Annotated in this window: 43 protein-coding genes, 4 tRNA genes and 1 riboswitch (1 of these 48 only partly in view); of the genes, 27 read left to right on the top strand and 20 right to left on the bottom strand. The window is 65.2% G+C overall.

Features of this window, described 5'->3' with window-relative positions; genetic code table 11:
* Positions 1–115: 115 nt before the first annotated feature.
* Complete coding sequence (locus tag V9L17_RS14615; protein ID WP_337348095.1) at positions 116–862, bottom strand: phosphoglyceromutase; 747 nt, start codon at positions 860–862, stop codon at positions 116–118.
* 89 nt (positions 863–951) lie between these two features.
* Between V9L17_RS14615 and V9L17_RS14610 the strand changes: the two genes are divergently transcribed.
* Positions 952–1,788 carry a class I SAM-dependent methyltransferase gene (locus V9L17_RS14610; RefSeq protein ID WP_337351950.1) on the top strand — a complete coding sequence of 279 codons (837 nt, stop codon included), beginning with the start codon at positions 952–954 and terminating at the stop codon, positions 1,786–1,788.
* Position 1,789: 1 nt separating this feature from the next.
* On the opposite strand, the gene V9L17_RS14605 is transcribed toward V9L17_RS14610, so the two are convergent.
* Both V9L17_RS14605 and V9L17_RS14600 read right to left on the bottom strand, forming a co-directional pair.
* The gene (locus tag V9L17_RS14605) at positions 1,790–2,146 is read right to left on the bottom strand and encodes a DUF2516 family protein (protein WP_376044557.1); all 357 of its coding nucleotides are present in this window, start codon (positions 2,144–2,146) and stop codon (positions 1,790–1,792) included.
* Positions 2,147–2,152: 6 nt separating this feature from the next.
* Complete coding sequence (locus V9L17_RS14600; protein WP_337351949.1) at positions 2,153–3,343, bottom strand: trans-sulfuration enzyme family protein; 1,191 nt, start codon at positions 3,341–3,343, stop codon at positions 2,153–2,155.
* Between the two features lie 116 nt (positions 3,344–3,459).
* Between V9L17_RS14600 and tmk the strand changes: the two genes are divergently transcribed.
* The 7 genes from tmk (at position 3,460) to V9L17_RS14565 (ending at position 8,787) form a co-directional block, all read left to right on the top strand.
* Complete coding sequence (gene tmk, locus V9L17_RS14595) at positions 3,460–4,116, top strand: dTMP kinase (protein ID WP_337351948.1); 657 nt, start codon at positions 3,460–3,462, stop codon at positions 4,114–4,116.
* The gene (locus tag V9L17_RS14590) at positions 4,113–5,255 is read left to right on the top strand and encodes a DNA polymerase III subunit delta' (RefSeq protein ID WP_337351947.1); all 1,143 of its coding nucleotides are present in this window, start codon (positions 4,113–4,115) and stop codon (positions 5,253–5,255) included. The genes tmk and V9L17_RS14590 overlap by 4 nt, the downstream gene beginning before the upstream one ends.
* 24 nt (positions 5,256–5,279) lie before the next feature.
* Positions 5,280–6,845 carry an alpha/beta hydrolase gene (locus V9L17_RS14585; RefSeq protein WP_337351946.1) on the top strand — a complete coding sequence of 522 codons (1,566 nt, stop codon included), beginning with the start codon at positions 5,280–5,282 and terminating at the stop codon, positions 6,843–6,845.
* A 96-nt stretch (positions 6,846–6,941) separates the two neighbouring features.
* Positions 6,942–7,014 (top strand) — tRNA-Thr (locus V9L17_RS14580).
* Between the two features lie 117 nt (positions 7,015–7,131).
* On the top strand, positions 7,132–7,536 hold the full coding sequence (locus V9L17_RS14575) for a nuclear transport factor 2 family protein (RefSeq protein ID WP_337351945.1): 405 nt from the start codon (positions 7,132–7,134) through the stop codon (positions 7,534–7,536).
* Positions 7,537–7,602: 66 nt separating this feature from the next.
* Positions 7,603–8,562: a hypothetical protein gene (locus V9L17_RS14570; RefSeq protein WP_337351944.1), complete on the top strand. Its 960-nt coding sequence runs from the start codon at positions 7,603–7,605 to the stop codon at positions 8,560–8,562.
* Positions 8,563–8,601: 39 nt separating this feature from the next.
* A complete protein-coding gene (locus V9L17_RS14565) occupies positions 8,602–8,787 on the top strand; it encodes a hypothetical protein (protein WP_337348087.1) in 186 nt (61 codons plus the stop codon).
* An 86-nt stretch (positions 8,788–8,873) separates the two neighbouring features.
* Here the strand turns inward: V9L17_RS14565 and V9L17_RS14560 are convergent, their stop codons facing one another.
* The 11 genes from V9L17_RS14560 to V9L17_RS14510 all read right to left on the bottom strand — a co-directional run bounded on the left by V9L17_RS14560 (position 8,874) and on the right by V9L17_RS14510 (position 19,946).
* Complete coding sequence (locus V9L17_RS14560) at positions 8,874–9,722, bottom strand: aldo/keto reductase (protein ID WP_337348086.1); 849 nt, start codon at positions 9,720–9,722, stop codon at positions 8,874–8,876.
* Positions 9,723–9,806: 84 nt separating this feature from the next.
* Positions 9,807–10,262, bottom strand: coding sequence for a hypothetical protein (locus tag V9L17_RS14555; RefSeq protein WP_337348085.1), 456 nt, complete (start codon positions 10,260–10,262; stop codon positions 9,807–9,809).
* A 7-nt stretch (positions 10,263–10,269) separates the two neighbouring features.
* The gene (locus V9L17_RS14550; protein ID WP_337348084.1) at positions 10,270–10,908 is read right to left on the bottom strand and encodes a bacterial proteasome activator family protein; all 639 of its coding nucleotides are present in this window, start codon (positions 10,906–10,908) and stop codon (positions 10,270–10,272) included.
* 38 nt (positions 10,909–10,946) lie between these two features.
* Positions 10,947–11,411 (bottom strand): GNAT family N-acetyltransferase, encoded by a 465-nt coding sequence (locus V9L17_RS14545; RefSeq protein ID WP_337348083.1) that lies wholly within the window; start codon positions 11,409–11,411, stop codon positions 10,947–10,949.
* A gap of 1 nt (position 11,412) precedes the next feature.
* Positions 11,413–11,616, bottom strand: a complete 204-nt coding sequence (locus V9L17_RS14540; RefSeq protein ID WP_337348082.1) for a YbdD/YjiX family protein — start codon at positions 11,614–11,616, stop codon at positions 11,413–11,415.
* The gene (locus V9L17_RS14535) at positions 11,616–13,916 is read right to left on the bottom strand and encodes a carbon starvation CstA family protein (RefSeq protein WP_337348081.1); all 2,301 of its coding nucleotides are present in this window, start codon (positions 13,914–13,916) and stop codon (positions 11,616–11,618) included. Before V9L17_RS14535 ends, V9L17_RS14540 begins: the two co-directional genes overlap by 1 nt.
* A 229-nt stretch (positions 13,917–14,145) precedes the next feature.
* Positions 14,146–14,430: a DUF1540 domain-containing protein gene (locus V9L17_RS14530; protein ID WP_337351943.1), complete on the bottom strand. Its 285-nt coding sequence runs from the start codon at positions 14,428–14,430 to the stop codon at positions 14,146–14,148.
* A 137-nt stretch (positions 14,431–14,567) separates the two neighbouring features.
* The gene (locus V9L17_RS14525; RefSeq protein WP_337351942.1) at positions 14,568–17,402 is read right to left on the bottom strand and encodes an ABC transporter permease; all 2,835 of its coding nucleotides are present in this window, start codon (positions 17,400–17,402) and stop codon (positions 14,568–14,570) included.
* A 64-nt stretch (positions 17,403–17,466) separates the two neighbouring features.
* Entirely contained in the window at positions 17,467–18,204 is a 738-nt protein-coding gene (locus V9L17_RS14520; RefSeq protein ID WP_337351941.1) for an ABC transporter ATP-binding protein, read from the bottom strand.
* Positions 18,201–18,812 carry a PadR family transcriptional regulator gene (locus V9L17_RS14515; RefSeq protein ID WP_337348077.1) on the bottom strand — a complete coding sequence of 204 codons (612 nt, stop codon included), beginning with the start codon at positions 18,810–18,812 and terminating at the stop codon, positions 18,201–18,203. Before V9L17_RS14515 ends, V9L17_RS14520 begins: the two co-directional genes overlap by 4 nt.
* Before the next feature lie 150 nt (positions 18,813–18,962).
* A complete protein-coding gene (locus tag V9L17_RS14510) occupies positions 18,963–19,946 on the bottom strand; it encodes an NAD(P)H-quinone oxidoreductase (protein ID WP_337348076.1) in 984 nt (327 codons plus the stop codon).
* A gap of 108 nt (positions 19,947–20,054) precedes the next feature.
* On the opposite strand from V9L17_RS14510, the gene V9L17_RS14505 reads away from it, so the two are divergent.
* Positions 20,055–20,142: transfer RNA gene (locus V9L17_RS14505), tRNA-Ser, on the top strand.
* A 104-nt stretch (positions 20,143–20,246) separates the two neighbouring features.
* Positions 20,247–20,486, top strand: a complete 240-nt coding sequence (locus tag V9L17_RS14500) for a VOC family protein (protein WP_337351940.1) — start codon at positions 20,247–20,249, stop codon at positions 20,484–20,486.
* Between the two features lie 88 nt (positions 20,487–20,574).
* Here the strand turns inward: V9L17_RS14500 and V9L17_RS14495 are convergent, their stop codons facing one another.
* Complete coding sequence (locus V9L17_RS14495) at positions 20,575–22,503, bottom strand: FAD/NAD(P)-binding protein (protein WP_337351939.1); 1,929 nt, start codon at positions 22,501–22,503, stop codon at positions 20,575–20,577.
* 75 nt (positions 22,504–22,578) lie between these two features.
* Here V9L17_RS14495 and V9L17_RS14490 point away from each other — a divergent pair, with 75 nt between their 5' ends.
* The 3 genes from V9L17_RS14490 (at position 22,579) to V9L17_RS14480 (ending at position 26,660) form a co-directional block, all read left to right on the top strand.
* Positions 22,579–24,822 carry a prolyl oligopeptidase family serine peptidase gene (locus tag V9L17_RS14490; RefSeq protein WP_337351938.1) on the top strand — a complete coding sequence of 748 codons (2,244 nt, stop codon included), beginning with the start codon at positions 22,579–22,581 and terminating at the stop codon, positions 24,820–24,822.
* A gap of 93 nt (positions 24,823–24,915) precedes the next feature.
* Positions 24,916–25,003, top strand: a tRNA-Ser gene (locus tag V9L17_RS14485).
* Positions 25,004–25,178: 175 nt separating this feature from the next.
* The gene (locus V9L17_RS14480) at positions 25,179–26,660 is read left to right on the top strand and encodes an MFS transporter (RefSeq protein ID WP_337351937.1); all 1,482 of its coding nucleotides are present in this window, start codon (positions 25,179–25,181) and stop codon (positions 26,658–26,660) included.
* On the opposite strand, the gene V9L17_RS14475 is transcribed toward V9L17_RS14480, so the two are convergent.
* Positions 26,584–28,779, bottom strand: coding sequence for a RecQ family ATP-dependent DNA helicase (locus V9L17_RS14475; RefSeq protein WP_337351936.1), 2,196 nt, complete (start codon positions 28,777–28,779; stop codon positions 26,584–26,586). The two genes, V9L17_RS14480 and V9L17_RS14475, sit on opposite strands and share 77 nt — an antisense overlap.
* A 166-nt stretch (positions 28,780–28,945) precedes the next feature.
* On the opposite strand from V9L17_RS14475, the gene V9L17_RS14470 reads away from it, so the two are divergent.
* The 4 genes from V9L17_RS14470 (at position 28,946) to V9L17_RS14455 (ending at position 32,613) form a co-directional block, all read left to right on the top strand.
* Positions 28,946–30,364: a phosphomannomutase/phosphoglucomutase gene (locus V9L17_RS14470; RefSeq protein ID WP_337348070.1), complete on the top strand. Its 1,419-nt coding sequence runs from the start codon at positions 28,946–28,948 to the stop codon at positions 30,362–30,364.
* Between the two features lie 7 nt (positions 30,365–30,371).
* Positions 30,372–30,863 carry a hypothetical protein gene (locus tag V9L17_RS14465; protein ID WP_337351935.1) on the top strand — a complete coding sequence of 164 codons (492 nt, stop codon included), beginning with the start codon at positions 30,372–30,374 and terminating at the stop codon, positions 30,861–30,863.
* A 15-nt stretch (positions 30,864–30,878) separates the two neighbouring features.
* Entirely contained in the window at positions 30,879–31,328 is a 450-nt protein-coding gene (locus V9L17_RS14460; protein WP_337351934.1) for an RrF2 family transcriptional regulator, read from the top strand.
* A gap of 124 nt (positions 31,329–31,452) precedes the next feature.
* Positions 31,453–32,613 carry a globin domain-containing protein gene (locus V9L17_RS14455; RefSeq protein ID WP_337351933.1) on the top strand — a complete coding sequence of 387 codons (1,161 nt, stop codon included), beginning with the start codon at positions 31,453–31,455 and terminating at the stop codon, positions 32,611–32,613.
* 136 nt (positions 32,614–32,749) lie between these two features.
* Here V9L17_RS14455 and V9L17_RS14450 read toward each other — a convergent pair whose 3' ends face one another.
* Positions 32,750–34,576, bottom strand: coding sequence for a phosphoenolpyruvate carboxykinase (GTP) (locus V9L17_RS14450; protein ID WP_337351932.1), 1,827 nt, complete (start codon positions 34,574–34,576; stop codon positions 32,750–32,752).
* 278 nt (positions 34,577–34,854) lie between these two features.
* On the opposite strand from V9L17_RS14450, the gene V9L17_RS14445 reads away from it, so the two are divergent.
* From V9L17_RS14445 to V9L17_RS14425, 5 genes are all read left to right on the top strand, one after another.
* Positions 34,855–34,928, top strand: a tRNA-Arg gene (locus V9L17_RS14445).
* A 144-nt stretch (positions 34,929–35,072) separates the two neighbouring features.
* The gene (locus V9L17_RS14440) at positions 35,073–36,527 is read left to right on the top strand and encodes a dihydrolipoyl dehydrogenase family protein (protein ID WP_337351931.1); all 1,455 of its coding nucleotides are present in this window, start codon (positions 35,073–35,075) and stop codon (positions 36,525–36,527) included.
* A 103-nt stretch (positions 36,528–36,630) separates the two neighbouring features.
* Positions 36,631–37,338 (top strand): ABC transporter ATP-binding protein, encoded by a 708-nt coding sequence (locus tag V9L17_RS14435; RefSeq protein ID WP_337351930.1) that lies wholly within the window; start codon positions 36,631–36,633, stop codon positions 37,336–37,338.
* A complete protein-coding gene (locus V9L17_RS14430) occupies positions 37,335–39,371 on the top strand; it encodes a YhgE/Pip domain-containing protein (protein ID WP_337351929.1) in 2,037 nt (678 codons plus the stop codon). The genes V9L17_RS14435 and V9L17_RS14430 overlap by 4 nt, the downstream gene beginning before the upstream one ends.
* Before the next feature lie 59 nt (positions 39,372–39,430).
* A complete protein-coding gene (locus V9L17_RS14425; protein WP_443198040.1) occupies positions 39,431–40,111 on the top strand; it encodes a TetR/AcrR family transcriptional regulator in 681 nt (226 codons plus the stop codon).
* Between the two features lie 589 nt (positions 40,112–40,700).
* Here V9L17_RS14425 and V9L17_RS14420 read toward each other — a convergent pair.
* Positions 40,701–41,717 carry an EamA family transporter gene (locus tag V9L17_RS14420; RefSeq protein WP_337351928.1) on the bottom strand — a complete coding sequence of 339 codons (1,017 nt, stop codon included), beginning with the start codon at positions 41,715–41,717 and terminating at the stop codon, positions 40,701–40,703.
* A 72-nt stretch (positions 41,718–41,789) separates the two neighbouring features.
* Here V9L17_RS14420 and V9L17_RS14415 point away from each other — a divergent pair, with 72 nt between their 5' ends.
* Entirely contained in the window at positions 41,790–42,698 is a 909-nt protein-coding gene (locus V9L17_RS14415; RefSeq protein ID WP_337351927.1) for a LysR family transcriptional regulator, read from the top strand.
* Here the strand turns inward: V9L17_RS14415 and V9L17_RS14410 are convergent.
* Positions 42,676–43,203: a SixA phosphatase family protein gene (locus V9L17_RS14410; RefSeq protein ID WP_337348059.1), complete on the bottom strand. Its 528-nt coding sequence runs from the start codon at positions 43,201–43,203 to the stop codon at positions 42,676–42,678. The two genes, V9L17_RS14415 and V9L17_RS14410, sit on opposite strands and share 23 nt — an antisense overlap.
* 247 nt (positions 43,204–43,450) lie before the next feature.
* The gene (locus tag V9L17_RS14405; RefSeq protein ID WP_337351926.1) at positions 43,451–44,317 is read right to left on the bottom strand and encodes a winged helix-turn-helix domain-containing protein; all 867 of its coding nucleotides are present in this window, start codon (positions 44,315–44,317) and stop codon (positions 43,451–43,453) included.
* A 704-nt stretch (positions 44,318–45,021) separates the two neighbouring features.
* Here V9L17_RS14405 and V9L17_RS14400 point away from each other — a divergent pair.
* The 4 genes from V9L17_RS14400 to V9L17_RS14385 all read left to right on the top strand — a co-directional run.
* The gene (locus tag V9L17_RS14400; RefSeq protein WP_337351925.1) at positions 45,022–45,762 is read left to right on the top strand and encodes a response regulator transcription factor; all 741 of its coding nucleotides are present in this window, start codon (positions 45,022–45,024) and stop codon (positions 45,760–45,762) included.
* A 3-nt stretch (positions 45,763–45,765) separates the two neighbouring features.
* Positions 45,766–47,277: a sensor histidine kinase gene (locus tag V9L17_RS14395; protein ID WP_337351924.1), complete on the top strand. Its 1,512-nt coding sequence runs from the start codon at positions 45,766–45,768 to the stop codon at positions 47,275–47,277.
* A gap of 116 nt (positions 47,278–47,393) precedes the next feature.
* Positions 47,394–47,553, top strand: a riboswitch (cyclic di-AMP (ydaO/yuaA leader).
* A gap of 5 nt (positions 47,554–47,558) precedes the next feature.
* Complete coding sequence (locus V9L17_RS14390; protein ID WP_337351923.1) at positions 47,559–48,257, top strand: hypothetical protein; 699 nt, start codon at positions 47,559–47,561, stop codon at positions 48,255–48,257.
* A gap of 134 nt (positions 48,258–48,391) precedes the next feature.
* Positions 48,392–48,610 carry the beginning of a YdeI/OmpD-associated family protein gene (locus V9L17_RS14385; protein ID WP_337351922.1) on the top strand. The gene runs 225 nt beyond the window's last position, so the window shows 219 of its 444 coding nt (coding positions 1–219); its start codon is at positions 48,392–48,394; its stop codon lies beyond the right edge, outside the window.

Genomic DNA, 48,610 nt, shown 5'->3' with positions numbered 1-48,610 from the left:
GCGGGGCCCCCCCCCCCCCCGCCCCCAGGCGCCCGCCGGGTTTGCGCCCCACAACCGGCGGGGGGCCGGCACCCCCGGGGGGCCCCGCCCCGCCGTCGTTATTTGCTTGGTACCCCTACTTCTTACCCTGGTTGGCTACGGCCAGGATGGCTTCCGCAGCGGCATCCGGGTCCAGGTACGTGCCGCCGCGCTTGACCGGCTGGAAGTCCTCGTCCAGGTCGTAGACCAGCGGGATGCCGGTGGGGATGTTCAGGCTGGCGATCGCTTCGTCGCTGATGCCGTCAAGGTGCTTGACCAAGGCGCGCAGCGAGTTGCCGTGGGCCGTGACCAGGACAGTCTTGCCGGTCTTGAGGTCTTCCTTGATGTCCGATTCCCAGTACGGCAGGAGGCGGACCAGGACGTCCTTCAGGCACTCGGTGCGCGGGAGAGCCGCGCCGAGGTCGGCGTAGCGGGGATCGTGCGCCTGGGAGAACTCGCTGTCGTCGTCCAGGGGCGGCGGCGGGGTGTCGTAGGACCGGCGCCATTCCATGAACTGCTCCTCGCCGTATTCGGCCAGGGTCTGTGCCTTGTCCTTGCCCTGCAGCGCACCATAGTGGCGCTCGTTCAGGCGCCAGTCGCGCTTGACGGGAATCCAGCCACGGTCGGCCTTGTCCAGGGCGATGTTGGCCGTGTTGATGGCCCGCTTCAGGAGCGATGTGTAAAGGATGTCGGGGAGCACATCGTGCTCGACCAGAAGCTCGCCGCCGCGTGCTGCCTCCTCGCGGCCTTGGTCGTTCAGGTCAACATCCACCCAGCCGGTGAACAGGTTCTTGGCGTTCCATTCGCTGTGGCCGTGGCGCAGCAGAATCAGCTTGTAAGTCATGATTTTCATCCTAGCTGAGCGCCGCTGCCGCCCGCCCAGCGTTACAGGGCAGGGTCACGCGGATCCGTCACGTTGGATAGGGTTGGGCGGTGGTTCAAAAAGCTGAACGGGTGGCCGCCCCCAAGATGGCCGGCACGAACAGGACCGCCAAACCGGTGGGGAACATTACCCGCGGCACTACCAACCCCAACCGCATGCGTCGCGTGGACCGCTGGCTCACCGGCCCCCAGGCCAGGCGCCTGCGCATGGCAGAGGATCCCCTGGTGGTCGACCTGGGCTATGGCGCAACGCCCGCCACCGCCGTCGAACTTTTTGAACGCCTTCGCACCATCCGGCCGGACGTCCGCGTGTGCGGCATCGAGATCGAACCGGAGCGTGTCCGCGCCGCGAAGGAGTTGGAAGAGCCCGGGCTGAGCTTCCTGGTGGGCGGTTTCGAACTGCCCGTGCCCGGCCGACCGGTGCTGGTCCGCGCATTCAACGTGCTGCGCCAATATGAGGAAGCGGATGTGGAAAGGATCTGGCGGCTGGTTCAGGGCAGGCTCGCCCCCGGAGGACTGTTCATTGACGGCACCTGCGACGAGATCGGCCGGCGCGTGACGTGGATTGCCCTCGACAGCGAGCGGCCGCTGTCCTTGAGCATGTCGGTGCGGTTCGGAAGTTTTGTGCTGCCCTCGGAGGTGGCGGAACGGCTGCCGAAAGCGCTGATCCACAGGAATGTCCCCGGTGAACGTATCCACGGCCTCATGGCGGCGATGGACCGGGCATGGCTGGAATCGGCGCCGCTGGCGCCGTTCGGAAACCGTCAGCGCTGGCACGCGATGTGCAAAACACTGCTCGACGGCGGCTGGCCCGTTCAGGACGGACCCTCGCGGTGGCGCCTGGGTGAACTTACAGTGGGCTGGGAAGCTGTAGCGCCGGGTGTCTAGGTCACCACGGCCCGTAGGGCCCGGTGTTGCGGCTGCCTCCGCGACCGGCGTCCTTCACTGCAGGACGGACGTCGGCGAGGTAGACCGAGGCGGCCACCACGGCGGCCAGGCCAAAGAGGCCCAGGGTGCCGAACAGGCCCCCGCCGCTGCCGAGGAGCGAGAAGACGCCCACGAGGGTGGCACCGCCGGTGAGGGCGAGCCAGAAGGTCTTGGTCCGCTTGCCGGTGGCTTCAAAAGCGTTCGACCTGTGCCGTGCGCAATCAACCAGCGCCCAGAGTTCAAGCCCGAGGGCCACCACGGCAAGGACAAAGAAAACTGCCCGCTCCACATAAAAAATCATCACTTGACCGTCCACCATCCCAGCCTAGCCTTCCAGCGAGTCGAGCGCCTGCTTCAAATCGGCCCAAAGGTCCTCAACGTTTTCGATTCCGACGCTGAGGCGCACCAGGTTCTCCGGAACGCTCAGCGGTTCGGCAGTGTGGCGGCGGCGCCGTTCGATCAGGGACTCCACGCCACCCAGGGACGTCGCAGGCAGCCACAGTTGCAGGGCACGGACAAGCGTGTCCGCGGCGTCGGCGCCACTGAGATCCCCGACCGGCGCGATCTGGATGCACACGATCGATCCGAAGCCCTTCATCTGGGCCTTCGCCCGTTCGTGGCCGGGATCATCGGCAAGCCCGGGGAAGTGGATGCTTTCGACCCGCGAGTGGGCGCCCAGCCGCTCGGCGAGGACCGCCGCCGATTCCTGCGAGCGTTCGATCCGCAGGGCCAGCGTCCGCAGGCCGCGCAGCGCCAGCCAGGCTTCGAACGGCCCGGCAATTGCCCCGTGGATGGTCCTGTGGTGCAGCAGCGCCGCGCGGATGTCCGGGTTTGGCGTGACCAAAGCACCCAGGACGACGTCGGAGTGCCCTGCGAGGTACTTGGTGACGGAATGGAGGACAACGTCTGACCCCAGGGCCAGAGGCTGCTGCACCAACGGAGTTGAGAACGTGTTGTCCGTGACAACGATCGCCCCGGCCCGGTGCGCGGCATCCGTGAGGGCAGGAATATCGGCGATGCCCAGCATGGGATTGGTGGGGCTTTCCAGCCACAACATGCTGGCCGTTCGGGCGTCCGGACCCTTCGGGGTGATCTGCTCCTTGACCGCTTCTGTGTCGGCGATATCCACTGTGCGGAGCTCAATGAAGCCCTTCTGGGCAAGCTCTGCGGCCATCACCAGCGAACCCGAGTAGCTGTGGGACGGCATGACCAGGACGCCGCCGGCGGGCACCAGGGACAGCGCTGAACTGACCGCCGCAAGTCCCGACGCGTACAACAGGCCCGGCAGAGCGGACCCTTCCAGCTGGCCGAGGGCCTCTTCAAAGGGGTCCCACGTGGGGTTGGCGTACCTGCCGTAGCCGCGGTCGCCGTCGGCCAGCGGTCCAGTGCCGAAATAGGTTGAAGAGAGCACGATAGGCGGGTTCACCGGTTCGTCCCGCTCACGTGCCGGCCGGCCGGCGGCGACAACCACGGTGTCGGCTGAAAGGGACGCGGCCTGGTGTTGGGTGAGACTCATGGGGCTAGCGTACTTCGGACCGCTGCCTCCCCAGAAAGCCGTTACCTGTGCGCCCGGGGACGGCAGCAGGCCAGGGCCCAGTCGGTGAATGTCAGTGGGGTCGGTAGGCTTGTTAGGTGACTATCCAGAGCCCCGGGCTTTTTATCGCGTTTGAAGGCGGCGACGGCGCCGGCAAGTCCACGCAGGCGGCCCGGCTGGCCGAAGCCCTGGAATCCCGCGGCCTGAAAGTGCTGCGGACCCGGGAGCCTGGAGGCACGCCCATCGGCGAGAAGCTACGTTCCCTGGTACTGGATCACGGCCACGGCCACATCGATGCCCACACCGAGGCGCTTATTTTTGCGGCGTCCCGCGCTGCACATGCAGGCCAGGTCATACGTCCCGCACTGGAGCGGGGAGACATCGTCCTCACGGACCGCTACATCGATTCCTCAGTTGCCTACCAGGGTGCCGGCCGTGACCTTGGCACCGAGGCGGTCCGGTTACTCAACGAATGGGCCACCGAAGGCCTTCGCCCCGATCTGACAGTCCTGCTGGACGTGGACCCGGCAGACGGCCGCCGCCGCCGCACCGCAGGGGACGCAGCCGAGGACCGCCTGGAATCCGAGGCCGATGAATTCCATGCCCATATCCGGGAAGCGTTCCTCCAGCTCGCGGCGTCCCGCCCTGAGGACTACTTGGTGCTGCCCGCACACCTCGACGTGACAGAACTGGGGGCACGGATCCTGGCCCGCGTGGATGCGCTCCTCGCCTCCTCCGGCCGCGGTGCGGCATGAGCGTCTGGGACGATCTCCAAGGCCAGCCCGCCGTCGTCGAACAGCTCCGGCAGGCTTCCCTCGGCGAGGGGCTGACCCATGCCTGGCTGTTCACAGGGCCGCCCGGTTCGGGACGTTCCAACGCTGCCAAGGCGTTCGCAGCGGCGCTGAACTGCGACCAGGACGACGTGACCCGCCGTGGCTGTGGAACCTGCCCCGCCTGCCTGACCATCCTGGGCGAGACGCATTCCGATGTAACGTTCGTCCGCACCGAAAAGGTCACTATCACCATTGATGAGGCCCGGGAACTGGTGTCCAAGGCGGGGAACAGGCCCTCGTCCGGCCGATGGCGGATCATCGTGGTGGAAGACGCGGACCGGATGGCCGAACGGACCACGAATGTGCTGCTCAAAGCCATCGAGGAACCCACGCCGCGGACCATCTGGATGCTGTGCGCGCCCTCGCCGGCGGACGTGCTGGTGACCATCCGCTCCCGCTGCCGCGCCGTGGCACTCCGGCTGCCACCTGCGGCGGACGTGGCCGCCCTGCTGGTCAAGCGCGACGGCGTTGATTCGGCGCTCGCCGAACAAGCCGCCCGGGCGGCCCAAAGCCATGTGGGGATAGCCCGCCGCCTTGCCCGGGACCCCGCGGCCCGGGAGCGCCGGCTGGAAACAGTGAAGTTCCCGCTGGGGCTGCGCGGCGTCACCGCCGCCGTGATGATGGCCGAAAAGCTGGTGAAAATCGCAACGACAGAAGCGAACAGCTCCAACGAAGAGCGCGACGCCGCCGAGAAGGCTGCACTCCTTGCCACGCTGGGTGCGCCCGAATCGGGAACGCTGCCGCCAGCAATGCGCAGCCAGGTCAAACAGCTCGAGGACGACCAGAAGCGGCGGGCCAAACGTTCCATCACCGATTCCCTCGACCGGACCCTGACGGACCTGCTTTCCTTCTACCGGGACGTACTCATCATCCAGCTCGGGAATGCTGTGGAGCTGGTGAACGTTGAGCTGAGGGGTGAACTGGAGGAATTCGCCTCCCGGTCCACCCCGGAGGTCACCCTCGCCCGCATGGATGCAATCAACAAAGCCCGGGAACGCATCACCACTACCAACGTTGCTCCGCTGTTGACTATTGAGTCCATGGCAGCCAGCCTGATCTAGCCCCCTTACAAGGAGACACTCTCGATGACTGCTCGCCCCCTGCCCGTACGCCCCCGGTCCCTGGGGATTGGAGTGCGGGCCGCCGGCGCCCTGGTCCTGGCCATGGTGCTGGCTTCGTGCACCCTTTTTGACGGTGGGAAACAGGAGCAGGGCAGCGCGACAGCCAAGGCAGATCCGTCGATCGTCGCTGCGGCGCCGGAAGGACTCGATTCCTTCTACTCGCAGGAGGTCGTGTGGGAGCCCTGTGAAAGCGGCTTCCAATGTGCCAAGATCACCGTGCCCATGGATTACAAAAAGCCCGACGGCGAGACGATCCAGATTGCTGCCCTGAAGGCTGCGAGTACGGGCAAAAAGACCGCGACCCTGCTGGTCAACCCGGGAGGGCCGGGCGCATCCGGCTACGACTTCGTCAAGGATGCTGCAGGCACGCATTTTTCCAAGCCCGTGCGCGACAGCTATGACCTGGTGGGATTCGATCCCCGGGGCGTGAAGCGGTCGTCCCCTGTTACCTGCATGACCGATGCCGAACGCGACGCCGCCCGCGCCAAAATCTACGCCCTAGACACCGACGCCGGGCTGGCCGCCGCCTTGGCGGATAACAAGGCCATCGCTGCTCAGTGCGCCGAGCAGACAGGTCCGGCCCTGGGGCTCATCGACACCGTCAGCTCGGCCAAGGACCTGGACATCCTGCGCGCCGTTGTCAACGACAACAAGCTGAACTACCTGGGTTACTCCTATGGCACGTTCCTGGGCTCCACTTATGCTTCGCTATTCCCTGACAACGTGGGCCGTATGGTCCTGGACGGCGCCCTGGATCCGTCCATCAGTAATGAGGAACTCACCAGCGGGCAGGCCCGTGCCTTTGAAAAGGCCATCCGGGCCTATGTTGCCGACTGCCTCCAGGAGGACGGCTGCCCCCTGAACGGTACCGTGGACGACGGCGTCCAGCAGATCCGTGACCTCATCGGCGCAGTCCAGCAGACGCCGCGTACGGCCAAGGACGGACGCCTGGTGAATGCCAACATGTTCGTCAGCGGACTCATCACGCCGCTCTACAACGACGCAAGCTGGCCTGCCCTGACCCAGGCCCTTGATGCCGCCATGACGGGCGACGTGAGCCTGATGCTCCGGCTCGCCGACCTCGGCGCGGACCGCACTTCGAACGGTACGTACTCGTCCAACTCAACCTTCGCGTTCAACGCCATCAACTGTCTGGACTACCCGATGGTCTCGGACACGGCAGGCATGCGTGCCGAGCAGCAGCGCCTGATGAAGGACTCCCCCACTTTGGGATACTTCTTCGCCTACGGAGGCACGAACTGCGTGGACTGGCCGTTCTCGAGCGTGCGGACCCCTGCCCCCGTGGAATACAGCGGTGAGGCCCCCATCGTGGTGATTGGGACCACGGGCGACCCCGCCACGCCAGTGGAATGGGCAGCGTCCCTGCGGAAGCAACTGGGGAATGCGTCCCTGCTGACCTGGCAGGGTGAGGGACACACGGCCTACGGCAGGTCCAACGACTGCATTGGGGACGCCGTGGACAGCTACCTCGTGGAAGGCAAGGTTCCCGCCGACAACACTGTCTGCTGAGCAGGCCGTGGCGTCCATTTTGACCCGGGCGCAGGGACTCTATTACAGTTGACTCTTGCATGAAGCAGCCGGTTTCTTCCGGTCACCTCATGCGGTGCTTCCTTAGCTCAGTCGGTAGAGCGTTTCACTCGTAATGAAAAGGTCATCAGTTCGATTCTGATAGGAAGCTCGGGATAAACCCCGTGTTGTCGTTGATTTCGACGATGACGCGGGGTTTTTCGCTGGTTAAGCCGGACCCTGCATTTTTGAGGATGCGCAAGCGGCCGGGCCGGGGGCATACTGAGGCATGAGCGAGCGCGACGACTTCCTGGCGTGGGTGAAGTCCGCGCTGTATCAGGCGGAACTGGCCCTGCACAACGGCGACTCAGGACCACGCCGGGCGCTCTGGTCCCGTAACGAACCCGTCAGCGTCCTGGGTGCATGGCGCAATGCCCACGGGCAGCAGGAACTGGACGGGCTATTCACAGCGCTGGCAGCGGGCTTCTCCGACTGCGCTTCCTATGAGTTCGAGCTCCTGGCATACGACGTTGTGGGCAATATGGCCTATACCGCCGGATTGGAACACACCTCCGCCTCTGTCAACGGTGCGCCGCGCACGTATACCCTGCGGGCCACCCAGGTCTACCGACGCGAAGGCGGCGAATGGAAAGTCGCCCACCGGCATGGCGACACCGTGGGCGAAGACGCGTAGCTAACTCCGGCCAAATGCCACTGGCGCGTTAAGACCCACCCCCTGAAGCCAACCTATGATGGCGTCATGGATGACCACGAGCTGGCCGAAATCGCCAACGCACTCTACGCGCTGCCGCTCGAGGAGTTCATAGCCGCCCGCACGGCTGCAGCGAAGAAGGCAGCCGGAGCCGCAGAAGGACTTCCCGCCGCCGTGCGCGCCTTACCCAAGCCTTCCGTGGCTGCCTGGGCGGTTAATATGCTCGCTGCGCACCAGCCGGACATCCTGGCTCAGCTCAACGAGTTGGGCGGTCGCATGCGCGCCGCCCAGTCCTCCCTTGACGCGGCTGAGATGAGGGAGCTGGGACGGGAGCGCCGCACGCTGCTGGCCTCAGCGGTGGATGCCGCCTGCTCCGTCGCGGAACAGCATGGGCGACGGATCAGCGGAACCGTGGCAACCGCCGTCGAAGAAACGCTCCGGGCGGTAACAGCCGATGAAGGGGCGGCCGCCGCCGTCCAGAGCGGGCGGCTCCTGCAGGTCCTGTCCGCCGACGGCGTGGACACCGTTGACCTCGACGGCGCCGTGGCCGTCCCGGGGGCGGTGGCAGCTCCACAGGCGGCCGGACGCATCCCCGTCAAAAGGAAAAAGCCGGATACGACGGCGGATGTCCCGTCTGCCGCTAAGTCGGATAAGCCGCGCCTCCAGGCCGTGCGGCAGGCACCGCGGCCAGCGTCGCCGTCGGCCCTTGAAAAAGCCCAGGACGCGGAGCGAACGGCGTCTGAAGCCGCCGACGAAGCAGCACGGCAGGCACAGGAACGGCGCGACCAGCTGGCGGCGGCGGAAGCCGACTTTGCGCGCCTCGCCCACGAGGCACAGGAACTCCGTTCCCGGCTCAAGGCCACTGAGGAGGCGCTGGAACGCACGCGGAAGCTACGGGAGACTGTTGCCGCGGAGGCCAAACAGGCCGCCCGCGCGGCGGACAAAGCGCAGCGCTCTGCAATGCTGGCGCGTGAACGTGTCCTCCGGCTGGGCAACACGCGGAGCTGATGCGCCGTTATTGTCAGACCCCGGTTGCACACTGGATTTATGGAAAACCAACTCGTTCAGGAATTTCACGTCACGTACTTCGACGCCGATTGCGGCCGGATCCGGTCAGAGAGCTTTGACACCCGTGAAGAAGCCGAACGCTTCGCGGACCGCTCCTGCACCGCCGAGGACTCCTGGGCCGTGATCGACTCCGTCGCAATCGAGCAGGCCCGGATCGCCGCATAAAACAGAAAGCCCTGCCCAGCCCGGACAAGCCGGGAGGGCAGGGCTGCCGGCACTCCATCAGGGAGCGCCACGCCTGTTTTGGAGCTTTAGGCGAAGTCGGAGACTGCAGGGTCCGGGCCGATGCGGCCCTCGCCGCTTGCGCTCCGGTCCAGTCCGTTAATGGCTTCAATGTCGCCGCTGTCGAGGGTGACCTCCAACGCCGCAAAGTTTTCCCGGATGCGGGATTCCGTGACCGACTTCGGGATGACCACGTTGCCTACGGCCAAGTGCCAGGCAATGACCACCTGCGCCGGGCTGGCCTGGTGCTTGGTAGCAATGGCCGCCACTATTTCATCTTCCAGGAGCTCGCCACCCTGGCCGAGCGGAGACCACGCCTGGGTGAGGATCCCCGCGGACGCACCGAACTCACGCAGTTCCCGCTGGCTGAAGTACGGGTGCAGTTCTATCTGGTGGATGGCCGGAGCCACGCCGGTTTCGTCGATGAGGCGCTGCAGGCCCTCAATAGTGAAGTTCGAGACACCGATGGAGCGGACACGGCCGCGCTTCTGGAGTTCAATTAATGCCTTCCAGGTGTCCACGTACTTGTCCTGTTTGGGCTGCATCCAGTGGATCAGGTACAGATCCAGCGTCTCCAGGCCCAGCCTGTCCATTGATTCCTCGAAGGCCGCCAGCGTGGCCTCGTAGCCCTGGTCCGAGTTCCACAGCTTGGTGGTGATGAAGATTTCCTCGGTGGAAAGGCCGGAGGACGCGATCGCACGGCCAACGCCTGCCTCGTTGCCGTAGATCTTGGCGGTGTCAATATGGCGGAAGCCAGTCTCGAACGCCTGGCGTACAACCTTCTCGGCGACACCGTCCTCAACCTGCCACACACCGTATCCGAGCTGGGGAATAGTGTGTCCGTCGTTAAAAGTAAGTGTGGGGGTAGAAGAAGTCATTCAGCCATCGTGCCAAATGTCCGGCCCCGTCCGCAGCCAAACAGCGGCCGCTAAGCCACACGCGTAAACGGGAATACTCTCGGGCTATGGACCAGCGGCGTCCTCGGCAAGGCGGCGTTCGGCGTCGGCCACCTGTTCGAACACTGATTCAGCGCGCCTCCGGACGGACGCGGCTCCCACAGGAACCGGGCCCACGGCCAGGCGCAGCATCGCAGCCGCCTCTGCAGTAGTGGCCAGCGAATTTCCGGCTTTGGAAAGGGAGCGGTGGACGCCCGCGAGCGACCCCGGAATGTCCAGGCCGTCGCTCGGCGAACGGCGCTGGGCCTCCACGCAGATCAGGCGGACCCGGTCAAGGAGTCCTGCCAGTTCGTTGGCGATCTCAACCAGTTCGGCGTACAACTGGTCGTCCTCGACGCCCTCCAACACCTGGTGGTACCGGTCAAGGCCACGATGGAACCTGTCGTGGGCCCGACGCCACAGGCCCTTGCCAAGTTCGGCGTCATCTTTGCGCCCCTGGCGGGCGCCGGTAAAGAATCCCAACAAGAACCTACAGGTACTGGCCGGGACCGTGGTCCGGTTCCTGCGGCTGTCCCGGCTGTCCCGGCTTTCCAGGTCCGTGGCCCTGAGCTGCGGCAGAAGCACGCTGCGGCTCACCATTTTCGCCAATGACGACGCCCGGAGCAATCACGGTTCCCGGCGGAAGCTGCCTGAGCTGGAGCTGGGCTGCGGCGTGCTCCCTCGCGGCATGCTGGGCCGCGATGGCCGCCTGGATTCCGTGGAAAAGGCCTTCCAGCCAGCCCACCAGCTGGGCCTGGGCGATGCGGAGCTCGGCGTCGGAGGGCGTGCCATTGTCCGGAAAGGGCAGGCTGATCCGTTCCAGTTCCTCGATCAGCTCGGGCGCCAGCCCGTCTTCCAGCTCCTTGATGGAGCGTTCGTGGATCTCGGCCAGGCGTCCCCGGGCGGCATCGTCCAGCGGCGCAGCTTTGACTTCCTCCAGCAGCTGGCGGATCATCGTGCCGATCCGCATGACTTTCGCGGGTTCGTCCACGAGGTCCTGAAGGCTCGTCTTCGACTTCGCACCGGCGCCTGCCTCGGCACTACCCTGCACTGGAAGCCCTGCGGACTCGAGAGTTGTGCCCTCCACAGGGAGGGCTTCTGATGGCTGAGTGTCTTTCGGATCGCTCATGCGTTCATACTCTCACGAGCCGGCGGCCCCAAAGCCAGTCAATGAAGCTGCTTGACCAGAATGGAGCCCTCGTCCGCGATGAAGCCTGATTTGAGGTAGAAACCCACCGCATAGGTGTTCGCCGGAACCCAGACCTCCAACACCTCGCTGCCAGCCATCCAGAACTCCATCGCCGACACGAGGGCGGACCCAATTCCCTGGCGTCGCCAATCGCGGTGGACACCCATCTCCATCAGCAAGAGCTCTGCCCAGGGGCCGGCGGTGCGCCTGCGTTGGACAATGCAGTGCAGGAAGCCCACAGTCAGGGAGCCGTGCTCGGCGACCCAGAACAGCACTGACGGATCGGCAAGGAAGTCCCGGGCGCCGTCGGGCGTTAATGCCCCCGACGGCGCCACAGAGGGATCCTCGTCAAACAGGTTGTCAGCCTCTGAGAGCGTATTGAAAAGCTCCGCGTCCTCCGGACCGAGCCTGCGGATTGCCACCCCGGCAGGCAGTCCCGTCACTTCAGCAGCACCTGCCCTGCGGGTTGGTGTCCTGGCGGTCCGTGCGGTCCCGCCAGAACTCACGTTCAGTCAGTGGTGGCTCCCGATGTCCCGCCGCACGGTGGTACTCCACGTACTTGGAGTACGCGTCGGCGCCCAGTACGCCGCCAAGGTAACGTGAAATTCCGCGGAATCCCGTGACGATAGCGGTCAGGCCGGGGTTCATCAGTGGTGCCGTGCCTTTTCGAACCGGAGGTCCGCCGGCAGTTTGTTCCATTCAGCCATGAGTTCCCTTTCCGCTGGCGTGGGGATGATCCCCGCTGGCGCGAAGACCCTGGACGGGCGGGCCTGGTCCTCGTGGTCCCTGTTCGCAATTCCGGCTTGGTGGTTTCGGAAGGCCTTGGCAGTAGCCAGGAGAGCTGTGGCAATCACGATAATGCTGAGGACCACAAAAATGACGGACAACCAGCCCTGGATCGCAGTGTTACGGACAACCGCTTCCATGGCCGCCACGGTCTTGGCGGTACCAAATTCGGTCTTGCCGTCAGCGAGGGCCTTGGAGAAGGCGGCGTTGTTCGCGAAGTAGCCAACGGCGGGGACCGGGGAGAAGATCTTCTGGAAACTGGCGGTAATCGTGACCACCGCGGCGAAGGCCAACGGCAGGGCCACAATCCACAGGTACTTGAAGGTTCCACGTTTGGCGACGATGGCCAGGCACACCGACAAGGCAATGGCAGCCAACAACTGGTTGGCGATGCCGAACAGCGGGAACAGCGTGTTGATGCCGCCCAGGGGATCCGTCACACCCATCAGGAGTACGGCACCCCAGGCGCCTACCATGATGGCGGTGCACAGCCATGCGCCGGGGCGCCAGGAGTGCTCCTTGAACTTCGGAGCAAAGTTTCCGATCGAATCCTGCAGCATAAAGCGGGCAACGCGCGTGCCGGCGTCAACAGCGGTGAGGATGAACAGCGCCTCGAACATGATGGCGAAGTGATACCAGAAGGCCATCATGGCCGTGCCGCCGATGAACTGCTGCATGATGTGGGCCAACCCCACTGCGAGGGTGGGAGCTCCACCCGTCCGCGAGACAATGCTTTCTTCGCCGACGTTCCGGGCCGTCTCCGCCAAAAGATCCGGGCTGATGTTCACACCCGCCAGGCCCAGGCTGTTAACCCAGGTGGCGGCCGTTTCCACTGTTCCGCCGGTCAGGGCTGCGGGGGCGTTCATGGCGAAGTAGAGGCCGCGGTCGATGGAGATTGCCGCGACGAGGGCCATGATTGCCACGAAAGACTCCATCAGCATCCCGCCGTAGCCAATAAAGCGTGTCTGCCGCTCCTTCTCCACGAGCTTGGGCGTGGTGCCGGAAGAGATCAGCGCGTGGAAGCCCGACAACGCGCCGCAGGCGATGGTGACGAAGAGGAACGGGAACAAAGCACCGGGGAAGACCGGCCCGTTCTCCCGGCTGGCAAACTCGCTGAAGGCCGGAACCGTGATTTCGGGCCGGACCACGATGATGGCCAGCGCGAGCATCACGATCACGCCGATCTTCATGAAGGTGGAGAGGTAGTCACGCGGTGCCAGCAGGAGCCATACCGGAAGGATGGCGGCAATAAAGCCGTAGATAATGAGGCCCCAAGCGATGGTCACCTTGTCCAGGGTGAAGAAGGCTGCGCCCCATTCCGTCTCGGCAACAAGGCCGCCGCCGATGATGGCGGCCATCAGCAGCACAAAGCCGATGAGTGAGACTTCCATGACCTTGCCGGGCCTGAGGAACCGTAGGTAGACGCCCATAAACAGCGCGATGGGAATAGTCATGCCTACGGAGAAGACGCCCCACGGGCTTTCGCCCAGGGCATTGACGACGACGAGCGCCAGGATGGCGACAATGATCACCATGATGAGCAGGGTGGCGATGAGCGCAGCGGTACCGCCGATGACGCCCAGTTCCTCGCGTGCCATCTGGCCCAGGGAGCGTCCGCCGCGGCGCATGGAGAAGAACATCACCAGGTAGTCCTGAACGGCTCCGGCGAGGACGACGCCGACGACGATCCAGATGGTGCCCGGGAGGTAACCCATCTGGGCGGCGATGACCGGGCCAACCAGCGGTCCGGCACCGGCGATAGCAGCAAAATGGTGGCCGAACAGGACGTTGCGGTCGGTCCGGACGTAATCCCTGCCGTCGGCCTTGTATTCGGCGGGAGTCGCACGCCGGTCGTCAGGCCTAGTGATGTAGCGTTCGATGACCTTCGAATAGAAGCGGTATCCGATGAGGTACGTGCAGACCGAAGCGAACACGAACCAGATCGCGTTGACCGTCTCGCCCCGAATGATGGCCACCATGAACCAGGCAACGCCGCCAAGCAGGGCGATGGCTGCCCAGAGCGCAATCTTGGCGGGGGTCCATTTCTTTTCCTCGGCCTCCCGGATGGTTTCGTCAACGGCAGTTGCCGGTAGCTTCGGGTCAGTGGCCAGTCGGCCGCCCCCCGACCGCGGGTCACTCAGTTCATCTGGCGTTCCGGCCATGTCTCCTCCTTGAGATTTCCTTCGTCAGTGATTTGCTCCTTGGCACCCTACCAACGGCGCGCCCACGGAAGGCCGGCACTGCGGCCGGGTCGCGTGTCCTTGCGATGAACGGCGGCCACGAAGCGAGAAGCGGTGGACCCGCAGGCTGGTAGCTGGCGCCGTTCCGTGCTGAGCGCACGGAAGGCCTCCGTCCGGAGTTCCCCGGACGAAGGCCTTCAGCGTTCGGGTCTTACGCGTGCGAGTACGTGAGGCAGTCCGCGTTGTCAACGCCGGGGCCCACATGGACTTCAGGGGCATTGCACATCAGATGGTCATTGTGGATACACTCGGACCGCTGGCACGCTCCAACATCTGCAAGGACCTTGGGCAGTCCGCCGTGCGTGCCGGTATCGATGAAAGTGGCGCAGCTGGCGTGGTCAGTACTCCCAGCAACCGTGATGGCATGGGCTGTGCAGCCTTCGTGGTCATTGAAAGAGCAACGGGTAACACTGCAATCGGCAACATGAGTTGTCATAAGAGGTTCCTCCGTATCCGGCTGCCCGGGTTGGACAGCGTCCTGCCCCCCACGGTAGGCCCGTTCGCCCCAATCAAAAAGACCCAACTATGTGACGTAATTCCGCTTAATGCCGGGGCCCGCAGTTGTAAGGCTCCTCAGGTCCCAACCTCTCTCCGGGACATCGGCAGCTTCGCGCGGGTAAACAGCCAGGCCAGCGCTGCACCAGTCAGCGGCACGGCCACCAGCAGGGCCGCAAGCTGGAGCCAGGGAACGACGGCGGTACGCGCCAGCCCGGTGGCAGTCACGAGCAGTACCGCGGGCACTATCCCGGCAACGCTTCCGAGTACGGTTCCAAGCCCTGCGGTCATCAGCGCCTGCGAACCTGCGAGCGCCTTCCTCAACCCGGGCGCCGCTCCCACACCCGCAAGCGTCACGTGGTCTTTCCGCGAATCCGCCATGGAAAGGCCGGTGGTGATGCCTGCCGCGCTGAGGGTGATCAGCGCACCCAGTCCCACAATCGACCAGAGTATGAGCGAAGAATCCCGTTCTGCTCCGCGCTCCACGATCAGGGTTGTGTACTGGTTCCCATAGACAACGGCAAGGGCGGAGGACGCCTTATCCGTCCGGACGGCGTCGGGAAAGGCACTGAGTTGGACCAGCATGGCGCCATCTTCGGCGTGCATGCCCGCCGCGGCTGCAGTTTCCGGGGACACGATTCCGTAGTAGGGAACTTTGACGTCCGGCTCCAGCACGGCCGCTGCCACCATGGTCCTGCCTTCCTCTTGGTATCCCTGGAAGGCCTGGGCATTGGCAACGCCCTGCGAGGGTTTTCGCACATCCTGCGCCACCAATGCCACCTGGCCATTGCGGACGAACACGGGATTAGTCACCACCATCCCGCCGGCGGCAAGTACATCCCGCGCTTCGGCCGTTGGCGCCTTTCCCAGGAGTTTCTCCACGTCATCCACTGTCCCCACCACGATCGAGCCGACGCTTCCCTGGCTTGCATAGGGACGCATGGCGCCCTGGCAGCGCCAGTCATCGGGATCGAGGACGCGCTGACCGGCCGTCATCGGACACTCGTTGCCTTCCGGCACCGCAAGCGAGTACTGCAGGCAGCTGGACGTAGGGGTCTGGGCAGGCGTGGACCCCATCAGTTCGGGACGCATCTCGCAGTTCCGGATACTGGGTGTGCGAAGAACCCGGGTCCATTCGACCGTATCCAGGGCTCCGCTCAGTGCCGTTGCAACTGCGGCAGGGTCCATCTTTTTCGGTTCCGGCATAGTTCCATCAGCCAGCATGGGCTGTCCGGCGAGCAGGGGCACCACGGCCTGGTTCTTCAGCGCCGACCAGTAGTGGTTTTCCTGTTCATTCGCCTGTTGGCTGGACGCCAGGACCATCGTGGCGCTGGCCAGCGTGGCGGCTGCGAGGACGGCGGCGACCGCGGGCACCGTCCTGCTGCGGTTTCGCGACGAATCCCTGGCCGCCATACGGGCAGCAAGCGGCAGCTGCCCCGATCGCCGGGCGAGGAAAGCGACCACGCTCCCGGTCAGGAGGACCAGGGAGACAACAGCCAGGACGGCACCTCCCAGCAGGAACCAGGCAATGACCGGTGTCCTGGAGATAAACACGTCCGGATCTTCACTGGAAAGGGCAAGCCAGCTGCCCGCGGCCAGTGCGGCGGCCGCCACTCCGAGCAGGACAACGCCCAGGACCGCAGGCCGCTTGCCGGCAGGGAGAGGTGCCCGTCCCGATTTGAGAGCGCCGAGAACGGCTTGGCGTGCCACCTGCCGCGCGGGAGCCACAGCTGCCAGCAGGCAAGCGGCGAAGCCCATGACCATCGCCGCGACAGTCAGGAGCGTGTCCGGATGGAAGCCCGGGAAACGGACCGATCCATTCGCGCGCGCCACAAAAACGACGACGGCGGACGCCACAAGTCCCGTGGCCGCACCGGCCGTAACGGCAATGCCGCCCAGCCACAGTGAAGCGGCCATCACCACCGAGCGGATGGTGGGAGTTTCTGCTCCCGAAGCCGCCAGCAGAGCCAGTTCGCGAACCTGGCCTTTGGCACCGACCGCAAACGCCGCCCCCGCGAGCAGCCCCACCTCGAGCAGCGCCAATGCACCCAGGAACGCACCCGTCACGTACGCGGCGAACGGCGTGGAGTTGTTGAACTGCGCTGATGTGCCGTCCGTTCCCAGCTGGTCCTCCGGCGGCGGATTCAGCGCAACGGACCGGGACAGCACCGCCACGCCCGCGGCATTAGCCTCACGGACCTGGTTCCAGGTAACAGGTTCCGGTCCCACCACGTAGTACAGGGTGGACTTGACCACCACCGCCGATGCCTCGCCCGGGGCGGAATCCGCTGGAGCCAGGTCATCCAGGCCGCCTTGACCCGGCTTGAGGTACACGATGGAATTGCTGTCCGAGTACCCGGCATCCCGTAGGGTCCCCACTACAACGAACGTTCCGGCCGAGGTGGCGAGTTCCTCCCCCAGTTCCAGCCCGAACCGGTCCAGCAGACCAGGTGAGACCAGCATTTCGGCGTCGGTTCCGGGCGCCCGGCCCTGGAGCAGGGTGTACTTGCCGTGGAAAGCGGGCGCCAGCGCGTCCACCGCCCGTCCCACCAACGGCACCTCTGCGGCGCCCGACTCAGCGGTCAGGTCAAGGGTAGTCTCGGGCAGCACGGAATAGCCGTCGGGCACCAGCTCCTGCGGATCCTTCGGTGTGAAATCCGGGTCCTGGTCCCAGTTGCCGGAGGCTATCCGGGTTTCGTCCACGGGGTCCTGGACCATCTGGCCGTTTGTCATCGCCATGGGCCGGAAGCGGGCCTGGGTGCCGCCCAGTTGATACTGCACGCGCTCTGCTGCAGTCTCCTGGGTGCTCTGGAGGAGCGTCACCGCACCGGTCATGGCTGCCACAGGCAGCATGATCAGCAGGATAATCAGGAGGGAACGTCCCTGATGGCGGCGGAGATCGCGCCTGGCCATGCGCATCGCCACATGGAAAGCCTGCCGGCGCCCTCCCGGGGCCGGCTTTAGGTCAAGCGCCACGTCAGTATCCGGCCTGCGCCAAAAGCATGGCGGGGTCGTGCATGGCAGCGGCCTGGTCCACGATCCTGCCGTCCCGGAGGAAAACCACACGATCAGCCCAGGCGGCGTGCCGGGCCTCATGGGTTACCAGCATCACGGCCGCCCCGGCGTCCGCGCGGGAGCGGAGCACCTCCATCACGCCTTGGCCAGTGGTGGAATCCAGCGCCCCTGTTGGTTCGTCGGCCAAAATCAGCCGGCGGTCGCCCACGATGGCACGGGCAATGGCCACGCGCTGCTGCTGCCCACCCGACATTTCGTCCATGAAACGCTCGGCGAGCTCCGGGATGCCCACTTGCCGCAAGGCGTCCAGTGCCTGCCGCAGCGCCTTCTTCACGGCCGTCCCGTCCAGCTCCAGTGGCAGTGCCACGTTTTCGGCTGCGGTCAGCGTGGGGACGAGGTTGAAGTCCTGGAAGACGTAGCCCACCGCCCGGCGGCGCAGCCGCGCCAGTTCATTCAGCCCCAATCCACCCAGCGGCGTGGACTCCACAAAAACACCGCCCGACGTCGGCCGGTCCAGTCCGCCGGCCAGCGCCAGCAGTGATGATTTCCCCGAACCTGACGGTCCCATGACGGCGACGAACTCGCCGGCGCTGACGGTGAGGTCAACCTCCCGCAAGGCAGCGACCGCCGTCGCGCCTTCACCAAAGGTCCTGCTGACCTTTGCAAGTTCCAGGACCTGTTGCGGCCCCTTGACGCTCACCGGCGGCTATCCGCGATGAGCGGGGCAGCCTCTTCCGAAGTGACCCCGTTGGACGATTTACGTACTGCTCCCTGGCCGGCGGACTGTGCCTGCTGCACCATCCGCGCTTCGCAGAGATCCAGCCAGCGGACCTCCGCTTCCGTCTGGAAGATCAGTGAATCCAGCACCAGCAGCCAGGCGGTGTCTGCCGACCGCTGGCTTGCGGCAGTATCCCGCCGCGCCTTGGTGTAGTCCTGCAGCGCCCGGATTGACGCCACGCGTTGGGCCTGGATGATTGCCTGGACGTCTACGCCCGGGAGCGTCACTGCCAAGGCCAGCTTGATGGCCAGTTCGTTCCGCGGCGGGTTGGTGCGCTCCACTGGCGCTGCGAACCAGCCCTGCACTTCCGCTTTCCCGGCAGGGGTAATGCTGTAGACCACGTGGCCTTCGCCGTCGCCGCCGTCATTGCTGACCAGGCCATCACGTTCCAGCCGGTCCAGCGTGGTGTACACCTGCCCGATGTTGAGGGGCCAGGTGGTTCCGGTCCGGTTCTCGAACTCAACCCTGAGCTGGTAGCCGTAACGCGGCTGGTCCTGCAGCAGGGCGAGGAGGCTGTGGCGGATTGACATGATGCTCCTAGCGGTGGCGTCAGCGTCGGTATGCACGGACCCCCAAGACCCGTGCATACCGCGTATGGAGTGACCCTAGTCCACTTTCGGCGCCAACGCAATACTGAGTATTCACCGCCGTTTCGGAGCCGCCCGCAGCACGGACGCCGACTACATGACCAGAAGGACCTTGCCCACGTGTTCGCCGCCGTCGAAGTACTTGTGCGCCGCCCGTACCTGGTCCAGAGGGAAGGTCTTGGCCACAAGCGGCCTGATCTGGCCGTTCGTGATCAGAGGCCATACGGACTCCCTGACGGCGTTCATGATGGCACCCTTTTCCGCCACGGGGCGCGGCCGCAGCGCGGTGGCCACCACCGCCGCGCGCTTCCTCAGCAGTTGGCCGAGGTCCAGTTCGCCCTTCGCCCCGCCCTGCAGGCCGATCACGATCAGTCGTCCGTAGTCCGCCAGTGCATCAACATTCTGGGGAAGGTACTTCGCCCCCACCACATCCAGGATCACGTCCGCGCCCTTGCCGCCGTTCTGGCGCCTCAGGCTCTCCGGAAAGTCCTCCTCGGCGTAGTTGATGGCGATGTCCGCTCCCAGGAACGCCTTTGCTGTGCCTACTTTTTCGTCATTGCCGGCCGTGGTGGCAACCCGTGCCCCCAGGGCTTTGGCAAGTTGGATGGCCATGGTGCCGATACCGCCAGTCGCCCCGTGGATGAGCACCGTCTCGCCGGCCTGCAACTGCGCCGTCATGACAAGGTTCGAATAGACCGTGGCAGCGACCTCAGGCAGGGATGCCGCCGTGACCACGTCGACGCCGTCGGGAATCCGCAGGACCTGTTCCGCAGGAACGGCCACCTGCTGCGCGTAGCCCCCGCCGGCCAGCAGCGCCACTACCTTGTCACCGACCGAGAATGGTTTACTGACGCCGGGGCCGAAGCCGGCGATCCTGCCGGAGACTTCCAGGCCCGGGATCTCGGAAGCACCCGGGGGCGGAGGGTAGAACCCCCTTCGCTGCTGCACATCTGCGCGGTTAAGGCCGGCAGCGACGACGTCGATCAATACCTCGCCCTGCCCCGGAATCGGAGCGTCCACGTCGCGGACTTCCAGCACCTCCGGACCACCAGGTTCTGAAATGTAGACGGCTTTCATGGAGAACTCCCGTTTCTTGCTGATTCGTGCCCCAAAACCAGTGTGCACCGGACGCACGCCAGACTCTGTTTTGTTGCAGCCAACTGCCTATGAAACACTACTCGTTAGGGAAGGTTGTCCGAGCGGCCGAAGGAGCTAGTCTTGAAAACTAGTGTGCGGTAACCCCGTACCAAGAGTTCGAATCTCTTACCTTCCGCGAATGGAACCCCGGTTCACCAGTTTCTGGCGAACCGGGGTTCCGTCGTTTCCGGGCTCCGGTACACCACCCTCGGAGCCGGGGACGCCGCCAAGGCCGGCATCATGGATGCCTCCGGTTATCTCCCGGCAGATGTCCCGTCCAACTGGCAGATTTACTTCGCGGTGGAGGACGCCGACGCAACGATCGAAAAGGCTGTATCCCTCGGAGCGGCCGTCATCGACGGTCCGGAAGATTCGCCCTTCGGCCGGCTCGCCACGCTGGCCGACCCCACCGGCGCCATGTTCAAGATCGTCGCGGACAACGTGCTCGACGCTAATGCTGCGCAGTCCCCGGAGGGCTGAAACCATGAGCCTCACGGCTCCAAGCTGAACGGGCCCTTCCCCCGGAAAAACCCGCAGGAAGTGAGAGAGCGTTCCGGGGTGGTGGGTTTCAGCGCCCCAGGATAGCCTGCGCGATCTCGTCGGCGTCACGGAGGGTGCGCTGCCCGCTGGGATAGGTTGGGCCGCCTGGCTGGACTGCCTCCGCAGCGATGGCGGTACCCCATTGGGTTGCCGAGAGCTGCAGCCCCAACACATAGAGCCCGGCGGACACTGACCCGTTGGCTGCCACAGGCCGGTAGGGATGCGGGCTGACATCCAAGCCTGTGGCCTGCACGGGTGCGCCCTCCGCCGTCATCATGAGGCGCGGCCGTACCAGCCCGTCCGACAGGAGCTGTTTGAGCAGCGGAGAGTCACTGGCGGAAACCCGGTTGGCCGGGGCGAGCGCCTCCACCATGGTTTTTGCCGCTGCCGGCGGACCCTGCACCCAGGGTGAGGCAGCCGTAAACATCCCGGCACGGCGGTCCAGCCCGAATTTGGGGTCGGGACCAACAAAGCTGACCACGCCGGCACGGGCCAGTGCCGCCAGCTGTTCGGCACGCAGCGCCGGCGGTCCGCTGGCCAGCCCTTCCACAAAGGACTCGAACCAGCCACGGAGCCCGGCGACCCACGATTCGTCGGTGATGCCGCCGTCCGCCACCGCGGTTTTCAGGACGGCCCGCCCGTGGTGGAGGGCGCCGATTGCCATCTTGATGGGGTCGTCCTCACCCAGGGCGGAGCGGCGGGCGTCATCCATCAGGTAATCGACGACGGCGGCGTCCAGCTCCGAGCGCGAGGCGAACGACCTGCCCGCAAGCGGTGCGGCGAGTCCCGGGAGGTCCAGGCGGTGGCGCGGCGGGACATGGATGGCGAGGACGCTGGCCATGGCGTCCTCCCAGTTGGCCGCGCTGTGGGTGTGCGGGTGCAGCGCGAGGTCCAGGGCTTCAAGGAATGCGGCCGGCTCCGCCACGGCCCCGGGCTGCGAGCGCACCAAGGTTGAGTAGTAGGCCCAGAGCGTGTCCCTGTGGAGCAGGGGCCAGAGGTCGTGGTCGAAGCCGGGACGGATCCCGGCGGCGGCAAACCGTTCCAGCGCGGCACCGGTCAGGTACCGCAGCCGAATGGATGCTGCGTAATACCCCGCCAGGGCCGCCTTAGTGCGGTAGGGGGTGCCACGGCGTGAGGCGGCGATGATCAAGGGTTCCTGGCCGGAAGGGAGGTAGTCCAGCCGGGGGCCGGCGTCGATAAACTTTCCGCCTCGCCCCTCGGTGAGCTGGCCCATGGCGTCAAAGAAGTTCAGGCCCATGCCGCGGACCAGGACGGGTTCACCTGCCGGGATCGAGTCCCAGTCCACATCAGTGGGGATTGCCGGCGGGAGGTATCGCAGGCCCATCTGTGCGGCCGATGACTGCAGCTCCCGCTGTTCAGCATTCAGCCGTGAGGGGATGTGGCCCAGGGCCAGCACCACCGAATCTGTCCGCAGGGAACCGCCCCCCGCCAGGCCGACGTCGAACGCTCCGTCGCCGGACGGAACCACCGATTCCGCTGACGTTTCGTGGAACTGGACGGTCACGCCGTCAGGCAGCCGATCCAGCAGATCCCTAAGGGTGCAGCGCAGGTAGCGGCCGTACAGTGCTCGGCTGGGAAAGTCGCCCGATCCCAGTACGGCGAGCTCGGAGCGTTCCTCCATCGTGAGCGACGGCTCCGGATTGTGCCGCTGCCGGGCCCGCCAGCCGTTGAAGGTGGTGCCGGCAACAGGAGCCGCCATAGCCGGGTCCTCGGGAATGAGGGTGGGGTAAAACGACTGGGTGTTCATCAGGTACAGCCGGGACTGGCCGGGCTGCCACACGTGGCCGGAGCCGGCCGGGTAGGGATCGATCACATCGATATGCAGCGCGGCCTGCCCGGTCCGTGAAGCCGCGTGCGCCAAGAGGCGTTCCAGGACGCTGGTACCCCGAGGACCGGCGCCGATAATGGCGGTCCGGATCTGCTGCGTTGTACCCACGGCATCCAGAGTATCGGCTTGTACGGCGGGCCCTTGACTTGCTAGGGGCGTGCAGATGTTGTTTGGATGGGGCGCATGACCACCACTGAAGCTGACTCAGCGCCCGGTTCCACCCCTCCAGCCCTCTCCCCCGAGCCCATCGATGAGAACATCTGGCTCGAGGAGATCTATGGGGAGGAGCAACTGGCCTGGGTCCGGGAGCAGAACGCCCGCACCGAGGACCTGCTGGAAGATGCCGACTACGCTGCCCTCGAAGGCAGCATCCTGGAGGTCTTGGATTCCACCGACAGGATCGCCATGGTGGGCAAGCGCGGAGACTGGTACTACAACTTCTGGAAGGACCAGACGAACCCGAAGGGGCTGTGGCGCCGCACCACCTGGGAAAGCTACCGCACTGACGCCCCTGAGTGGGATGTGCTTCTGGACGTCGATGCCCTCGCCGCCACAGAAGGAGTGGAGTGGGTGTTCCACGGAGCCACCTTCCTTCGGCCTGCTGACGGCGAGCCGCACCGCCTCGCACTGCTGGCCCTCTCACCCGACGGAGGCGACGCTAACCGGTACCGGGAGTACGACGTCGAGGCACGCGGCTTTGTGGCGCCGGCTGACGGCGGCTTTGACCTGCCGACGGCGAAGGGTAACGTCTCGTGGCTAGACCAGGACACGCTGCTGGTGGCCTCCACCGCGGAGGGGCTGCCGCGGACGTCATCCTCCTATGCCCGCACGGCAGTGACCCTGCGCCGCGGTGAAGCGCTCGCCACGGCGCCGCTCCTCTTCGAGGTTCCCGAGAACCACATGCTGGCCGTGGTGGCACACGATTCCACTCCTGGCTTTGAGCGCACTTTTGCCGTGGACTACATCGATTTCTTCAACCAGCGGACCTCCGTCCAAGTGGACGGGGCCTGGGTGGAGATCGACGTACCCACGGATGTGAACATCAGCGCGCACCGCGAGTGGCTGCTGTTCCGCCCCCGCCAGGACTGGACCGTGGACGGAACCACTTTCCCGTCCGGGGCCCTGCTGGCCGCCCGGTTTGACGACTACCTGGCCGGGTCCCGTGACCTGTCGGTGCTGTTTACGCCTGACGCCCGCGCGTCCCTGCAGTCCTGGAGTTGGACCAGGAACTTCCTGTTGCTGAACCTGCTGCGCGACGTCTCGTCCGAGATCCGCGTGCTCGACCCCTCGGTGCCATCGGCCGGCAGCGGGTCCGCCGCCTGGGCGTCTTCGCAGCTGGACGCCTGCCCACCGCTGCACGACGTGAACGCATATGCGGTGGACGACGAGGACGAAGGCCCGTCCGACGGCGGCGCGGGGGACGATTTCTGGCTGGTCGCCACCGGCTTCACCACCCCGACCACTCTGATGCGGGGGACGCTGGAGCGCAGTCCCGCTGCCGGGACGGCAGGCGTGGTGAGCAACCATGCGGTAGTCAAGGCGTCGCCGTCGTTCTTTGACGATTCCCAATACGAGGTCCAGCAGCACTTCGCGGTATCCGCTGACGGCACGCGGGTCCCCTACTTCCAGGTTGCGTCCCGGGACCTGGTGCTGGATGGCCAGAACCCCACGCAGCTCTCCGGGTATGGCGGGTTCGAAGTGTCCCGGACCCCCGCTTACAGCGGAACCGTGGGCAGGGCCTGGCTGGAGCGGCGTACGCGCGGAACCGGCGACGCAACCTCCGGCGGAGCGGGGGCCGCCGCGCATTCCCGGGGCGGCGTCTATGTGGTGGCGAACATCCGCGGTGGCGGAGAATACGGCCCCGGGTGGCACCGGGCTGCACTTCAGGAGAACCGACACCGCGCCTTTGAGGATTTTGCGGCCGTAGCCCGGCACCTTATCTCCCGCGGGGTGACGTCCAAGGAACGTCTCGGATGCGTGGGCGGCTCCAACGGCGGCCTGTTGGTGGGCAACATGCTGACCAGCTATCCGGAACTTTTCGGAGCCGTCTCCTGCGGTGTACCGCTGCTGGACATGCGCCGCTTTACGAAGCTGTCCGCCGGACACTCGTGGATTGCGGAGTACGGCGACCCCGATGTCCCGGAACAGTGGGAGTTCATCAGGACGTTTTCGCCCTACCACCTGCTCAAGGACGGGGTGGAGTACCCAGAAACGTTCATCTGGACTGCCACCTCCGATGACCGAGTAGGCCCCGTGCAGGCCCGCAAGATGGCCGCCCGGATGGAGGCCATGGGCATCCGCAATGTCTGGTTTCACGAAGCTCTGGAAGGCGGTCACGCCGGAGCCTCTGACAACCGGCAGGCAGCAGCGCTGCAGGCCCGCAGCCAGCATTTCCTGTGGCGGACCTTGGCCGGCGACGCTTTGTAACCGCCCTGCTGGCGGCCCGACCGGTGCGGTGACAAGCCGTTTTGCGCTGCATGCCCGCTTCTGCGTATCCTTGGTGGGCTAGGAATAGCAATTGGAGACGTGCCAGAGCGGCCGAATGGGCTTCACTGCTAATGAAGTGTGGGGCACAACTCCACCGGGGGTTCAAATCCCCCCGTCTCCGCGTTTGGCCCCGGTCCCTGGACCGGGGCCTTTTGCGTTCCCATGACCCAACTAAGTAGCAGTTGATGTCGTTTTGAGCGCCCATAACGACATCAACTGCTACCTACTTGGGCCGGGGCGTATCCGCGGTGCGGACACCGCGGGCCCGCCGCCCCCACCGGTGGCAGGATTATCAGATGGCACAAAACAACCAGATGAGCGCGGATCCAGGCAGCGGGCAGGCGTGGAACCCGCGGTTGGCGTTGCTGGTGGCTGCCACGTTCTTTATGGAGTTTTTGGACGGCACTGTCCTCACTACCGCCATTCCCAGCATCGCCGGGGACTTCCGCGTGCCCGCGGCCGATGTGAACATCACCATGACTGCGTATCTGATGACGGTGGCCATGGGCATCCCCTTCAGCGGCTGGCTGGCCGAACGGGTCGGGGCACGCCGCGTCTTCTGCCTGGCCATTGCCGTGTTCACTGCCGCATCGCTGGCCTGTGCTTTGAGCCAGGACCTCACCATGCTGACTCTGGCCCGCATCGCGCAGGGGGCCGGAGGGGCGATGATGGTTCCGGTCGGAACCCTGGTGGTGCTCCGCGGGACGCCGAAATCCGAGCTGTTGCGCGCCACGGCGTTCCTGGTGTGGCCGGGACTGCTGGCTCCTGTGCTGGCGCCGTTGGTTGGTGGCGCACTAACCACGTATCTCTCGTGGCACTGGATCTTCCTGATTAACCTGCCGCTGGGCCTCGCGGCCTTCATTGCTGCTTTGCGGCTGGTTCCCGCCGGGGCAGGGGACCGTCAACGCAGGCTGGACTGGCTGGGCCTGTCCCTGACCACGGTGGGCGTGGGCGCACTGGTTGTTGGCCTGGAACTTTCCACGGCCCACCCCGACGGGCCATGGGGCGGCGTGAGCGCAGCGGCAGGCATTGCCGCCCTGGCCGGGGCTGCAGCGTGGATGTTGCGGGCCAGGAATCCACTGTTTGATCTCAGCGTCTTTGCTACACGCACCTTCCGGGCGATGGCAACAGGCGGATTTGTCTACCGCCTGACCATCAGTTCGGTGCCATTCCTCCTGCCCCTGATGTTCCAGGCCGGATTCGGCTGGACACCTTTGCACGCCGGCATCATGGTGGCGGCCGTCTTCATCGGCAACATCGGCATCAAACCGGCAACCACACCCTTAATCAGACGGTTCGGGTTCAAGCCGATGCTGGTCTTCGCGTCCCTCGCATCGGCACTGACCTTCGCATTGTGCGCCGTGCTGACCCCCGACACCCCGCAGGCCATCACGTTTGCCCTGCTGGTGTGCAGCGGGGCCTTCCGCTCGATCGGCTTTTCCGCCTACGCCTCGGTGCAGTACGCGGATATCGCCCCGGCGCAACTCACCTCGGCGAACGCCGTGTCAGCCACGCTGGTCCAACTGGCCACCGGTGCCGGGATCGCGGTGGGAGCGCTGCTGATCCGCGTTTTCGACGGCATGGAAGTGTTCCCACAGGACCCGGCGGGACCGTTCCGTGGCGCATTCCTGGCCATGGCCGTCCTGATGCTGTTCAGCACCGCTGACAGCCTGTCCCTGCACCGGCATGCCGGCTCGGAAGTCAGCCGGCCTGGCCAAGCACCAGTGGAAGCACAGCCCCCGCACCCGCCTGCCGGAGGGCCCGCCCAGCGACGGTGACTGTCCAGCGACTGTCTACGAGGTCGTCGATCAGCATGATGCCCTGGCCCTGCAGTGGCGCCAAGGATGCCTCCAGTTCCGGCCCCACTACCAGCCGGTCCCAGACTCCGGCCAGCCGGTAGGCACTGTTGCCGCCCCGGCCACCGGTAGGACCGCCATGGCCCAGCTCCAACTGGCCGAGGTAAGGGATGCGGCCAATCTCCGAAATCCCCCGGGCGAGGGACTGGACCAGCTCGGGCCTGCTCCGAGAAGGAATGTTCACAATGGCCGCCGGACGGCCCACACCGCTCCATGCCGGCGTGCGTCCGTCCCCGGTGGCCCATTCGCGTAGCACCTGAACGCAGGCCTGCAGCATGCCGGGGTCGATCGCCCGGTCCGCCGCGCCGGCAGCAAACAGTTCACGCAGTGCCCCGCCCCAACCGAGATCCGTGAGCCGGGCCAGGATCCGGCCATCCGCCAGCCCCTCGGCCGGTTTGATCTTGCCCTTGACCGGAACTCCCAGGCGGTCCATGCCGCTGGGCCACTGAAGGCGGGCTTCCAGGACCCCGCCTGCCCGGCTCAGGGTCTGGCCGGCCGCCGCGGTGGCCTCGGCGGCGATGTCCGCCCGGAACCACTGGCCTGCGCAGTTGTCACAGCGGCCACAGGCATGGGCGGTTTCGTCATCGAGGACCGAGGTGATGTATTCCATTCGGCATCCGGCAGTGTCCTGGTAGATCACCATGGAATCCTGCTCATCCACCCGGGCTTCGGCGATACGGCGGTAGCGCTCGGCGTCATAGACCCAGGGCTGGCCGGTGGACCGCCATCCGCCACCTACCCGTTCCACGGCGCCGTCCACGGCCAGGACCTTGAGCAGCAGCTCCAACGGGGTGCGACGGAGGTCTACCCTGGCCTCAAGGGCTACGGTTGAGACCGCGGCACCGGCTTCGGCCAAGGCAGTGAGCACGCCATTGGCCTTGTCTTCCGAAGGCATGGAGGCGGTGGCGAAGTACTGCCAGATGTCACGGTCCTCCGAACCGGGCAGCAGGAGCACATCAGCGTTGGCCGCACCGCGGCCGGCACGGCCCACCTGTTGGTAGTAGGCAACCGGCGAGGACGGCGCTCCGAGGTGCACCACAAAACCCAGGTCCGGTTTGTCAAAACCCATACCAAGCGCCGAGGTGGCCACGAGCGCTTTGACCTCATTGTCCTTCAGCAGCTGCTCGGCCCGTTCGCGGTCAGCAGGATCAGTCCTCCCGGTGTAGGCCAGCACTTTGTGCCCGGCCTCAGCCAGGAGCCGGGCGGTGTCCTCTGCGGCTGACACGGTCAGGGTGTAAATAATGCCGCTGCCGGGAAGGTCAGCCAGGTGCGTCAGGAGCCAGCCCAGTCGCTGCCGGGAGTCTGGAAGCGACAGGACGCCCAGGCGCAGGGAGTCCCGGCCCAGTGCCCCACGGATGGTCAGCACGCCGGCGCCCAGCTGTTCCTCGATGTCATGGACCACCCGCGAGTTGGCCGTCGCCGTGGTGGCAAGCACCGGGACAGTGTCCGGCAACTCGGTGATGAGGTCCGCGATGCGGCGGTAATCCGGCCGGAAGTCGTGGCCCCAGTCCGAGATGCAATGTGCTTCGTCAATAACAAGCAGGCCCGTCCGCCGGATGAGCTCCGGAAGCTGGTTTTCCCGGAAAGAAGGGTTGGTAAGCCGTTCAGGGGAGACCAGCAACACGTCCACTTCGTCTGCGGCGAGCTGTTCACGCACAGTGTCCCACTCCAGCTGGTTTGCCGAGTTGATGGCTACAGCCCGGACCCCCGCCCGGGCCGCCGCGGCCACCTGGTCCCGCATCAGGGCCAGGAGCGGCGAAACGATCAGCGTAGGTCCGGCGCCACGCCGCCTCAGCAACAGGGACGCCACGAAGTAGACTGCCGATTTTCCCCAACCGGTGCGCTGGACCACCAAGGCCCGCCGCCCGCCGTCGACCAATGCCTCGATGGCTTCGTATTGTCCGTCGTGGAAGTCTGCTGCCGGGTGCCCCACCAGTTCCCGGAGAACCTCCAGGGCCTGGGCATGCGTGGCTGAACCGGAAGCGACTGAAGCGGAAGGGGCTGAATCGGCAAGAACTGTGGCGTGCTGGTTATCGACCATTGATTCAGTATCCCAGCCACCACTGACAGCCAGAAAGCCGGAGGATGCGTATGTGGACAGTCCGGAGCCACCGGCCCGGGACTGCGGCCGGGCCGGCCGTCACACAAGGGGGAGCCCTCGACTATCCCTCCACAGGCATCCCCTGCGTCAACGTAAGATAAGACCCGTGACTAGCGAACAGACAAAGACTTTTGACCTCTCGGCATCCTTTAAGGCTTACGATGTCCGGGGCATCGTGGGCGATTCCATCACGGCCGAAATCGTCGAAGCTGTGGGAGCCGCGTTCGTCGATGTCCTGCAGCTGGAGGGCCAGACGGTCCTGGTTGGCGGCGACATGCGCCCCTCATCCCCCGAATTCAGCAAGGCGTTCGCAGATGGTGCCGCCACGCGCGGAGCCAACGTCCAGCTCCTGGACCTGATTTCCACCGACGAACTCTACTTCGCGTGCGGGTCCCTCAACGCGGCTGGCGCCACCTTCACCGCAAGCCACAATCCCGCCGAATACAACGGCATAAAGATGTCCAAGGCCGGCGCTCAGCCCATCTCGTCCGAGTCAGGGCTCAAAGAGATCCAGGCACTTGCCGAGCAGTACCTCAACGCCGGCTCCATTCCGGCGGCCCCCACCCGCGGCCTGATCGGCGTCCACGATGTCCTCAAGGACTATGCCGAGTACCTGCGCCAGCTCGTTGACCTTTCCGGTTCGCGCCCCCTGAAAGTCGTCGTGGACGCCGGCAATGGCATGGCCGGTCTCACTACCCCGGCTGTCCTGGGCGACGCACTCCTGCCGAAGCTTCCGTTTGAGATCGTCCCCCTGTACTTCGAGCTGGACGGCTCCTTCCCCAACCACCCGGCGAACCCGCTGGAACCGGAAAACCTCCGCGACCTGCAAGCTGCCGTGATCGAGCATGGCGCCGACATCGGCCTGGCATTCGATGGCGACGCCGACCGCTGCTTCGTCATCGACGAAAAGGGTGAGCCTGTCTCGCCGTCGGCCATTACCGGCATGGTGGCACGCCGCGAAATCGCCCGCGCCCAGGCACAGGGCGAGGCCACGCCCACCATCATCCACAACCTGCTGACATCGCGTGCGGTGCCGGAACTCGTGGAGCACGACGGCGGACGCGCCGTCCGGACGCGCGTGGGCCACTCGTTCATCAAGGCAGTCATGGCCGAGGAAGGCGCCGTCTTCGGCGGCGAACACTCTGCCCACTTCTATTTCCGCGACTTCTGGAACGCTGACACCGGGATGCTCGCCGCCATGCACGTCCTGGCCGCCCTCGGCGAGCAGGACGGCCCCCTCTCGGAGCTCGGCCGCGAGTACGAGCCCTACGTTTCCTCCGGCGAGATCAACTCCGAAATCGAGGACAAGGCCGGAGCCGTCGAACGCGTCCGCGCCGACTTCAGCGGCGAAGACGTCACCATCGACACCATGGATGGCAGCACCTTCACGGCCAACGACGGCAGCTACTGGTTCAACCTGCGCCCGTCCAACACCGAGCCGTTCCTTCGCCTGAACGCCGAAGCCACTGACCGGCCGACGATGGAACGCGTGCGCGACCGCGTTCTGTCACTAGTCAGGGGCTAAGTTCACAGTGGCTGACAACTCCCAGGCTGCCACGGGCGACACAGCAGGTTCATGGCGGGGCTCGGTCCCCGAGGCCACGGCCACGGACCTGGAGAACCTGCTCGGGACCGGGGTGGGCGCAGCCCAGGAACAGCTCCAGCGCAACGGCGGGTTCCTGCCGTTCGCCCTGGTAGTGGAGAACGACGGCGAGGTGCGGCTGGTTGCCGTGACGCCAGCCGATGCCGAGGACGGCTCCGACGACGACTTCGACGCGGACGCCATGATCAGCGACGTCACGGACGCTCTCCGGCAGAACCGTACCGAATTCCGGGCCACCGCCATCGTCTGCGACATTCTCCTGGTGGAGGAGGGCTCGGATGCCATCCACGTGGCGGCGGAACACCGGGATGGTTCGGTGTTCGCCGCGGTCCTCCCCTATTCCGCCAACGCGTCAACGTCCTCGTGGGAATTCGGCCAGCTCGCCGCTGACACCAACGAACCCTCCATCTGGGTGGACTAGACCGGCGCGCCAGCGATGAAGATCAATGCGTTTGCAGACGTCAGCCTCCGGGCCCTCATGGTGCTCGCCGCAGCCCCGGACGGCAACCTCCTCACTACGCAGAACATTGCCGACGCCGTGGGCACCCCCTATAACCATGTCAGCAAGGCGATGGCGAAGCTGCGCGGCCTCGGCCTGATCGATGTGGAGCGCGGCCGCACCGGAGGATCCAGGCTAAGCGCGGCCGGCAGCCGGGCAACCGTCGGCCATATCCTGCGACAACTCGACACGCGCTCGGATGCCGCCGAGTGCGTGGCCCCTAGCGGCGCCTGCCCGCTGATCAACGAGTGTAAATTGCGTGCGGCCCTCGCTCGCGCCCGCGAGGCTTTCTACCGTGAGCTCGATTCTGTAGTGGTGGCAGAACTTCCAAGCTCCTCCCAGATGGCCCCCGTCTTCGAGCTGATCGGGCTTCGCCCGGGCCTGTGAGCCGCGCCTGATTTGGCTCCTATTTCTACAGGGTGTAGAACTGGGGTATAAATACTCGCATTTTAAAGATGAGTATTTATCCCGGCCGGACGAAAGCTCCGGTCACTCTATCTCAGGAGTACGCATGCTCTCGGACAAATCTTTCCCTGTCATTGAGGCCACCCTGCCGCTGGTCGGTTCGCGGATCGGCGCCATCACTCCCAAGTTCTACTCCCGGCTGTTCGCCGCCCACCCCGAACTCCTTGACGGCCTGTTCAGCCGTTCCAACCAGCGCTCCGGAAACCAGCAGCAGGCCCTGGCGGGCAGCATCGCCGCTTTCGCCACCCACCTGGTCAACAACCCAGGCACCCTGCCCGAAACCGTGCTTTCCCGCATCGCCCACCGGCACGCGTCGCTGGGCATCACCGAACCTCAGTACCAGGTGGTCTACGAGCACCTGTTCGCGGCCATCGCGGAAGACCTCGCCGAAGTCATTACACCGGAGATCGCGGAGGCCTGGACCGAGGTCTACTGGCTCATGGCCGACGCACTGATCAAGCTCGAAAAGGGCCTCTACGCAGCCCAGGCCAACGGCAAAATGTGGACTCCTTGGAAGGTGTCCACCAAGTCCGCTGCCGGCGCTGGTTCCATAACCTTTACCCTGGAACCCGCCGACGACACCCCGGTGACGCCAGCCTTGCCCGGCCAGTACATCAGCGTCAAAGTCCAGGTCTCGGACGGCCTCCGCCAGGTCCGGCAGTACTCCCTCTCCGGCAATGCGGGCACCAGCCGGACCTTCACTACAAAGCTGGACGACGGCGGCGAGGTCTCCCCCGTGCTGCATAACGCCGTTGAGGTGGGCGACATCCTGGAGATCTCCAACCCGTATGGCGAGATCACATTGAAGGATGGCGACGGTCCGGTGGTCCTGGCCTCGGCGGGAATCGGCTGCACACCCACGGCGTCCATCCTCCGCTCCCTCGCAGAGTCGGCTTCGGAGCGGCAGGTGCTTGTCCTCCACGCAGAAAGCACCATGGAGAGCTGGGCACTGCGCGGCCAAATGACGGACGACGTCGAACGCCTCGCGGGTGCCGACCTCCAACTGTGGCTTGAGCAGCCCGAGCCGGGAACCAGGGAGGGCTTTATGTCGCTGCGTGAAGTGGACCTGCCGGCCAATGCGTCCCTGTACCTCTGCGGGCCGCTGCCGTTTATGAAGCACATCCGCAACGAGGCCATCAATGCGGGCATCCCGGCTACGAGGATCCACTACGAGGTTTTCGGCCCAGACATTTGGCTGGCTTCCTAAATTCATCGACTGTCCCCACCAGCGGCCCTTCTGAGCGCTCAAAAGGGCGGGTGCGGAGCAAAGGACGACAGAACGACGGCGACCCCGCACCTTTTTCAGCAAAGGTGCGGGGTCGCCGTCGTACTTTTTTGACCTGTCAGCCCAGGCGTGACTTCAGGGCGGCGAGCTCGGCCTGGAGAGCGTCCGGGAGTGAGCCGCCGAAGTTGGCGAACCATTCCTCGATGGACGCAAGCTCGGTTTCCCACTCAGCGGGATCCACGCGGACCGCTTCCTCAACCTGCGCAGGGGTCATGTCCAGGCCCTTGAGGTCGATGGAGTCGCCTGTCGGAACAAAACCGATGGGCGTTTCGACGGCGTCCGCCTTGCCCTCTAGCCGTTCGATGGCCCACTTCAGGACACGGGCGTTGTCGCCGAAGCCGGGCCAGGCGAAGCCACCCTGGGCGTTGCGGCGGAACCAGTTGACCAGGAAGATCTTGGGCAGCCGCTCCGGGTTGGCCTTGGCGGACAGGTTGACCCAGTGGTTCAGGTAGTCGCCGGCGTCGTAGCCGATGAACGGCAGCATGGCCATGGGGTCGCGGCGGACCACGCCGACAGCTCCGGCTGCTGCGGCCGTGGTCTCGGAGGACAGCGTGGAACCCATGAAGATGCCGTTGGACCAGCTGCGTGCCTCGGTGACCAGCGGAATGGTGGTCTTGCGGCGGCCGCCGAAGAGGATCGCGGAAAGCTCCACGCCGTTCGGGCTGTGGTATTCCTCGGCCAGCATGTCGATCTGGTCGATCGGCGTGCAGAAGCGCGAGTTCGGGTGTGCCGCAGGCTTGTCCGAATCAGGAGTCCAGGAGTTACCCTGCCAGTCCGTGAGGTGGGCAGGCACTTCCTCGGTCATGCCTTCCCACCACACGCCGCCGTCGTCAGTGAGGGCGACGTTGGTGAAGATGCTGTTGCCCTTTGCAATGGCACGCATCGCATTGGGGTTGGTGCCCCAGCCGGTGCCCGGTGCCACGCCGAAGAGACCGGCTTCGGGGTTGACGGCGCGGAGCTCACCTTCCTTGCCGAAGCGCATCCAGGTGATGTCGTCACCCAGGGTCTCCACCTTCCAGCCCTCAATCGTGGGATCAAGCAGCGCGAGGTTGGTCTTGCCGCAGGCGGAAGGGAAGGCTGCCGAAATGTAGTAGGTCTTCTGCTCGGGTGAAGTCAGCTTCAGGATGAGCATGTGCTCGGCCAGCCAGCCTTCGTCGCGGGCCATCACGGACGCGATGCGGAGGGCGTAGCACTTCTTGCCCAGCAGGGCGTTGCCGCCGTAGCCGGAGCCGAAGGACCAGATGGAACGCTCTTCGGGGAAGTGGACAATCCACTTGTCCGGGTTGCACGGCCACGGCACATCAGCCTGGCCGGCTTCGAGCGGGGCACCGAGGGAGTGCAGGGCCGGTACGAAGAACGCGTCGGTCTCGGTCATGCGGTTCAGGACGTCGGTGCCGATGCGGGCCATGATGCGCATCGAGGCAACAACGTAGGCGCTGTCGGTAATTTCGACGCCAAACTTGGGATCCTCGGCATCAAGGTGGCCCATGACGAACGGAATGACGTACATGGTGCGGCCACGCATGGAGCCGGCGAACAGTCCGCGCAGCTTCTGCTTCATCTCGGCCGGGGCCATCCAGTTGTTGGTGAAGCCGGCGTCGTGTTCCTTCTCGGAGCAGATGAACGTCTGCTCTTCCACGCGGGCTACGTCCGCGGGGTCGGAGAATGCGGCGAAGGAGTTCGGGAAGATCTCCTGGTTGAGCCGGGTCAGGGTGCCCGCGGCCACAAGTTCATCCGTGAGCCTGGTGTTTTCCTGTTCGGACCCGTCAACCCAGTGGATCCGGTCCGGCTGCGTTAGCTCAGCAACCTCTTCGACCCATGCCAGCAGTGCAGCATGCGTGGTGGGTGCTTTCTCAAGCAGCGGCTGTTGTGCCAGATCGCCCATTGCGGTTCCCTTCCTCGGGTTCATCGGTGTGAGCTAAATGCTATGGGCCGGGAGGGCTCGAGTTTTTGGGCCCGGACTGCTCGATAGTGAGCGTTTCGAGTGGAAACCGCGTAAATTCAACAAAGATGGCACCACAACAGGGCAATTAAGTGACGAAGGTCACCTAGACCGGTCTAGTCACCCAGATTACACACGTTTCGATTTGGTACTACGGCCCACCCTCGCGTAAAGTTATTCGAGGTTCGGGGAGAGCAGAGATGTTCTTCAAGAAACAAGATGCGCCCATAGCTCAGCTGGATAGAGCGTCTGTCTACGGAACAGAAGGTCAGGGGTTCGAATCCCTTTGGGCGCACAGATGAAGGTCCGCGCCGGTTCGCCGGTGCGGACCTTTTGCTTTAAGTGCCCGCCGCCGCCGAGGTTCCACCGAACCCTTCGCCCGCTGGGCACACCCCCAACTGGCCCGGCAGGGAGCCCATCCCCGGCGTAGGCTAAAGCAATGACGCCAGAGCCCTTGGAACGCGAATTCGATGTCATCGTGATCGGCGCCGGCGCCGCTGGCGAAAACGTGGCGGACCGGGCCGTCCAGGGCGGGCTGACCGCCGTCCTGGTGGAGGCGGAACTGGTGGGCGGCGAGTGTTCATACTGGGCCTGCATGCCGTCCAAGGCGCTGCTCCGGCCCGGCACGGCCCTCCACGGGGCGCAGACGGTGCCAGGAGCAGGAGAAGCAGTCACCCGCACGCTCGATGCCGCCGCAGTCCTCAAACGGCGCGACTACTTCACCGCGAATTGGCAGGATGACAGCCAAGTGAAGTGGGTGGAGGACTCGGGGATTGAGCTCATCCGCGGCCACGGGTGGATCACCGCCCCGCGCGCAGTGGAAGTAGCCGGACTTGATGGCAGCACCCACCTCCTGACGGCGCGGCACGCCGTCGTCCTCGCCACTGGCTCCACCCCCAACAGGCCTCCGATCGAGGGACTGGCTGACCTTCGCCTCTGGGGCACCCGTGAAGCCACCTCGGCCAAGGAAATCCCGGAACGCCTGGCAGTCGTCGGCGGCGGCGTCGCAGGGGTTGAGCTGGCGCAGGCGTTCGCCAGGCTCGGTTCCAAGGTCACCCTCGTGGCCCGGAGCCGGCTGCTGGGCACTTTCCCCGAGGAAGCGGCCCAACTGGTACTGGCGGGCCTGCGCGCGGACGGTGTTGAAGTCCGGCTCCACACCACCACCAAGAGCGTCAGCGAAAACGAAGACGGCACCTTCACGGTCAGCCTCGGCGACGGCGCTTCCGTCTCCGCCGACAAGGTCCTGGTGTCCACGGGCCGCCACCCGGCCTTGGAAGGCCTCGGGCTGGAAAGCGTCGGCCTTGGTGCACCGGACGGCAGCCCCCTGAAGCTGACCACGGATTCCACCGGGCAGGTTAACGGCCTGCCCGACGGCGACCCTTGGCTTTACGCCGTAGGTGACGCCGCTGGGAAGAACCTCCTCACCCACCAGGGCAAGTACGAAGCCCGCGCAACAGGGGATGCGATAGCCGCACGTGCCAAGGGTGAGCTGAATGGCGAGCCGGCACCGTGGAGCCGCTATGCGCAGACAGCCAACCAACATGCCGTCCCCAATGTGGTGTTTACGGATCCTGAGCTGGCCTCAGTGGGCCGAACCCTTGACCAGGCCACGAAAGACGGATTCAACGCCACCTCGGTGGAATTGCCTATCAACGTATCCGGGTCTTCCCTGCATTCGGAGCATTACGAGGGCTGGGCGCAGCTGGTGGTCGACGAGGACCGCGAGGTTCTCCTGGGGGCCACGTTTGCGGGACCCGATGTGGCTGAGTTGCTCCACGCCGCAACCATCGCAGTAGTGGGTGAAGTGCCGCTGGACCGGTTGTGGCACGCGGTCCCCTCCTACCCCACGGTTAGCGAAGTCTGGCTGCGGCTGCTGGAAAAGTACGGCCTCTAAGCCCACCGCCAACGTCTTCCACGTCCGGACAGGAGCTTTATTTGAACTGACCGGTCAGTTTAGTTAGACTGGCAGGAGACCATTTCCCTGCGAAAGGCCCTCTTTGCTCTCCGTACAGCACCTCCATGCGAAAGGACGGCGGGACGATCTGCTCCCGCCCACCTCCCTGCAGACCGGAAGGGGTGAGCTGCTCCTCGTCTCAGCCGACCGCCAGGACCACCGGACAGCCCTGGCACTGACGTTGAGTGGCCGGATGAAACCCACGGAGGGGCGCATCAGTTGGGACGGCGAATCCGGAATCAAGCGCCGCCGCCTGGCCAGCGCACTGGTTGACTCCCCCGGCGTCAACGAACCCGAGCAACACCTAAGCGTCCGCGACCTTGTCACCGAGGACCTGGCCCTGATCCCGCGCCGCTACCGGGGTGCCCTGGTCAGCAAGCCCTGGCTCAAAGTCAACAGGTTCGAGGACATCGCAGACTTGTGGACCGAACAGCTGGCGCCGGAACGGCGCGTTGAACTGCTTACCGCCCTGGCCCTCGCCAACCCGCACACCGACCTCCTGGTGGTCGATTCCCCGGACCGGCACACTGCCAACTCCTCCGAGTGGCTGCCTCGCCTTGAGCAGTTGGCGTCCGACGTCGGCCGGCCCCTCGCCGTCGTCGCTACCGTAGCTGCCATTCCGGATGGGTGGACGGGGCCAACGGCAGCTGTGGGGAACGCCGTTCAGCCGCCCGCGGACGCGCAGTCCGAAGCGGTAGCTGCTGCGGAAATAGAAGAAGACCTCCTACTCGAAACCGAGGACGCCAAGTGACTGTGCTGCGGCTGGCCCGCTCCGAACTCAAGCGGATGACCGGCGGGCTCCTGCCCAAGCTGACCATCCTGGCCCTCGTCATGGTGCCGCTGCTCTATGGCGCCGTGTACCTCTATGCCAACTGGGACCCGTATGGCAACCTGAACCGGATCGATGCCGCCCTGGTTGTCGAGGACACCGGTGCCGCCTCCAGCGACGGCTCGGTGTTGCAGGCCGGAACCAAGGTGGCTGACAGCCTGGTGGAAGGAAACGTCTTCAACTGGCAGTCGGTCCCCACTGCGGAGGAGGCCGACCAAGGTGTCAGCGACGGCAAGTATGCCTTCGCGCTCAAGATTCCCAAGGACTTCTCCGCCAACCTGCTGTCTCCGGGCAGCTTTGATTCAGCCAGCCAGGCAATGTTGAACGTCACCACCAACGATGCCAACAACTACCTGTTGAGCACGATCGTGGACAAGCTGACAACCTCGGTCCACACCACTGTTGCCAAGGAAGTGGGCGAGGAGACAGCAAACCAACTGCTGACCGGCTTTGGCACGATCCATTCGCAGATGGTCAAGGCAGCCGACGGCGCCGGGCAGCTGGCAGGCGGCGTCGCCACACTGCACGACGGGACCGCCACCCTCCATGAAGGAAGCACGGACTTGAGTAACGGGGCCGGTGAACTGTACGCGGGGCAGCTGAAGCTGCGCGACGGCGCCAACCAGCTCACCGACGGAGCCGGCCAGCTAAGTAGCGGGTTGTCGCTGCTGAAGGACAGGACAACCACCCTTCCCACGGACTCGCAGACCCTGGCGAACGGCGCCGCCCAAGTAGCTGCCGGAAACGCCCAGCTCAACACCCGGGTCCAGGACATGGTTGCCCAGCTCGACGCCGCCGACCAGGGACTCCGGACTCGGGTCATCGAATCCAACACACGCCTGATCGCTTCGGGTGTGTTGACCCAGGCGCAGGCTGACAGTATTTTGGCCGATTTTGACTCCGTGGCGGCCTCCAGCCCGGTGGCCACCGCCAAGACCAGGATCCAAACCGACGCCGCGCAGATCCAGCAACTGGCAGATGGCTCCGAGGCCGTCAGCGTGGGCGCTGCGCAACTGGCTGCAGGCACCCCTGCGCTGAAGAACGCTGTGGCCCAGGCCTCCACCGGCGCCGACCAGCTCCACACCGGGGCGGCCACGCTGGCCACAGGCCAGCAGGCGGCCTTGGACGGGGCGGGCAGGCTCTCCGAGGGCGCGCAAACGCTCGACGCCGGCGCGGGCCAACTGGAGGCAGGTGCCGGTACCGCGGCGGACGGCTCCCGTACCCTGGCGGAGGAGATCGCGAAAGGCGCAGGCCAAGTGCCCAATCCCGACGACCAGCAAAAGAACAGCCTTTCGGAAGTCATCGCGGATCCTGTGGCCGTGAGCAACGTCTCCCAAGCGAAGGCTGACTCGTACGGGGCTGGGTTGGCTCCCTTCTTCCTGACCCTGGCCCTGTGGATCGGCATCTTTATGCTGATCCAGGCCATGCGCCCCATCACCCAGAGGGCGCTGGCATCAAACGCCCCGGCGTGGAAGATCGCCATCGGAGGGTGGCTGCCCTTCCTGGCGGTATCGGTAGTGCAGGCAACCCTGCTGACCTTGGTGGTGGACCTGGGCTTGGGGCTGAACCCGGCGCACCCTGTTCTGATGTGGCTGTTTATGCTGGCCGCCGCGATGGCCTTCAGCGCCATCATCCAAGGCGTGGTTGCCCTGCTGGGATCCCCGGGGAAGCTTGTGGTGCTCATACTGCTCGTCCTGCAGCTCGTCTCCTCGGGCGGCACATTTCCCTGGCAGACCACTCCGCAGCCCCTCCACGTGGTGCACGAGATCCTGCCCACGGGCTATGTGGTTTCGGGAATGCGGCACCTCATCTATGGCGCGGACCTCTCCATGATCATGCCCACCGTCCTGGGCCTGCTGGGCTACACCATTCTAGGCGCCGCGATGTCAACGCTCGCTGTCCGGAAACGGAAGTACTGGACGCTCAAGACCCTCAAACCCGAGATCGCGGTATGAGCCCGTCCGTGCAGGGTCCTGCGCCAGATCCTGCGCCAGATCCCGCGCACGGTCCGGCAGTGGATCCGGCGCCAGATCCGGTCCTGCGGCCGCGTGCCAACAGTCCCGCCGAAAAGAAACTCCGCCCGGCGCGGACCAACGCCACCCGGCAGAAGCTCTTTGATGCCTCCATGGAGCTGATCGGCGAGCGCGGCGCTGCCGGGGTGACCGTGGATGAGATCGCAGCGGCAGCGGGTGTCTCCAAGGGCACGGTGTATTACAACTTCGGAAGCAAGTCGGACCTGATTGCGCAGCTGCTGCGCCACGGCGTCGACATCCTGAAGGCCCGCCTGATGAGCGTCGGGACTGCTGGGGCCGGTCATGCCGGAGCCGGAGATCTGCCAGCCGCTGATCCGCTCGTGATGATGGAGGAAATGATCGGGCAGGCCATGGACTTCATGGCCGACTATCCCTCTTTCGCCCGGCTGTGGGTCAGCGAAAACTGGCGCACGCCCAGCGAGTGGCGGGACACGTTCGCCGTCCTCAGGGCCGAACTCTTGGCCGTGATCGGTGGTGCCATCGAGTCCGTGGCGGCCGCCTATCCGGTGGACCGGTCCATCTCCCGGGGCAGTCTCGAAACCGCTATTTTTGGTGCCTGCTTCGTGGTGGGGCTGGACCGCCAGACGTACAACCCTGAGCGCACCCGTGACCAAAGTGTTGCAGCAATCATGGCAATCATGCGCGGCTACGTGGTGAAGTAGCGGCCGCCTCGGGGATGATTGATCCCATGCGCCACATGGGTAACAGCGGGAAGTTTGCCTTGATAGCGGCCGTCGCCGCCCTGGGCATGCTGGTGCTAACCGCCATCACCCTTGAAGAGGCCGTGATGGTCACGTTCCTGGGGCTTGTTGCCCTGGCTTACGTTTCTGCCGTCGCAGAGGTCCTGGCGCGGGGACGCCGCCTGGCCCTGCTTGCCACCGGGGCGGGAACCAGCCTCACGGTTGCCTTCTCCTTGGCTTTCCTCAGCACGTGGGAGCTGGCGTTTGCCAACCAGTCGTCGTTCCTGGGGACACCGCTGCCCACCGGGGATCCGGACAACTACTTCTATTGGGCCGCTGCCTCCGCCGTATCCACGCTGTTTGTCCTGTTCCTTGCAGCGGTCTGGCCTGCAGGCAGGCAGCTGGGGGTGCGGGGCAAACCTTCGCCGGCGAACCGCAGGCCCGCATCCGCTGCCCGCCGGCAAGCTGCCAAAGGTGGAGCGCAACGCAGGCCCGCGCAACGGGCCACCACCCAGCGAACTTCCGTCCAACGAACTTCCACCCAGGCCAAATCGGCCCAGGGCAAATCCGCTCAGGGCGCGTCCGGTTCCCGCACGCCCACCCGACCGGCCGCGGCAGCCAAGCGGCCGTCGTCGTCCGCCTCCGCTGCCCGCAAGCCGGCACCCAAGCCTGCGCCCAAACCGGGCGGGGCCAGGAGCGCTCCCCGACGCTGACGCGTCGTGGCGCCTCCGGTGAGGACCGCCGTCGCCACCCCTCCCAGCAGAAGCAGCCCGCCTGCCAGCTCAGCAGGGGTGGGCACTTCGCCCAGCGCCAGCCACGCAGCGCTCATCCCCACCACTGGCACCAGCAAGGTGAAGGGAACAACGGCCGACGACGGGTAGCTGGCCAGCAGCCGGTTCCAGATTCCGTAGCCCACCAGCGAGGCGAAAATGGCCGTATACAGTGCGCTGATGATCGTGGCAGGCTGCAGGTCGGCCAGCGTGCCCAGCACAGCCTCCGGACCGTCCACCAGCAACGAAAGCCCGGCAAGGGGCAGCGGCACCACAGCGCCGGACCAGACCACCAGACCCAGCCCTGAGGCCGCCTTGGCCTGGCGGGCGACGACGTTTCCGGCGGCCCAGGACAATGCGGCTCCCAGCACAATGATGAGCGGCAGCAGCGGTGCTACGGCACTGCGGCCGACGGCCACAACGGCCAGGCCAGCGACGCCAAGGACGACGCCGGCCAACTGACGGCGGCTGGGCCGCTCCCCCAGGAAACCGGCCGCCAGGAGGACCGTCAGCAGCACCTGCGCCTGCAGGACCAGGGAAGCCAGGCCCGCTGGCATGCCAAGGGCCATTGCCAAGTAGAGAAGGCCGAACTGGCCTGCGCTCATAAAAAGTCCGACGCCGATGATCGCCTTCCAGCTGACGTTGGGTTTCCTGATGAAGAAGATCCAGGGGAAGACCACCAGGACGAACCGCATCGCCACGAACAACAGCGGGGGAACCTCACGGCCGTTGGCATGCAAGCCGAAGTCGATGGCAACGAAGTTCAGGCCCCAAAGCACGGCGACCAGGGCGGCAAGGAGGGAGTGGCGGAGGTTCACGGTCCCACTCTTACAGACACCCCGATGAAGCACCAGCATTGAATTCGACACGGGATCATGTACGTTTGCTTCATGATTGAAATCGGCTCACTTCGTGCCCTGGCGGCGATTGAGCAGCATGGATCTGTCATAGCAGCGTCGGAGATTATGGGCTTCAGCCCGTCCGCCGTCTCCCAGCAGATCAAGAAGCTGGAAAAGCAGACTGGTTTCGCTGTCCTCGAGCGCCGCGGCCGCGGGGTGCTGCTCACCGAACGCGGGCTCACGCTGGCAGCCTATGGCCGACGCATCCTGTCTGAGCTTGAGGAACTGGAATCAACCTTGCTTTCGGACCCGGCCAGACCCAGCGGGCACTTGAAGGTGGTGGCCTTCTCCACGGCTTGCCGCGGCCTGGTCGGACCGCTGCTGGGAAGGCTTGCCTCTTCCGGCGCGGACTTGGACGTGAGCGTGCTGGCCGAGGACCCGCGCGAAGCCGTGGCACGGGTGGCCAATGGGGAGGCCGACCTGGGTGTGGTGCACAATTGGAACTCCGTACCGCTGGTGATACCGGAGCATATGACGCTTGAGTGGTTATGCGAGGACATTGCCGACCTGCTGGTGCACGGCAGCCATCCGCTGGCAGGACGCGGCCACGTGGAGCCGGCCGACCTTGTTGATGAGCGGTGGATCAGCACACCGCACGGCGCCATCTGCAACGAGGCCCTGCTGAGGATCTTTGCCGATCTGGGCCGGGTACCGGACATCAAGGTCTACGATCCTGACTTCGCAACTCATATTTCCCTAGTGGAGCAGGGAGCCGTCGTAGCACTGGTTCCCCGCCTCGGCAGGCCGGCACTGCCGCCTGGCGTCATCCCCGTGCCACTGGTCAATCCCGTTCAGGTCAGGCAGGTGGGAATGGTTTACCGCCGGACCATGACGGCGAGCCCGGCCATCCAGCACGTCTCGGGACTGCTTCGACAGATCAATGGGCGCGCGGAACCTTGAACTTGGTGATCCGGGCGTCCTGGCCATCCAGTTCCGCCCAGGATTTATCTGTTTCCAGGACTGTGAGCGCGCTGGTGGGATACCGGGTGGCGGCGTCCATGTAGGCGTCGTGGTCGGAGTCGCGGGAAGCCAGGTGCATGGCGAGGTCCTGGACGCCGGGCATGTGCGAGATGAGCATCAGCGTAGTGACGGTATCGGGGACATGGTTGACCACGGTCAACATGCGCAGCGCAGAGGCGGCGTACAGGCCGTCCTCAAGCTTCGGCGTCGGCGCCTTATCTCCCAGTTCCGAGCACACCCAAGTGCAGGTCTGCCGCGTCCTGAGCGCACTGGAGCACAGGATGAAGTCGGGGACAATGCCATGCTTGAGCAGCCACCTGCCCGCCAGGGGCGCCTCGCGGTGCCCGCGTTCCTCCAGCGGCCGCTCGTGGTCGGCAACCCCACCCGGCCAGTCTGCCTTGGCATGCCGCATAATCACCAGGCGCTTGATGTGGTGGTCACTCATGTCCCCAAGCCTAGCGCCAGCTCACTTCAGTCGGGGAGGTCGCTAACCAGCAGCCGCGGAGGTCAATACTCACGAGCCCTGAACGCGGAAAGGGACACACGAAAAAAGGGAGGGCGCTGCAGCGAAGCGGGACATCCCGACAGCGCCGTTGTTGCGCGAGGGACGAGCGCAGGCGCAGAGGGATCGTGCCGCGAAAGCGAAAGCGCCTGCCCCAGCGGGACAGGCGCTTTTGCGCGTTTCTGTAGGACTAGATCGAGTATTCCGGAGCGGCCCAGACAACAACTTCCGGGTGCTCGTAGAAGCGATAGCCCTGGCCGCGGACGGTTCGCACCGTGTTGGCGAGGCGTCCGAGCTTGGAGCGGAGGCGGCGGATATGGACGTCAATGGTCCGCTCGTTGGGGACTTCCTCGGCGTTGCGCCACAGGCCTTCGAGCAATTCGTCGCGGCCCACGGTGCGGGTGCCGTTCTCCACGAGGTAGTTGAGGAGCTCAAACTCCTTGAACGTGAGGTTCAGGGATTCGCCGTCCAGGTGGACCTCGCGGCGGGCGAGGTCGATCAGCACGCCGGAGGGACGCGGGTCCTGGGCTTGCTGCTGGCGTGCGGTTTCGGTGCGCTGGCGAGCGTTGACTGTGGGGTCGCCAAAGGTGGAACGGACGACGTCGAGCGCGGAACCGGGGGTGCTGGCCGGTGCGACGGCCACTGCCGCGTAGCTTTCGGCCCCCGACACCAGCGACTGGGCGTAGGCGCGGATTTCCTGGGCAAGCTTGGCGATGGAGGTTCCGGCAGCAGCTGCAGTTTCCTCGTCGATGCCCATGTAGAGCACGAAGCCGCGGGCAACGTTGTCGTTTGCTACCGGCCGGACAGTGTTGGGTCCCGCCACAACCGGCGTGGGCGCGGTGACCGGGGCCGCGTCGGAGGGCTGCACGGCGCGGAGTTGGCCATAAGAGTTGGGGTTGTAGCCCTGCGGGGCGTAACCGGGAGCGGGGAAGCTGGTACCGGGCGCGGCGGGAGCGAACGCCGGGCGGGCACCGAAACCCTGGCGCAGGCCCGAGGGCTGGGCTGCCTTGGTGGCGTTTCGGACAGAGATGTGGACGTATCCGGATGCAACTGACATGGATTAGCTACCTCAATGTGAATGGCCGTCATCGCGGCTCGAATGCTTGGTTTCCCCGCAATGAGATCTGGGGAGGGGCGCCCGACGCTGGGCTGGGGGGCGAATGCCTAGGAACTTCGCGGGGTGTGAAGGTCAGGCGTGCATTCGACAACAGCGCATGTCGGCAGCAGCGGGTGTGCTGGGCCAATATTCTGCGGCTGCAGGTGCTGTTGAGTTCTTGTTCACAATTGAAGTGTGCAACGTAACAATGCGAACTTGCAAGTAACAATGGACGGATCGTTCCGCATAGTGAGACGAATTCAGAGAATGTGGCTCAGATCACGATTCTGACAGAGCGAAAAAATAACAGATGTTTTCCAGAACGATTGGTTGGAAAACCGTCTTTCCCGAATATTATTCGCCAGTACCCTCAAAAAGGCCAGCACGATTCACCAGCGATGGAATTGCTGAAATACACTCCTTGATTTGCCCTTGTGTCCAGCTCCGCCGCCATCCGGACAAAAAAATTCCATCCCTGTCCGCCCCGGAAACCGTCAGGAGCGTCGAAGGTGGCTCTGCTGGACGCCACCATAGCCAGGGGAAGTCCCGGTAGATCGTCAGGGGAGTCCGCCGCTGCGAAGCTTTCAGCTCGCTAGCCTGGGATTCACAGCCAGCGCACAGGAAGCCTAAAGCGGGGGCTCAACGACGGATCGGAGAGTTGTCCCATGGCCACTTCGCACTCCATGACCAACAACCTTCCCCAACTTAGCCACCCGGACGGCTCCCCCATCCGTGCCTTGGTGGTCGACGACGAACCCAGCCTCTCCGAATTGATGAGCATGGGCTTGCGCCTGGCCGGATGGTCGGTGGCCGTTGCCGCTGACGGCCCCGAGGCTGTGAAGCTCGCCAAGGAGTTCCGCCCGGACGTCCTTGTTCTCGACGTGATGCTTCCCGGGTTCGACGGCGTCGAGCTGCTGACCAGGATCCGCGCCTTCGCGCCTGAGGTACCGGCGCTCTTCCTGACTGCCAAGGATGCCGTCCAGGACCGGATTGTGGGCCTGGCTGCCGGCGGTGACGACTACGTGACCAAGCCGTTCAGCATGGAGGAGGTCCTCCTCCGGCTGCACCGGCTAGTGCAGCGCTCCGGCGTGGCAGCGATGGACACCGCTGAGCTGGTGGTGGGTGACCTTGTCCTCAACATCGATACCCGCGAGGTGACCAGGGCCGGCGATGAACTGCAGCTGACTGCCACGCAGTTCGAGCTGCTCCGGTACCTCATGGAGAACCCCAAGCGCGTCATCAGCAAGGCGCAAATCCTGGGCCGCGTCTGGAACTACGACTTTGGCGGGCAGGCCAATATTGTGGAGCTCTACATCTCGTACCTGCGCAAGAAGGTCGATGCCGTGCATCCGCCCATGATCCACACGGTGCGCGGCGCCGGATACGTCATCAAACCGGCGGACTAGGCCGTGCCCTCACTGCCTGCAGTGGCGTCCACGCATGGCCGGAGCTGGCTGAAGCCCTCCACTTGGCATCTGCGTACCCGCCTTGTACTGGTTGCCATGGCCCTGCTGGTGGCCATCTGCGGCGCCGTTGGCCTCTTCAGCTACGCTTCCATGGACTCGTTCCTTACACGCCAGCTCGACGAACAGCTCAGCCAGGCTGCCTCCCGGTCCAACGACCCCGGCCGCCCGCCGCTGGGCGGCTTCAACGGCAGGCCGGACCCGCTGGATTCCCGCGGGCAAAGCGTGGGTACGCTCAACGCCCGGATCCTGAATGGGCAGGTCAACAGCGCCGGATTCCTGGCCTCTGATACCACGCGTTCTCCCCTGTCCGCTGAGGACAAGGAGATCCTGCTGGCCCTCCAGGAGGATTCCCGCCCTGTGGACCGGACGCTCTCCAATGGCGAGTACCGGCTGATTGCAGTGGAAACGAACTACGGTGATGTCCTGGTGACCGGGCTCCCGCTCGCCGGCAAGGAAAGCACCCTCACCTCCCTGGTGTGGACCTTCGTTTTTGTTTCCCTTGGAGGGCTGGTCTTGATTGGCCTGGCCGGGACTATCCTCATCCGGCGCACCATGCAGCCGCTGAAGCAGCTTTCCGAGGTGGCCACACGCGTCTCGCGGCTCCCGCTGGACGCCGGCGAGGTGGCACTCGCGGTGCGCGTCCCGCCGTCGAACTCCAACCCCGGAACCGAGGTGGGCAGCGTGGGGCATGCGCTGAACCTCATGCTCGACAACGTGGCCAACGCGCTGCAGGCCCGGCAGCAAAGCGAGACCAAGGTACGGCAATTCGTTGCCGACGCGTCGCACGAACTGCGCACCCCACTGACCGCCATCCGTGGTTACACCGAGCTAATGCGGATGACCGAGAACTTCACCCCGGATGGCCGGAAATCGCTGGCCCGGGTTCAGAGCCAGTCCGAGCGCATGACCACGCTGGTGGAAGACCTGCTCCTGCTCGCCAGGCTGGACGAGGGCCAGCCGTTGAAACTCAGCGAGGTGGATCTGACGCAGCTGGTGATCGAAACCGTCAGCGACGAAAAAATCATCGCACCCGGCCACAACTGGCACCTTGAGCTGCCGGACGAGCCGCTTGCGGTCAACGCCGATGCGTCGCAGCTGCGCCAGATGTTGGTGAACCTGCTCTCCAACGCCCGCAAACACACCGTTCCGGGCACAACGGTCACCACGGCCGTGATGAGGTCCGACGACGGCAGTGCCGTAGTGACAGTAACGGACGACGGCACTGGCATCCCGCCGGAATTCGTGGACCACGTTTTTGCCCGGTTTGCCCGCGCAGACGCGGCACGGACGGGATCTTCACGGTCGTCCGGTGCGGGGGCTTCGGAAGGGTCCAGCGGGCTTGGGCTGTCCATTGTGCAGTCCGTTGTGGAAGCCCACGGCGGCAGCGTGGAAGTGAACTCCCGGCCGGGTCGGACCCAGTTCACGTTGCGCCTGCCGGTGATCAACGGCTTATAGCAAGGCAACGCACCGGCGTCGTGATCTCTGTTACCAAAATGTGACTTAAGCGTCGCGCTCCTGTAGCGTCGATGGGGTGCGGTTCCCTTTGAGCCGCATATCCGGATGACGCCAAGCTCTGCCGCTTCCCGGATTCCGCTTGACCAGGCAGAGGCGGGGGACCCAGAGTCCCGGGCACTGAACTGCCCTTGGGGTGAAGCCAGCACGTGATCTTTCCGTGTGGCCGGATGCCCTCATCCGAACCCGACAGCTAACTCCGCAGGTGTGAGAGGCGATCCATCATGTCTGAATTCAAGGTACAAGCGCGCCCAGAGCGCGGTGCACACAAAGTCAACGGCCGTGGCAAGACAGCCGCGCAACACACAAAAGCTTCGTCCCTAGGCAAGCGTGCAGCCATTTTCGGTGCGGCCTGCGCCCTCCTTATCGGGGTCGGCGCAGCAGGCCAGGCTTCCGAATCCATGACTCCGGTGGCGGTCAGCGGGACCCAGTCCTCGGCTGCAGAGCTAGAGTCCAACTTGCGCCTGGAAAAGGCCGAGATGCGGGCCAACCCGGCCCCCGAACCAGCTCCGGCCGAGATCAGCGTTGCCCCGCAGGCCGCCGAACCGGCACCCGCGCCCGCACCGGCACCGGCCGCAGAGCCCGCGCCCGCACCGGCTCCCGTCGTCGCCGTCAACGATCCGGCCGGGGCCCAGGCCTATGCGGCGAGCCAGCTTGGCAGCTATGGCTGGTCAGCCGACCAGATGCAGTGCCTGCAGACGCTGTGGACCAAGGAATCTGATTGGACCACCACGGCCACCAACGCGAGCAGCGGCGCTTACGGCATTGTCCAGTCGCTGCCCGCCGAGAAGATGGCGAGCGCCGGCGCGGACTACCTCACCAACTACCGCACGCAGATCAACTGGGGCCTGAACTACATCCAGGAGCGCTACCAGTCGCCGTGCGGCGCGCTGAATTTCCACTTGTCGAACAACTGGTACTAAGCCGGTACCTGCGGCTTCCGCCATCCGAAGCAGCAGTCCCTGAATCCCCCGGTTCAGGGCCTGCGGCTTTTTGGCGTTGCATGTTTGCGCGGGCCGGGCTTCCGTGGCCTGCGGCTCCGGGCCATACTGGGGCCATGAAATTTACCACAACCATTCTGGGCAGCGGCAACAAGGCTGGTATTGAGGTTCCGGAGGAGGTTGTGACTGCCCTGGGCGCAGGCAAGCGCCCGCCGGTGGTGGTAACCATCAACGGCAAGAGCTACCGGAGCAGCATCGCGGTGATGGGCGGGCAGAGCCTGGTGGGTGTGAGCACCGCCAACCGGGAATTCACCGGCGTAGAGGCTGGCGACACC

The sequence above is a fragment of the Pseudarthrobacter sp. CCNWLW207 genome, from assembly GCF_037203945.1.
GTDB lineage: Bacteria > Actinomycetota > Actinomycetes > Actinomycetales > Micrococcaceae > Arthrobacter.
The sequence above is the reverse complement of the archived record's forward strand: the minus strand, read 5'-3'. Positions and strand labels throughout refer to the sequence as shown.

What these genes read in the sequence shown, in the direction of transcription:
- V9L17_RS14415 (WP_337351927.1), top strand. Translation starts at nt 41,790, where the DNA reads ATGATTGAAATCGGCTCACTTCGTGCCCTGGCGGCGATTGAGCAGCAT.
- V9L17_RS14500 (WP_337351940.1), top strand. Translation starts at nt 20,247, where the DNA reads ATGGATGCCTCCGGTTATCTCCCGGCAGATGTCCCGTCCAACTGGCAG.
- V9L17_RS14410 (WP_337348059.1), bottom strand. Translation starts at nt 43,203, where the DNA reads ATGAGTGACCACCACATCAAGCGCCTGGTGATTATGCGGCATGCCAAG.
- V9L17_RS14540 (WP_337348082.1), bottom strand. Translation starts at nt 11,616, where the DNA reads ATGAACCCCGGCCTGACCGCTATCGTCACGGGATTCCGCGGAATTTCA.
- V9L17_RS14510 (WP_337348076.1), bottom strand. Translation starts at nt 19,946, where the DNA reads ATGAAAGCCGTCTACATTTCAGAACCTGGTGGTCCGGAGGTGCTGGAA.
- V9L17_RS14575 (WP_337351945.1), top strand. Translation starts at nt 7,132, where the DNA reads ATGAGCGAGCGCGACGACTTCCTGGCGTGGGTGAAGTCCGCGCTGTAT.
- V9L17_RS14585 (WP_337351946.1), top strand. Translation starts at nt 5,280, where the DNA reads ATGACTGCTCGCCCCCTGCCCGTACGCCCCCGGTCCCTGGGGATTGGA.
- V9L17_RS14525 (WP_337351942.1), bottom strand. Translation starts at nt 17,402, where the DNA reads ATGGCCAGGCGCGATCTCCGCCGCCATCAGGGACGTTCCCTCCTGATT.
- V9L17_RS14460 (WP_337351934.1), top strand. Translation starts at nt 30,879, where the DNA reads ATGAAGATCAATGCGTTTGCAGACGTCAGCCTCCGGGCCCTCATGGTG.
- V9L17_RS14600 (WP_337351949.1), bottom strand. Translation starts at nt 3,343, where the DNA reads ATGAGTCTCACCCAACACCAGGCCGCGTCCCTTTCAGCCGACACCGTG.
- V9L17_RS14475 (WP_337351936.1), bottom strand. Translation starts at nt 28,779, where the DNA reads ATGGTCGATAACCAGCACGCCACAGTTCTTGCCGATTCAGCCCCTTCC.
- V9L17_RS14480 (WP_337351937.1), top strand. Translation starts at nt 25,179, where the DNA reads ATGGCACAAAACAACCAGATGAGCGCGGATCCAGGCAGCGGGCAGGCG.
- V9L17_RS14515 (WP_337348077.1), bottom strand. Translation starts at nt 18,812, where the DNA reads ATGTCAATCCGCCACAGCCTCCTCGCCCTGCTGCAGGACCAGCCGCGT.
- V9L17_RS14450 (WP_337351932.1), bottom strand. Translation starts at nt 34,576, where the DNA reads ATGGGCGATCTGGCACAACAGCCGCTGCTTGAGAAAGCACCCACCACG.
- V9L17_RS14590 (WP_337351947.1), top strand. Translation starts at nt 4,113, where the DNA reads ATGAGCGTCTGGGACGATCTCCAAGGCCAGCCCGCCGTCGTCGAACAG.
- V9L17_RS14565 (WP_337348087.1), top strand. Translation starts at nt 8,602, where the DNA reads ATGGAAAACCAACTCGTTCAGGAATTTCACGTCACGTACTTCGACGCC.
- V9L17_RS14570 (WP_337351944.1), top strand. Translation starts at nt 7,603, where the DNA reads ATGGATGACCACGAGCTGGCCGAAATCGCCAACGCACTCTACGCGCTG.
- V9L17_RS14390 (WP_337351923.1), top strand. Translation starts at nt 47,559, where the DNA reads ATGTCTGAATTCAAGGTACAAGCGCGCCCAGAGCGCGGTGCACACAAA.
- V9L17_RS14530 (WP_337351943.1), bottom strand. Translation starts at nt 14,430, where the DNA reads ATGACAACTCATGTTGCCGATTGCAGTGTTACCCGTTGCTCTTTCAAT.
- V9L17_RS14440 (WP_337351931.1), top strand. Translation starts at nt 35,073, where the DNA reads ATGACGCCAGAGCCCTTGGAACGCGAATTCGATGTCATCGTGATCGGC.
- V9L17_RS14605 (WP_376044557.1), bottom strand. Translation starts at nt 2,146, where the DNA reads ATGGTGGACGGTCAAGTGATGATTTTTTATGTGGAGCGGGCAGTTTTC.
- V9L17_RS14615 (WP_337348095.1), bottom strand. Translation starts at nt 862, where the DNA reads ATGACTTACAAGCTGATTCTGCTGCGCCACGGCCACAGCGAATGGAAC.
- V9L17_RS14400 (WP_337351925.1), top strand. Translation starts at nt 45,022, where the DNA reads ATGGCCACTTCGCACTCCATGACCAACAACCTTCCCCAACTTAGCCAC.
- V9L17_RS14560 (WP_337348086.1), bottom strand. Translation starts at nt 9,722, where the DNA reads ATGACTTCTTCTACCCCCACACTTACTTTTAACGACGGACACACTATT.
- V9L17_RS14535 (WP_337348081.1), bottom strand. Translation starts at nt 13,916, where the DNA reads ATGGCCGGAACGCCAGATGAACTGAGTGACCCGCGGTCGGGGGGCGGC.
- V9L17_RS14405 (WP_337351926.1), bottom strand. Translation starts at nt 44,317, where the DNA reads ATGTCAGTTGCATCCGGATACGTCCACATCTCTGTCCGAAACGCCACC.
- V9L17_RS14490 (WP_337351938.1), top strand. Translation starts at nt 22,579, where the DNA reads ATGACCACCACTGAAGCTGACTCAGCGCCCGGTTCCACCCCTCCAGCC.
- V9L17_RS14455 (WP_337351933.1), top strand. Translation starts at nt 31,453, where the DNA reads ATGCTCTCGGACAAATCTTTCCCTGTCATTGAGGCCACCCTGCCGCTG.
- V9L17_RS14550 (WP_337348084.1), bottom strand. Translation starts at nt 10,908, where the DNA reads ATGAGCGATCCGAAAGACACTCAGCCATCAGAAGCCCTCCCTGTGGAG.